This is a genomic window from Mesorhizobium sp. WSM4313 (genome assembly GCF_002294725.1).
In the GTDB taxonomy this organism is placed as follows: Bacteria; Pseudomonadota; Alphaproteobacteria; order Rhizobiales; family Rhizobiaceae; genus Mesorhizobium.
Map to the genome: position 1 here is coordinate 55,480 of NZ_NSFT01000008.1, position 54,434 is coordinate 109,913.

At 63.9% G+C, this 54,434-nt stretch carries 60 protein-coding genes, 1 pseudogene and 1 riboswitch (2 of these 62 only partly in view); of the genes and pseudogenes, 33 read left to right on the top strand and 28 right to left on the bottom strand.

Features of this window, described 5'->3' with window-relative positions; translation table 11 throughout:
- The 3 genes in view from CK219_RS18925 to CK219_RS18935 are tightly spaced (at most 12 nt apart) and all read right to left on the bottom strand, a layout consistent with a single transcriptional unit that may run on beyond the window.
- Positions 1-450 carry the 5' end (the start) of an HlyD family type I secretion periplasmic adaptor subunit gene (locus CK219_RS18925; RefSeq protein ID WP_095768270.1) on the bottom strand. Its footprint begins 867 nt before the window's first position, so the window shows 450 of its 1,317 coding nt (coding positions 1-450); its start codon is at positions 448-450; the stop codon falls past the left edge of the window.
- Entirely contained in the window at positions 447-2,192 is a 1,746-nt protein-coding gene (locus CK219_RS18930) for a type I secretion system permease/ATPase (protein ID WP_095768271.1), read from the bottom strand. Before CK219_RS18930 ends, CK219_RS18925 begins: the two co-directional genes overlap by 4 nt.
- A gap of 12 nt (positions 2,193-2,204) precedes the next feature.
- Positions 2,205-3,629, bottom strand: coding sequence for a family 16 glycosylhydrolase (locus CK219_RS18935; protein WP_095768272.1), 1,425 nt, complete (start codon positions 3,627-3,629; stop codon positions 2,205-2,207).
- 574 nt (positions 3,630-4,203) lie between these two features.
- Between CK219_RS18935 and CK219_RS18940 the strand changes: the two genes are divergently transcribed.
- Positions 4,204-4,647: an SRPBCC family protein gene (locus CK219_RS18940; RefSeq protein ID WP_095768273.1), complete on the top strand. Its 444-nt coding sequence runs from the start codon at positions 4,204-4,206 to the stop codon at positions 4,645-4,647.
- Between the two features lie 154 nt (positions 4,648-4,801).
- On the top strand, positions 4,802-5,032 hold the full coding sequence (locus CK219_RS18945) for a hypothetical protein (protein WP_095768274.1): 231 nt from the start codon (positions 4,802-4,804) through the stop codon (positions 5,030-5,032).
- Positions 5,033-5,070: 38 nt separating this feature from the next.
- Here the strand turns inward: CK219_RS18945 and CK219_RS18950 are convergent, their stop codons facing one another.
- The 4 genes from CK219_RS18950 to CK219_RS18965 all read right to left on the bottom strand — a co-directional run bounded on the left by CK219_RS18950 (position 5,071) and on the right by CK219_RS18965 (position 9,284).
- Positions 5,071-5,775, bottom strand: a complete 705-nt coding sequence (locus CK219_RS18950; protein ID WP_095768471.1) for an SDR family oxidoreductase — start codon at positions 5,773-5,775, stop codon at positions 5,071-5,073.
- 160 nt (positions 5,776-5,935) lie between these two features.
- The gene (locus CK219_RS18955; RefSeq protein WP_095768275.1) at positions 5,936-7,174 is read right to left on the bottom strand and encodes a patatin-like phospholipase family protein; all 1,239 of its coding nucleotides are present in this window, start codon (positions 7,172-7,174) and stop codon (positions 5,936-5,938) included.
- Positions 7,175-7,398: 224 nt separating this feature from the next.
- A complete protein-coding gene (gene dinB, locus CK219_RS18960) occupies positions 7,399-8,661 on the bottom strand; it encodes a DNA polymerase IV (protein WP_095768472.1) in 1,263 nt (420 codons plus the stop codon).
- Between the two features lie 269 nt (positions 8,662-8,930).
- The gene (locus CK219_RS18965; protein ID WP_095768473.1) at positions 8,931-9,284 is read right to left on the bottom strand and encodes a cupin domain-containing protein; all 354 of its coding nucleotides are present in this window, start codon (positions 9,282-9,284) and stop codon (positions 8,931-8,933) included.
- A gap of 380 nt (positions 9,285-9,664) precedes the next feature.
- Here CK219_RS18965 and CK219_RS18970 point away from each other — a divergent pair, with 380 nt between their 5' ends.
- The gene (locus tag CK219_RS18970) at positions 9,665-9,898 is read left to right on the top strand and encodes a polymerase (RefSeq protein ID WP_095768474.1); all 234 of its coding nucleotides are present in this window, start codon (positions 9,665-9,667) and stop codon (positions 9,896-9,898) included.
- Positions 9,899-9,949: 51 nt separating this feature from the next.
- Positions 9,950-10,201: a hypothetical protein gene (locus CK219_RS18975; protein WP_348628340.1), complete on the top strand. Its 252-nt coding sequence runs from the start codon at positions 9,950-9,952 to the stop codon at positions 10,199-10,201.
- A gap of 28 nt (positions 10,202-10,229) precedes the next feature.
- Here the strand turns inward: CK219_RS18975 and CK219_RS18980 are convergent, their stop codons facing one another.
- The gene (locus CK219_RS18980; protein WP_095768276.1) at positions 10,230-11,447 is read right to left on the bottom strand and encodes a pilus assembly protein TadG-related protein; all 1,218 of its coding nucleotides are present in this window, start codon (positions 11,445-11,447) and stop codon (positions 10,230-10,232) included.
- 280 nt (positions 11,448-11,727) lie between these two features.
- On the opposite strand from CK219_RS18980, the gene CK219_RS18985 reads away from it, so the two are divergent.
- The 6 genes from CK219_RS18985 to CK219_RS31730 all read left to right on the top strand — a co-directional run bounded on the left by CK219_RS18985 (position 11,728) and on the right by CK219_RS31730 (position 16,036).
- Complete coding sequence (locus CK219_RS18985) at positions 11,728-12,978, top strand: pilus assembly protein TadG-related protein (protein WP_095768277.1); 1,251 nt, start codon at positions 11,728-11,730, stop codon at positions 12,976-12,978.
- Positions 12,975-13,424 carry a TadE/TadG family type IV pilus assembly protein gene (locus CK219_RS18990; RefSeq protein ID WP_245340527.1) on the top strand — a complete coding sequence of 150 codons (450 nt, stop codon included), beginning with the start codon at positions 12,975-12,977 and terminating at the stop codon, positions 13,422-13,424. The genes CK219_RS18985 and CK219_RS18990 overlap by 4 nt, the downstream gene beginning before the upstream one ends.
- Positions 13,414-13,842 (top strand): TadE/TadG family type IV pilus assembly protein, encoded by a 429-nt coding sequence (locus CK219_RS18995; RefSeq protein ID WP_245340528.1) that lies wholly within the window; start codon positions 13,414-13,416, stop codon positions 13,840-13,842. Before CK219_RS18990 ends, CK219_RS18995 begins: the two co-directional genes overlap by 11 nt.
- Positions 13,843-14,233: 391 nt before the next feature.
- Complete coding sequence (locus CK219_RS19010) at positions 14,234-14,533, top strand: hypothetical protein (RefSeq protein WP_176477071.1); 300 nt, start codon at positions 14,234-14,236, stop codon at positions 14,531-14,533.
- A gap of 118 nt (positions 14,534-14,651) precedes the next feature.
- Entirely contained in the window at positions 14,652-14,867 is a 216-nt protein-coding gene (locus CK219_RS31725) for a hypothetical protein (RefSeq protein WP_176477072.1), read from the top strand.
- A 344-nt stretch (positions 14,868-15,211) separates the two neighbouring features.
- On the top strand, positions 15,212-16,036 hold the full coding sequence (locus CK219_RS31730; RefSeq protein WP_176477073.1) for a hypothetical protein: 825 nt from the start codon (positions 15,212-15,214) through the stop codon (positions 16,034-16,036).
- 450 nt (positions 16,037-16,486) lie between these two features.
- Here CK219_RS31730 and CK219_RS19030 read toward each other — a convergent pair whose 3' ends face one another.
- On the bottom strand, positions 16,487-17,029 hold the full coding sequence (locus CK219_RS19030; RefSeq protein ID WP_095768284.1) for a J domain-containing protein: 543 nt from the start codon (positions 17,027-17,029) through the stop codon (positions 16,487-16,489).
- 336 nt (positions 17,030-17,365) lie between these two features.
- Here CK219_RS19030 and CK219_RS19035 point away from each other — a divergent pair, with 336 nt between their 5' ends.
- Positions 17,366-17,767, top strand: coding sequence for a cytochrome b/b6 domain-containing protein (locus CK219_RS19035; RefSeq protein ID WP_245340530.1), 402 nt, complete (start codon positions 17,366-17,368; stop codon positions 17,765-17,767).
- Between the two features lie 342 nt (positions 17,768-18,109).
- Positions 18,110-18,517, top strand: coding sequence for a hypothetical protein (locus tag CK219_RS19040; RefSeq protein WP_095768285.1), 408 nt, complete (start codon positions 18,110-18,112; stop codon positions 18,515-18,517).
- A gap of 297 nt (positions 18,518-18,814) precedes the next feature.
- Here the strand turns inward: CK219_RS19040 and CK219_RS19045 are convergent, their stop codons facing one another.
- Together CK219_RS19045 and CK219_RS19050 are read right to left on the bottom strand one after the other, a co-directional pair.
- A complete protein-coding gene (locus CK219_RS19045; RefSeq protein ID WP_224639865.1) occupies positions 18,815-19,162 on the bottom strand; it encodes an exopolysaccharide production repressor protein in 348 nt (115 codons plus the stop codon).
- A 285-nt stretch (positions 19,163-19,447) separates the two neighbouring features.
- On the bottom strand, positions 19,448-20,320 hold the full coding sequence (locus CK219_RS19050) for a DUF1236 domain-containing protein (protein WP_348628341.1): 873 nt from the start codon (positions 20,318-20,320) through the stop codon (positions 19,448-19,450).
- Positions 20,321-20,591: 271 nt separating this feature from the next.
- Here CK219_RS19050 and CK219_RS19055 point away from each other — a divergent pair, with 271 nt between their 5' ends.
- Both CK219_RS19055 and CK219_RS19060 read left to right on the top strand, forming a co-directional pair.
- Positions 20,592-20,891: a DUF1236 domain-containing protein gene (locus tag CK219_RS19055; RefSeq protein WP_095768287.1), complete on the top strand. Its 300-nt coding sequence runs from the start codon at positions 20,592-20,594 to the stop codon at positions 20,889-20,891.
- 218 nt (positions 20,892-21,109) lie between these two features.
- Positions 21,110-21,331: a hypothetical protein gene (locus CK219_RS19060; RefSeq protein ID WP_095768288.1), complete on the top strand. Its 222-nt coding sequence runs from the start codon at positions 21,110-21,112 to the stop codon at positions 21,329-21,331.
- Positions 21,332-21,515: 184 nt separating this feature from the next.
- Here the strand turns inward: CK219_RS19060 and CK219_RS19065 are convergent, their stop codons facing one another.
- Complete coding sequence (locus tag CK219_RS19065) at positions 21,516-21,866, bottom strand: DUF982 domain-containing protein (RefSeq protein WP_095768289.1); 351 nt, start codon at positions 21,864-21,866, stop codon at positions 21,516-21,518.
- A gap of 215 nt (positions 21,867-22,081) precedes the next feature.
- Here CK219_RS19065 and CK219_RS19070 point away from each other — a divergent pair, with 215 nt between their 5' ends.
- The 4 genes from CK219_RS19070 (at position 22,082) to CK219_RS19085 (ending at position 23,714) form a co-directional block, all read left to right on the top strand.
- Positions 22,082-22,381: a DUF1236 domain-containing protein gene (locus CK219_RS19070; protein WP_095768290.1), complete on the top strand. Its 300-nt coding sequence runs from the start codon at positions 22,082-22,084 to the stop codon at positions 22,379-22,381.
- A gap of 128 nt (positions 22,382-22,509) precedes the next feature.
- Positions 22,510-22,719, top strand: a complete 210-nt coding sequence (locus CK219_RS19075; RefSeq protein WP_095768291.1) for a hypothetical protein — start codon at positions 22,510-22,512, stop codon at positions 22,717-22,719.
- Positions 22,720-22,827: 108 nt separating this feature from the next.
- The gene (locus CK219_RS19080; RefSeq protein ID WP_095768477.1) at positions 22,828-23,082 is read left to right on the top strand and encodes a DUF2934 domain-containing protein; all 255 of its coding nucleotides are present in this window, start codon (positions 22,828-22,830) and stop codon (positions 23,080-23,082) included.
- 89 nt (positions 23,083-23,171) lie between these two features.
- Complete coding sequence (locus tag CK219_RS19085) at positions 23,172-23,714, top strand: dihydrofolate reductase family protein (RefSeq protein WP_095768292.1); 543 nt, start codon at positions 23,172-23,174, stop codon at positions 23,712-23,714.
- A gap of 121 nt (positions 23,715-23,835) precedes the next feature.
- On the opposite strand, the gene CK219_RS19090 is transcribed toward CK219_RS19085, so the two are convergent.
- Both CK219_RS19090 and CK219_RS19095 read right to left on the bottom strand, forming a co-directional pair.
- Positions 23,836-24,045, bottom strand: coding sequence for a hypothetical protein (locus CK219_RS19090; protein WP_095768293.1), 210 nt, complete (start codon positions 24,043-24,045; stop codon positions 23,836-23,838).
- 210 nt (positions 24,046-24,255) lie between these two features.
- Entirely contained in the window at positions 24,256-24,600 is a 345-nt protein-coding gene (locus tag CK219_RS19095; protein ID WP_095768294.1) for a hypothetical protein, read from the bottom strand.
- Positions 24,601-24,799: 199 nt separating this feature from the next.
- Positions 24,800-24,912, top strand: a riboswitch (TPP riboswitch).
- Between CK219_RS19095 and CK219_RS19100 the strand changes: the two genes are divergently transcribed.
- From CK219_RS19100 to CK219_RS19115, 4 genes are all read left to right on the top strand, one after another.
- Positions 24,903-25,511, top strand: coding sequence for a YkoF family thiamine/hydroxymethylpyrimidine-binding protein (locus CK219_RS19100; protein WP_095768295.1), 609 nt, complete (start codon positions 24,903-24,905; stop codon positions 25,509-25,511). Its footprint overlaps the riboswitch before it by 10 nt.
- A 327-nt stretch (positions 25,512-25,838) precedes the next feature.
- On the top strand, positions 25,839-26,633 hold the full coding sequence (locus CK219_RS19105) for an ABC transporter permease (RefSeq protein ID WP_176477085.1): 795 nt from the start codon (positions 25,839-25,841) through the stop codon (positions 26,631-26,633).
- Positions 26,630-27,403, top strand: coding sequence for an ABC transporter ATP-binding protein (locus CK219_RS19110; protein ID WP_095768296.1), 774 nt, complete (start codon positions 26,630-26,632; stop codon positions 27,401-27,403). The genes CK219_RS19105 and CK219_RS19110 overlap by 4 nt, the downstream gene beginning before the upstream one ends.
- Positions 27,400-28,410, top strand: coding sequence for an ABC transporter substrate-binding protein (locus tag CK219_RS19115; protein ID WP_095768297.1), 1,011 nt, complete (start codon positions 27,400-27,402; stop codon positions 28,408-28,410). Before CK219_RS19110 ends, CK219_RS19115 begins: the two co-directional genes overlap by 4 nt.
- Positions 28,411-28,469: 59 nt before the next feature.
- On the opposite strand, the gene CK219_RS19120 is transcribed toward CK219_RS19115, so the two are convergent.
- Together CK219_RS19120 and CK219_RS19125 are read right to left on the bottom strand one after the other, a co-directional pair.
- Positions 28,470-29,342, bottom strand: a complete 873-nt coding sequence (locus tag CK219_RS19120; protein ID WP_176477074.1) for a DUF2167 domain-containing protein — start codon at positions 29,340-29,342, stop codon at positions 28,470-28,472.
- 149 nt (positions 29,343-29,491) lie between these two features.
- The gene (locus CK219_RS19125) at positions 29,492-30,124 is read right to left on the bottom strand and encodes a S24 family peptidase (protein ID WP_095768299.1); all 633 of its coding nucleotides are present in this window, start codon (positions 30,122-30,124) and stop codon (positions 29,492-29,494) included.
- A 205-nt stretch (positions 30,125-30,329) separates the two neighbouring features.
- On the opposite strand from CK219_RS19125, the gene CK219_RS31290 reads away from it, so the two are divergent.
- From CK219_RS31290 to CK219_RS19140, 3 genes are all read left to right on the top strand, one after another.
- Positions 30,330-30,728 carry a hypothetical protein gene (locus tag CK219_RS31290; protein WP_141245380.1) on the top strand — a complete coding sequence of 133 codons (399 nt, stop codon included), beginning with the start codon at positions 30,330-30,332 and terminating at the stop codon, positions 30,726-30,728.
- A 113-nt stretch (positions 30,729-30,841) separates the two neighbouring features.
- Positions 30,842-31,663, top strand: coding sequence for a GcrA cell cycle regulator (locus CK219_RS19135; RefSeq protein WP_095768300.1), 822 nt, complete (start codon positions 30,842-30,844; stop codon positions 31,661-31,663).
- Positions 31,664-31,784: 121 nt separating this feature from the next.
- Positions 31,785-32,384, top strand: coding sequence for a DUF6456 domain-containing protein (locus CK219_RS19140; protein WP_095768301.1), 600 nt, complete (start codon positions 31,785-31,787; stop codon positions 32,382-32,384).
- Between the two features lie 226 nt (positions 32,385-32,610).
- Here the strand turns inward: CK219_RS19140 and CK219_RS19145 are convergent, their stop codons facing one another.
- The 4 genes from CK219_RS19145 to CK219_RS19160 all read right to left on the bottom strand — a co-directional run bounded on the left by CK219_RS19145 (position 32,611) and on the right by CK219_RS19160 (position 35,270).
- Positions 32,611-33,891, bottom strand: coding sequence for a DUF763 domain-containing protein (locus CK219_RS19145; RefSeq protein ID WP_095768302.1), 1,281 nt, complete (start codon positions 33,889-33,891; stop codon positions 32,611-32,613).
- A 105-nt stretch (positions 33,892-33,996) separates the two neighbouring features.
- Complete coding sequence (locus CK219_RS19150) at positions 33,997-34,329, bottom strand: hypothetical protein (RefSeq protein WP_224610306.1); 333 nt, start codon at positions 34,327-34,329, stop codon at positions 33,997-33,999.
- Positions 34,330-34,477: 148 nt separating this feature from the next.
- The gene (locus CK219_RS19155; protein WP_095768479.1) at positions 34,478-34,807 is read right to left on the bottom strand and encodes a hypothetical protein; all 330 of its coding nucleotides are present in this window, start codon (positions 34,805-34,807) and stop codon (positions 34,478-34,480) included.
- A gap of 151 nt (positions 34,808-34,958) precedes the next feature.
- Positions 34,959-35,270 carry a hypothetical protein gene (locus tag CK219_RS19160; protein WP_095768303.1) on the bottom strand — a complete coding sequence of 104 codons (312 nt, stop codon included), beginning with the start codon at positions 35,268-35,270 and terminating at the stop codon, positions 34,959-34,961.
- A 252-nt stretch (positions 35,271-35,522) separates the two neighbouring features.
- Between CK219_RS19160 and CK219_RS19165 the strand changes: the two genes are divergently transcribed.
- Complete coding sequence (locus tag CK219_RS19165; protein ID WP_095768304.1) at positions 35,523-35,876, top strand: cupin domain-containing protein; 354 nt, start codon at positions 35,523-35,525, stop codon at positions 35,874-35,876.
- Positions 35,877-36,257: 381 nt separating this feature from the next.
- Here CK219_RS19165 and CK219_RS19170 read toward each other — a convergent pair whose 3' ends face one another.
- A complete protein-coding gene (locus tag CK219_RS19170; RefSeq protein WP_095768480.1) occupies positions 36,258-38,252 on the bottom strand; it encodes an acyltransferase family protein in 1,995 nt (664 codons plus the stop codon).
- Between the two features lie 229 nt (positions 38,253-38,481).
- A pseudogene (locus CK219_RS19175) lies at positions 38,482-38,701 on the bottom strand (alkylphosphonate utilization protein).
- 595 nt (positions 38,702-39,296) lie between these two features.
- On the opposite strand from CK219_RS19175, the gene CK219_RS19180 reads away from it, so the two are divergent.
- Entirely contained in the window at positions 39,297-39,674 is a 378-nt protein-coding gene (locus CK219_RS19180) for a hypothetical protein (protein WP_095768305.1), read from the top strand.
- 81 nt (positions 39,675-39,755) lie between these two features.
- Here the strand turns inward: CK219_RS19180 and CK219_RS19185 are convergent, their stop codons facing one another.
- Positions 39,756-39,983: a hypothetical protein gene (locus CK219_RS19185; RefSeq protein ID WP_095768306.1), complete on the bottom strand. Its 228-nt coding sequence runs from the start codon at positions 39,981-39,983 to the stop codon at positions 39,756-39,758.
- A 464-nt stretch (positions 39,984-40,447) separates the two neighbouring features.
- Entirely contained in the window at positions 40,448-41,377 is a 930-nt protein-coding gene (locus tag CK219_RS19190; protein ID WP_095768307.1) for a LysR family transcriptional regulator, read from the bottom strand.
- A gap of 132 nt (positions 41,378-41,509) precedes the next feature.
- Between CK219_RS19190 and CK219_RS19195 the strand changes: the two genes are divergently transcribed.
- The 4 genes from CK219_RS19195 (at position 41,510) to CK219_RS19210 (ending at position 45,866) form a co-directional block, all read left to right on the top strand.
- Positions 41,510-42,940 carry an MFS transporter gene (locus CK219_RS19195; protein WP_245340532.1) on the top strand — a complete coding sequence of 477 codons (1,431 nt, stop codon included), beginning with the start codon at positions 41,510-41,512 and terminating at the stop codon, positions 42,938-42,940.
- Between the two features lie 285 nt (positions 42,941-43,225).
- Positions 43,226-43,531, top strand: coding sequence for a hypothetical protein (locus CK219_RS19200; RefSeq protein WP_095768308.1), 306 nt, complete (start codon positions 43,226-43,228; stop codon positions 43,529-43,531).
- A 215-nt stretch (positions 43,532-43,746) separates the two neighbouring features.
- Positions 43,747-45,111: a nodulation protein NfeD gene (locus tag CK219_RS19205; protein WP_095768309.1), complete on the top strand. Its 1,365-nt coding sequence runs from the start codon at positions 43,747-43,749 to the stop codon at positions 45,109-45,111.
- Entirely contained in the window at positions 45,108-45,866 is a 759-nt protein-coding gene (locus CK219_RS19210; protein WP_095768310.1) for a slipin family protein, read from the top strand. Before CK219_RS19205 ends, CK219_RS19210 begins: the two co-directional genes overlap by 4 nt.
- A gap of 36 nt (positions 45,867-45,902) precedes the next feature.
- On the opposite strand, the gene CK219_RS19215 is transcribed toward CK219_RS19210, so the two are convergent.
- Positions 45,903-46,388 carry a hypothetical protein gene (locus tag CK219_RS19215; RefSeq protein ID WP_224639883.1) on the bottom strand — a complete coding sequence of 162 codons (486 nt, stop codon included), beginning with the start codon at positions 46,386-46,388 and terminating at the stop codon, positions 45,903-45,905.
- Between the two features lie 334 nt (positions 46,389-46,722).
- Between CK219_RS19215 and CK219_RS19225 the strand changes: the two genes are divergently transcribed.
- Positions 46,723-47,106: an SgcJ/EcaC family oxidoreductase gene (locus CK219_RS19225; RefSeq protein ID WP_095768312.1), complete on the top strand. Its 384-nt coding sequence runs from the start codon at positions 46,723-46,725 to the stop codon at positions 47,104-47,106.
- A 114-nt stretch (positions 47,107-47,220) separates the two neighbouring features.
- On the opposite strand, the gene CK219_RS19230 is transcribed toward CK219_RS19225, so the two are convergent.
- Positions 47,221-48,150, bottom strand: coding sequence for a LysR family transcriptional regulator (locus tag CK219_RS19230; RefSeq protein ID WP_095768482.1), 930 nt, complete (start codon positions 48,148-48,150; stop codon positions 47,221-47,223).
- 97 nt (positions 48,151-48,247) lie between these two features.
- Here CK219_RS19230 and CK219_RS19235 point away from each other — a divergent pair, with 97 nt between their 5' ends.
- Entirely contained in the window at positions 48,248-49,258 is a 1,011-nt protein-coding gene (locus tag CK219_RS19235) for an NAD(P)-dependent alcohol dehydrogenase (protein ID WP_095768313.1), read from the top strand.
- A 187-nt stretch (positions 49,259-49,445) separates the two neighbouring features.
- Here CK219_RS19235 and CK219_RS19240 read toward each other — a convergent pair whose 3' ends face one another.
- Positions 49,446-53,258, bottom strand: coding sequence for an autotransporter domain-containing protein (locus tag CK219_RS19240; protein WP_095768314.1), 3,813 nt, complete (start codon positions 53,256-53,258; stop codon positions 49,446-49,448).
- A gap of 250 nt (positions 53,259-53,508) precedes the next feature.
- Positions 53,509-54,434: the 3' portion of an AraC family transcriptional regulator gene (locus CK219_RS19245; protein ID WP_095768315.1), read on the bottom strand. It continues 37 nt past the right edge of the window; only the last 926 of its 963 coding nucleotides appear in the window; its start codon lies off the right edge, out of view — the gene reads right to left on this strand; the stop codon is at positions 53,509-53,511.

The window sequence follows — 54,434 nt, forward strand, 5'->3', positions numbered from 1 at the left end:
TTCCTTCTGCTGCTCGCGGATGAGGTTTTCGAATTCCTGCTGGAACGGCGCCGGCGCGGGGTCGGCGATCGGCGCCAGCGTGGCTAGGCCGTCGCGCTCGGCCTCCAGCCGCGCCGCGCTTGCCTTGAGCGCGATCCATTGTCTTGTCAGCCGGTTGAGATCGGCTTCCGCGGCGGTCCGGTCGAGCAGGATGAGGTCCTGGCCCCCCCGCACGCGGTCGCCTTCATGCACCAGCAACTGCCTGATGATACCGCCCTCGCGATGCTGGATGAGGATGTTGCCGCTGGTCGCCGCGATCGTGCCTTGCGTGATCACCGCGCCTGCCAGCGGCGCACTCGCCGCCCAATAACCGAAGCCGCCGACCATCAGCGCGATCGCCGCATAGCCGGCGAAGGCCGTGCGCCGGAAGTCGGTGCGCGGGCGGCTTTCGAGGATGAGGCTCTGCGTCATCGTCCAGGGCCCGTGGCGATGCCGTGCGAGGCGCGGATGGTCGGCGCGAACGATCCTGTGACCACCGTGTTCCGCTGCTTGCCCGGTTGGCGCAGCACCTCGGCGCTCGGTCCGAACGCCTCGATCGCGCCGCCGCGCAAGACCATCACACGGTCGCAAGCCGTGGCGATCGAGGGGCGATGCGTGATCACGATCGTGGTGACGCCCGCAGCGCGGGACGTCGCGAGCACCGCTTCCAGTGCCGTCTCTCCGGCGCCGTCGAGATGCGTGCTCGGCTCATCCAGCACCAGGATGCGCGGATTGCCGTAGAAAGCGCGCGCCAGTCCGATCCGCTGCCGTTCGCCGCCCGACAGCGTCCCGGCGATCGTCGTCTGATAGCCGTCACGCAGCGACAGGATCAGCTCATGCGCCTCAGCGCGCTTTGCCGCCTCCACGATCGCGGCGTCATCGGCCTGCGCGTCGAAGCGGGCGATGTTGTCGGCGATCGAGCCGGGGAAAAGCTCGACCTCTTGCGCCAGATAGCCGATATGCCGGCCGAGCTGGTTTTCGTCCCATGTCCTGAGCTCCGCGCCGTCGATCCTGATCGTACCGCCGCTCGGCTGGGCGGCCCCGACGAGCAGCCGCGCCAGCGTCGACTTTCCGGCACCGCTCGGGCCGACGATCGCCACCGCTTCGCCGGCCTGGATCGCGAAACTCAATCGCTTGAGAATCGGTTCGACGCCAAAGGCGGCATTTGGCGCAATGAAGAAAAGATCCTGCGCCGAAATCGCACCGGTCGGGTCGGGCAAGACGAGCTTGCGCGTCTCTGCCGGGTGCGCCGCCAGCGCGGTCCCCAGCCGCGCCCAGGCACGCCTCGCCTCACCGAGCTGCCGCCAGGAGCCGATCAATTGGTCGAGCGGCTGCAGCGCGCGCGACGACACGAGCGAGGAAGCGAAGATCATGCCGGCCGTCATCTCGCCCTTGAGCACCAGCCAGGCGCCGGAGCCGAGGATCGCCAGCTGCAGCATCATGCGCAGCGCTCTCGAAGCGCCGCTGAAGACGGCGTTGGCGCCGGCCGAACGGTCATGCAGGACAAGCGCTTCCGCCACATGCCGGCCCCAGGCGCGCGCGGCGTTTTCCACCATGCCCATGGCGCGCAGCGTGTCGGCGTTGCGGGCAAAGACCTGCTCGGCCCGGCTGGCCAAGGCCGAACGCTCCGCCGAGAGCGCATCGTTCCTGCCGATGGCAAGCTGGTTGGCGAAGACCAGCACGACGAGCAGCGCCTCGCCGCCGAGCGTCACCCAGAACAACAGCGGATGGATCATGTAGAGCAGGGCGAGGAAGACCGGCGCAAAGGGCAGGTCGAACAGCACTGAGACACCGCGCGAGCGGATGAAGGCGCAGACCGAGGCAAGGTCGGTGAGCGGCGACGGCGCATTGTCGGAACCGAGCGAAGCGGCGAACGCTCTGGCGCCAAGCCTGTCATTGACCGTCGCCGCGACGCGCTGCGTGTAGACGGCTCGGACGGCGTCGAGAAAGCCGAGGAAACCGAGCGCCGCGACCGCGATGACCGACAGATAAACGAGCGTCTCGACGCTGGAGGAGGGCAGCACCCGGTCATAGACCTGGAGCAGGTAGAGCGGGATGACCAGGAGCAGAAGGTTGATGAGCAGCGAGAACAGCCCGACATCGGTTACGGCGCGCAGGAACATCGGCCGCACGCCGGCCTGCCTGATCGCACCCGGAGCGCTCTCCTGTGACATTGGCTCGACCGCCTAGGCTGTGTGTTCGCCCGTGACGTTCAAATGGCTCTGCTGCAGCTCATCCAGCGTATAGGCGTGGATATAGTCGATCTTCATCTGGGCCGGCGTGGCGAGATGGTCGGGCGGCGCGCCGGCTTGTCCGCCGATCGCGAGATCGACCAGCATGTACATCGGCTTGTTCATGTCCGACGGAGTCGCCGCTTGCGCGACCTGCACGCCGTCATAGGTCCAGACCAGCTTGTCCGGGGTCCACAGCAGACCATAGGTATGGAAGCCGGCGGTGTCCATGACGTTCACGGTGGATCCGACCGTGGTGTGCTGGCCCGTCTGATTGGTGTGCGCGGTCATCAGCAGCGAATTCGGTTTCTGCCCGTACATCTCCATCACGTCCAGCTCCGGCGGCCAGGAGCCGTCTTCCGGCAGCAGCCAGAAGGCCGGCCAGGCGCCGGCGTGTTCCGGCAAGTCGGCCCTCATTTCGAAATAGCCATAGGTCTGCGAGAAGGAGTCATGCGTGGTCAGGATGCCGGAGGTGTATTCGTAATTGTTGATCAGCGGCTTGATGTCGGCCGGCGCCTGCGCCGCGGTAATGGTGAGGACCCCGTCCTGCACGCTGAACGGATGCACCGAGCTGGTCGGGGCGTAATTGGCGTCGATATACCACTGCAGCTCGCCATTGCGCGTTAACGTGCTGCCGTTCGGCGCCCCCCACCAGAAGTTGGTATCCCAGGTGCCGCCCTGGCTGTTGTGCAGGTTCAGCGTGTTGAACTCGTCGCTGAAGGACAGCGTCATGCCGGATTTGTCGATCGGCAGCTGGAACTGGTTGGGTTGGAATTTGTCGATCGTGGTGTTCTTGAATTCGAGAATTTCGCCCGATCCGAGGTTCAGCACCACATTAGGCCCCGCCTGGATCATGGCGTTGTGGACGGCGGCGAACGAAGTGAATCCGTAACCATCGAGCCGCACAGCATCGTTCGAGGCGAAATTGACGATCGAGTCGCTGCCGTTGCCCTTCGCGATAATGAAAACATCCGCGCCGCCGCCGCCATCGATCAGCACATCGTTGCCCGCCCCGCCGTCGATCGTCTGGCCGCCCGCCTTGGCGGTGATGATGTTGTCCAGCGCATTGCCGAAGGCATAGTTGTGGGCGTTGGTGACGACGAGGTTCTCGACATTGTCCGGCAGCGTGTAGCTCATCCATGTGTTGATCGTGTCGATGCCCTGTCCGGCGTACTCGACCACCTTGTTGCCCGCTGAATAGAGGTAATAGATGTCGTCGCCTTGGCCGCCATACATGGTGACGTTGACGCCGCTGGAGGCCCAGATTGAGTCGTTGCCGCTGCTGCCGTTGAATGTCGGTCCGGACGTTGCCGAAAACCAATGGTTGGAAGCGCCGCTATAATAAAGAGGAACGCCTACCGCGTTGACGACGAAACTCATCGGACACTCCTTTCTTGGTGGCGGCTGATTTTCAGGCCAACCTGCAAGCCGGCCTATGGTTCCAAGGATTCGCGTCACAGTACAGATAAAAAATTACCGCTGATCGATAATGATTAGAAATAGACATAACAAGGGGTTTCTAATACAATTTATGCGGGATAATTACACCTCGAATTACTCAATTTTACTCAATATTGCGAGGCTCATGCTGAAATATGGGCAAGATGCCGCGCGTGACCGCCATCGACCAGCGCGGCTGCGCGCGGTGAGCAAGGGCTGAGTCGCCATATGTTCGACGTTGGATATTCGAGCCGGAATCCGATTTCGGTTTGCTCGACAAAAGCGATCGACCGAACGAACAGCGGTGGCCAACGACGTCGCACATCGCGTCACATTGCGCCCAGCCAGCCCGCGCCACCGACGATGCCCAGCCTGATCGAAGCGCTCACGTCCGCAGCCTCCGCTGCAAGGGTGGCAGGGTAGCCGCGCGCCACAAAATTTGACAGCCTCTGTCGGATCGGCTGAGGGCTGCCCGTCCTTGGGGCATCGATCAACGAAGAGAGGATATCGAGACATGCCGAGCACCATTCAACTGCATCGCGTCCTGGCGACTAAGCCGGAGAAGGTTTACCGCGCGTTCGTCGAGGCCGATGCGCTGGCGAAATGGCTGCCGCCAAACGGTTTTACTTGCACGGTCCACGAGTTCGAGGGCAAGGTCGGCGGCGCCTACAAGATGTCCTTCCGCAACTTCACCACCGGCGACAGCCATTCCTTCGGCGGCGAATTTGTCGAGCTGGTTCCGAGCGAGCGCCTGCGCTACACGGACCGCTTCGACGATCCCAACCTGCCGGGCCAGATAGAGGTGACCGTGATCCTTAAGAAGGTTTCGGTAGGCACCGAGGTCAACATCACCCAGGCCGGCATCCCGGACGCCATCCCCGCCGAGGCCTGCTATCTCGGCTGGCAGGAATCGCTGCGCAACCTGGCCAAGCTCGTCGAGCCCGAGATCAACCAGTAAGGTCGGAGCAATTCCAGGAAAAGTGCGCAGGTTAGGGCGCCTTCGCCGTAACCTTCTGGTGCGTCAAGATGAGAGCGGGCGGCGGTCGGTCTTCCGGCCGCCGCCTTACCCAAGGTAAGTAAAATTTCACCAAGTGCTGTTAAAAGCCGCTTCCATGGATCGCAACAAGAACAATGACCTGTTTGTCCTGATGGCGGCGCTCGCCGCCATCGCGATCTACAACATTGCCTGCGGCATCAAGACAGGCGAAGTCCGCGGCAAGTTGCATTGGGTCGCTCTGGCGGACGATCCGACACGTTTTTGGAACATCGTGGTCGGCAATTCGATCGTCCTGGTCGCCTCGATAGTCTTTCTGTGGGTGCTCAATTCCCGCAGGCCCGGATGATCTAGGGGCGGCGTCCTCTTTGCCTCACACCGCTCCTTTCACACTGCTCTTGTGATGCCGCCATCGACGCGGATGTTCTGTCCGGTGATGTAGGCGGCTCCGTCCGAGGCCAGGAAGGAGATCGTCGCGGCGATCTCATCCGAAGTGCCGTAGCGCTTCATCGGCACGCTGTCGCGGCGCTCGTTCGTCGCCGGCAAGCTGTCGATCCAGCCCGGCAGCACATTGTTCATGCGGATGTTGTCGGGGGCATAAGTGTCGGCGAAGATCTTGGTGTAGGCGGCAAGCCCGGCGCGCGCCACGGCCGACGTCGGGAACATCGCGCTCGGCTCAAACGTCCACGCGGTCGAGATATTGATGATAACGCCACCCTTCTGCTTCTGCATCACCGGCGTCACCAGCCGGGTCGGGCGCACGGCGTTGAGGAAATACGTGTCGATGCCCTTGTGCCAGTCCTCGTCGCTGATCTCGATGATCTGCGCACGCGGCCCGTGGCCGGCGCTGTTGACCAGCACGTCGATGCGGCCCCAGCGTTCCACCGCGCCATCAGTAAGGCGCTTCAGATCCTCATTCGACTGGTTGGAGCCGGTGACGCCGAAGCCGCCGAGCTCCTTGCCCAGCGCTTCGCCTTTGCCGGAGGAGGACAGCACGCCGACCTTGAATCCGTCCGCCGCCAGGCGCCTGGCCGCCCCGGCCCCTATGCCGCTGCCGCCCGCCGTCACCAAAGCTACTTTGTCTATCGCCATGTCGCTGTCCATCCCGGGTGTTTGGGTTGAAAGCGATCCTGTTAGCATGCGCTGGGCAGGGGATGAACCGGATTGGATTGCGCCAAGGCGATTGATAATTGGCGAGGGCGGCGGAACTGCCAATCTCCCCACAAGGGGGAAATTGGCAGTTCGAGCACCCTCAAACCTTGAACATGCTCATCAGCGTCTTCGACACCACAGCGCAGCGGCCGGGCTTCACGTCGCCCGCTTTCAGCGGCACGCCCTTGCCCGCAGCCACTGCCGGCTCGTACCAGCCCCGCAGCGCCTGGTCGGCGGCGCAATAGCCCCAGTTCACCAAATCGACCGTCTCTTCGCTGCCCAGGAAATGCAGCGAGGTGCCGATATCGGCAGGTGCGGTGGCGGCGGTCTGCACGAAGATCGGCTCGGCCGTGTCGGGCCTGCTGGCGATCGACCAGAAGACGCCGCGCGTCGTCGCATAGCCGTGCCGGGTCGCGTCATTGGCCAGGCCATGATCGTCGGCGTCCTTGGCCGCCTGGAAGCGCGCCACCAGATCCCGGCGCCTGAGCGAGCGCACCTGGTTGTCGGTGGTGTCGAGCACGCGTTTCAACTGCGAGAACCAGTTCCGATAGCCGGCGCTCGAAGCCTGCCACGGCGCGCCGGCGTCGCTGACCAGCAGCCAGCGGCAGCGTTTCAGCGCCGGCTCGATGCCGTGATTGTCGTAGACGCCGCCATCGGTGAGCACGGCGCGCGAAGGCGGCACCGGCGGGCCGACGCTCGGGTCGAGCTTGTCGTTCTTCCACGCGAAGGGCGTGAGGTCGAGCCGCAGCGGCGACAGGAAAGGCGGGAAGGCCGAGGAGGCGGCAACCGCGAGAGCCACCGGCAGGTCGGCCTGGTAGGCGACGCCGACGCGATAGTCGGCGATGTAGCGCCGCGACAGCCGGAACAGCGAGCCGGTGCCGAGATTGCTGGAGCAGAACACGAACCAGGGTTTTTCCGGCAGGCTCTTCAGCATCGGCCTCGAGCCGGCAAACAGATGTTTCTCGTAGCAGGCGGCGACTTCGCGCGCCGCGCTCGAAAACGGGTTGAGCAGGCCTTTGAAGATCGCCGGCGCGTCGAGGAAGACCTGCGAGAACTCCAGTATCCTGTCCAGATAGATATCGAAATTGGCGGCGACACCGTTGACGAAGGCGAAACGCGGCCAAAGTACCGCCAGCAGCCCGGCGGCGATCGAGCCGCCCGAGACCGAGCTTACCATGTCGAGTTTCTGGAGCAGCCCGGCCTCGTTGAGGCGGCATAGCGCGCCGGCATGAAACAGCATGGCGCGGTAGCCGCCGCCCGACAGGCAGAGGCCGAGATCGTAGCGCTCGGGCGCGCCGCCATCCGCGTCCGGTGGTGATCCAGCCGCAATCGGCTCCATCGCGGCCCCCTTTGCCTGTCCGTCCGGCGTCCTTAAGCCTGGCTTTGCGCAATCGAGCCCAGCACCGACATTCTTGCAAGTGGGGGAACGCGTAACTTCACAGATTGGAAATCGGCCCGCGCCGACGGACGGGGAGATTACCCGAAGCGGTTGGTACGCAGCGCACGGACGGCGCGTAGGCTTTCGTCAATCTCCAATGGCGCCAGAGGAGATGCCTCAGCCACTCACAGCTCCTTCTCGGCCAATTCCCTAAACCCGTCCGGCACCGAGCGCGGACCTTCCAGCGCTACCGTGCCGTAGCCGACCGCCTCCTTGCCGAAGCGCTGGCGGATCTTGTCCACCGCCCGGTCGGCGCCGAAGCGCGCCAGGCCTTTGCGGCTGCCGGGCCTCAGCTTCTCGTCCGCCAGCCCGAGCGGCAGTTCGAGCTGCAGCTCGGCATGCTCCTCCAGATGCGAGACAGAGATGGCGAGCAGCGAGATGTCCCTCTCGCCCGGATGGGCGGCAAGCACGCCGCGCACCAGTTCCTCGGCGATCTCCGCCAGCATCGCGGTCGCCTGGATCGGCTGGTCGAGCGTGATCGAGCGGCTCACAGCGCGCAGATCGGCGAAGCGAACCCGCACCGTCACTGTGCGCCCGGGCCGGTCCTTGGCGCGCAACCGGCTGGCCACGCGGTCGGCCAGATGCAGGAGCGTCGGCACGAAGACGCGCGGCACTGCCGGCTTCCTGCCGAGCGCCGATTGCGCGCCGGCAGAATGCGCGCGGCGGTGTGCCTCGAGTTTTCGCGGGTCGCGGTTCCAGGCGAGCGCGGCAAGCTTCTGGCCGGCGGCATGGCCGATCAGCCGCTCCAGCGCGCCGCTATGGGTGCGCGCCAATTGCCCGATCGTCTCGACGCCGATCTCGGCCAGCCTGGCCTTGGTCGCCGGGCCGACACCCCACATCAGCGTGACAGGCAGGTCGTGCAGGAAGGCGAGCTCGATGCCGGGCTCGACCACTACCAGCCCGTCGGGCTTGGCTACCTGCGAGGCGATCTTGGCCAGATGCTTGGTCCGCGCCACACCGATCGAGATCGGCAGGCCGAGCTCGGCCTTCACCCGCTCGCGGATTTTTCGCGCGATCTCTTGCGGCGATCCGAACAGATGCGTGCAGCCTGCGACGTCGGCAAAAGCCTCGTCGATCGAGATGCGCTCGACCGCCGGCGTGAAGTCGTCGAGCACCTTGATCGCGGCGTCGCCGAGGCGCTGGTATTCGGAAAAATGACCGCCGACGAAGATGAGCTGAGGGCAGAGCTCGCGCGCTTTGCGGCCCGGCATGCCGCCGCGCACGCCAAAGATTTTCGCCTCATAGGAGGCCGCCAGCACCACGCCTCCGCCGACGGCGATCGGCTTGCCACGCAGGGACGGATCGAGCAGCTGCTCGACCGAGGCGTAGAAGGCGTCGAGGTCGGCGTGCAGGATGGTGGCGGCCGCGGCGGTGTTCGTGGCGGCCATCGCGCGCTCCATGGCCATTTGTGTGGCATTGCAGCATTAGCTGCGTCTTTTGTAAGGGGAATTAACGGAACATAAAGAGAACAAAAGAAGCTCTCTGTCAAGCCACCACGCTTGGCCGTGCAGGTTTCCACAACTGGGGGCGCAGCCACAGATAGAGCGCCGGTTGTGCGCATGACCTTTGCGCGGGACACGCCGCCGCAGCATGAGGAGGGATCGCCTCGCGAGGCGATCCCTCCTTCGCTTCTGAACGTAAATTGCGACTGTCTGCGCTATGCCGGCTTGGCGTATTCTTCGGCGCTCAGCACCTCGATGCATTGGAACGGCTGGTTGCCTTCCACCCAGGCGTCGTGGCCGGGCGGGATGGTGTAGGAAGTGCCCGCCTCGATGGTCTTTTGCGTGCCGTCGGTCATCCGTACGGTGATCGAGCCGGACACGGCATAGCCGACATGCGAGACCTGGCAGCTGTCGGACCATTTCCAGCCCGGCTGCATGTTCATCCGCCCGAGCGTATAGCCCGGCAGCCGCACGATCTCTACACGCGTCTTGGCGGGCGCGCGGACCTCATCGGGATTGTTGTGCGATTTGGATTCGAGTTTCGTCACCTTCATTGCAACTTCGGCCATGGTATCCCTCCCATGTGTGAAGCGGCGCCTGACGTTGCGATCGTCGGCGACCGCGAGTGTATTCATAAGCCTTATTATGAGCGATTGCTAATTAATTGAGGTGACCGCTAGCTCAGCCGAACGCTTGGCGCATTGTCGTGGAAGGCGGATATTCCAGACCCTCGGGCGACGGGTCCCCGGCCATCTTCGGACCGAAGTCCCATCGCACGAACGCAGAGGCCCGACACGCCTATTTTCAGGAAACAACGACGGCACCAAAATCATTGGCTAGCAAGCCGCCGGACAAAGTCCCTTCATCGGCGGTTGACCACGGCGTGCCCGCTATTCCTGCGATATGGCGGGCACGCCTTTCCCTGAAACCGCTCCTGGAGTTGCGGGCCGTGCAACCCGGTAAGATGATCGCCAATCTGTTTGCCGCACTGCTTCTGGCCGGCCTGGTCGGCGGCGTCTTCTTCGTCTTCGGCAGGCCGCTCTGGCCCGAGCGCCAGGCCCATATGGTGATCCTTCTCCCGGTCGATACGATTGCGACCGGATCGCTGCGCCGAGCCTGCCTCGAGCCATGCCTGCCGGCCCGCTTCGATCTCAAGCTCGCGCCCGCCAGGCCGCGCGGATGAAGCCGGGCGCGGGAACCAGTCCGCGCCCCGGGCCGTTGACGGAGCGAAGGGATGGCGCTGGCGGAGGCCGCCATGGACAATTTCGAACTCATCGATCTTCTGTGCGTCATCGACGCCTGCGTGAGCGACCGTTCGGCCGGCCGTATCGTGCCGATGTCGAGGGCCGTCGAGGAGTTGCGCGTCCTGACCGGCGATTTCGTCTCGTCGGATGAGGACGCGGCCAACGCCTTGACGCAGGTCGCGCTCAAGCGCGGCTGCGCCGTGCTCTTCGACGAGCGAGCGGGCGCGGATATTGTCGACTAGGCGCGATCCTGGCGGAGGAGGTTGGCGCTCATTTCGTCAGGGTGATCATCCGGCCCGCATACGCCGTCCGGCCTCCGAGTTCGGCCGTGCAATCCGATTTCACGGCCGAGTTCCCCGTCATCGAGATGGTATCGCCGACCAGCCGCAGGCAACTGCCCTGGGCGTTCATATCCGAATTTCCGGCATAGGTGATGACGGCGTCCGGGGCGTAGATGAAGCCGCTGACCACGGAGCCCGATCCGCCGTTCAGCGTCAGCGCCTGTGTGTTGCCGTGACCCTGGTAGATGGTGATTCCGGCGTAGGCGCCGCTGGTGGGCGGCGACAGGTTCACCTGCTCGTTGGCGTTGATATAGAGTTGTGAGTTCTCCATCAGGAAGATCGTCACGCCCTGGCCGCTCAGGCTGCCGTTGCCGCCCGGCTTTATGGTGACGTTGCGCATGATGTAGGTGCCGGGATTGAGGGTGATCTTTCCCGACAAGGTCTTGTCGCAATAGGTGCCCGGCGAGAGCGTCACCGTTTTGCCATTGGGCACCGGCAGGCAGAGCGTGTAGGCGGGAGGAACGACGTCGGCCAGCGGATCGAACGAAGCATACTGGTTCTCATGCGGCGCGCCGCAGGAAAGCGTGGCGTTTGGCGGCGTCAGCCCTTGCGTGCCGCCGACCGTCGAGACGCAGCCGGCGCTGACGATCGCCGAGCCGCCGCGATTGACGGCGTCGGGCGCGTCTGAATTGGCCGCGATCACGCAGCCGTTCATCGCCACATTGGTCGAGCCCTGCAGGTTGACCGCGCCGTCGGCGTGCTGATTGAGCGCGAGCACGCAGGCTTGCGCGCCGGGTTTGAGCTTGACCGAGGCGGTGCGCGTCGCCTGCCAGGCCGGCATGCCGGCGACGAAGGCCGGCCGGCTGATACTCGACGACAGCGAAATGAAATAGGCGCCCGGATCGCCGCTCGCGCTGGCCTGGAAGGCGGCGAGGCTGCCCGATAGTTCCTGCGCGTCGGCTGCGCTCATATTGGCGGCGAAGAAGGTCTGGCCGAGTTGCTGCACGTCGCTTGCCGACATGCCTGGCAGGTATTTCGTGCCGATCGCCAAGCCGGCAGCGTCCAGCGAGTTCTGCAACTGCGCGGCGTCGTCGCTCGTGCCTATCAGGTCGATGGATGCCGCCACGCCAAGCATAAGCGGCACCATGGCGACCGCGGCTGCGATCGCAAAGTTGCCGCGCCTCGATGCCAAAAAACGTCCCAACATGGAGCTCGCCCTCGTCGTATGTCCGAGAGTGATATGCGCGCCGTCTCTACGGTCGATTTCCAAAATAGATAAAATGCAGAGAGAGCTAAAATGCATGGTTTTACCGACGCTTAAGCCTTAAGTCCGAGCCTTTATAGGCCTTAAGTCTTAGTGTGCGCGGCGCAAGGCGGGGGCAGCGGAGCGCTAGGGTCCCACCGGCAAAAATCGAGCGAAATAATTAGGCATTCGTTCATACGGCAATGATGACGTAACGGCTGGGATAGCTTGGGTGCGCTCGGCCATGGCCTTTTCAGGTCGGTTCATCAGAAATCTTTTTTCTCGACGCGGCTCTCGACGCTTTTGCGAAGGCAAGAGCGGCAATGTCGCCACCATTTTCGCGCTCACCCTGCCGGTCGTCGTCGGCGGCGCCGGGCTCGGCGTCGAGACCTCCTACTGGTACTATTCGAGCCTGAAGCTGCAGGCGATCGCCGACGCGGCCGCCTATGCCGGCGCGTTGGAAAAGATCGCCGGATCCAACACGGATGCCATCACCGCCGCCGCCGCGTCGTCGGCCGCCTCGAATGGCCTTGGCGCGGGCACCATCGTCGTCAACACCCCGCCGGCGTCGGGACCGAACACGGCCAAGAAGGCGGTCGAGGTCATCCTCAACCAGGATCTCGACCGGATCTTCACGTCCATCTTCACCCAGACAAAGGTGCCGGAGCGGGCGAGGGCGGTGGCGCTGATCACCGACGCCTCCAAAGCTTGCATCGAAGCGCTCAATCCGTCGGCCTCCCAGGCAGCACTTTTCTCAGGCAGCACCAGCGTCAAGCTGACCGGCTGCGTCATCATGGCGAATTCGATCGCCAACGACGCCATCAAGGTGCAGGGATCGGCGGGTCTTCAGGCTGATTGCTTGATCTCGGGGGGAGGCGTCGTGCTGAGCAATCCGGTGCCGATGGTCTGCAAGGCCCCGATCACCCAGGCGCTGCCGGCGGCCGACCCGTTCGCCAGCTTGCCGGCTCCCGCGGCTAGTGGCTCCTGCCAGAAGATCAACGGCAACAAGACGACGCAAACGATTCAGCCCGGGACCTACTGCAGCGGCATGAGCCTCAACGGCAATATCACGCTTTCCCCCGGTGTCTACGTCGTCCAGGGCGACATGAAGATCAACGCGGGCGCCGTCGTCCAGGGCAGCGACGTTACGATCTTCATGGCCGGCAGCAACACTGTCAGTATGAACGGCAACGCCACCGTGACGCTGGCCGCGCCGACCACGGGCACCTATTCGGGCGTGCTGTTCTACGGCGACAGGACGGGGACGGCGGCGCAAAGCACTTTCAACGGCACCGCGAACTCGCTTTTGACCGGGGCGATCTACTTCCCCAGGCAGCAGGTCAACTATCTCGGCAATTTCTCGGGCGTGAACGGCTGCACCCAGGTCGTCGCCGACACCATCCAGTGGTCGGGCAACTCGACCATCAACCAGGACTGCTCGAGCCTCGGGATGAAGGACATCCCGGCCGCTCAGGCGGTTGCGGTGGTCGAGTGAAATCCGCCGCTCGTCGATTGATGCCGGCCATTCGCGATGAAGCGGGCATCGCCGCGGTGGAACTCGCGTTTGTCTTGCCTGTCTTGTGCGCGGCCTTGCTCGGTATCATGGACGGCTGGTCCTATGTCACCGGTTCGCTGTCGATGCGCGCCGGTGTGAAAACGGCGGCCAACCTCGTGATGGCTGGCTCCGCTGACGACAGCGCGACCCAGACTGTCGCGCTGGCGAGCTGGGAGAACAAGCCTTCCGACGCGCAGGTTACGATTAGTCGCATCTACAAGTGTGGGACCACCGTGGTCGATGCGTCGACCTTATGCAGTGGACCGAAAGCGCCGTCCGTCTACGTCCAGATTCAGGCATCCGGCACCTGGATCCCGCCCTTCACCTTCGGCCCATACCCAGACAATACTTCGATGGGCCATGTGCAGGTGGTCCGTGTGCGCTAAACGAAGATTCCGGCTTTCGCCATTTGCGGCTAATGAGGCGGGCGGCGCCGGTCTCGAATTCGCGCTGGTCGCGCCTTTTCTCATCATGCTCCTGTTCGGCATCTTCGCCTTCGGCTGGTCGATGAACACCGTATCCAGCGTGCGCTACGCGCTCGAAGCCTCGGCGCGCTCGCTGCAGCTAAACAACGCGCTGACGCAGGCCGACATCCAGGCCGTCGCCACCCAGAAGCTGCAGGCGCTTGGCCTGCAGAATGTGAACGTCACCATCACCACCGATCCGGCGAGCGGCGGGTTCCGCATGGCACATGTCAATGCCAGCTATGCCTTTGTCATCAGCTTTCCCTATTTCAGCAATTACCCGATCAGCTACACCACCTCGGTGGCCGTGCCGCTGGTCGTCAACTCAACAACGCTCTGACGCAGTCCGTCGCCACGCAGAAGTTAAAGGCGTATGGCCTGCAGGAATGTGAACGTCACCATCACCACCGATCCGCCGAGCGGCGGCTTTCGCATGGCGCATGTCAGCGTCAGCTACGCCTTCGTCATCAGTTTCCCCTTGTTTCAGCGATTTCCCGATCAGCTATACCACCTCGGTGACCGTGCCGCTGGCCGGCGGTTAGAACCAATTCCAGGAAGACCGTAGGTGGTTGGGCCCGGCGGCGTCGCCGTAGCCCTCCGTCCGGAATTGCAAGGCACGCTGCTGCCGACACGCAGCGTCGATGCGTGTCTTAGCAATCTCTAAACTCGCAAGGCTGGCGCCAGCCCGGAATGCTAGAGGTTTGCTGTCATCCAATATCAGGAGCGCAGCCATGACCTCTCTTGTTGGAAGCCAGCACGGCGCAGGCGCCGTGCATCAAGCAAGCAGGCCCCGGGCGTCGGAAACTTTCCCGGGCAAGCGCGCCGAAAGCGTCGGCCACCTCGCGAAAGCCTCGGTTTTTGAGACGGACCCCGGCGAGCCGAATGCGCAAGGAAAATCCGCGTCCCGGATCGCCCGGATGGACCTGACCGTGCTTTCTCCGACCGGTTCAGGCGAAGGTCAGGAGCCGGAGACGGCAACCGACATGCCGACCGAGACTGATGGCACGGAAGATCCAAATCCTTCCGCTTGATGGCCGGCAAAAGCCAGGCCCGCTTGCACTTGGTGGCTAACAGCCTTCCGTTGTAGTTTTCATCTGGCCGGGAGCGTTGGATTTGGCGCTCGTGTCCTGTTGGCCAGGCGCCGCCTGCTTGGCACTGCCGGTCTGCTGCCCAGGCGCGCAGTCCTTCGCTGAATTCGAGTTGGTCGAGTTAGTCGTGGTCGTGTCTGTGCTCTGGCTGCTGGGCATCGTCGTTGTGGTGGACGACGAAGTCGACGACGTGCCCGACTGCGCCGTGGCCAGCCCACATGACAAAGCAACGAAGGCAGCTGTGAGAAGAATTCGGTTCATGATAACTATCCTTTAGGCAATGTCCCTTCGCTTGTTTAACCATCACCTTGCGGCTGGGTTCCGAGTTGCACATTTATTCCCGATTGCGGGGATGCGCTCCTGCATTACCTATTGGGACCATAGTCTGGCGGGACAAGGGCACTCATTGTTCCAAACGGCCCAGGGGCGCTCAGCCCTTTGTCTTTCCGTTAAATTTCAACAGGTTATTTGCGTTTTTCGCGAGAATTGCCGGGCGGCGGTTGCCACGCTCTCATTTCGCGACCGCGATTGCTTAAAGTTTATCCGACGCCGTTAGGAAATTCTCATAAGACGCTGCCTAGCGGTTGGGCGATAGTAACGATTCATCTGCGGAGAAGCACAATGACATTGCGAAAGACACTCCTGGCATCCCTGGCCATTCTTGCGCTCGCGGCCGCCCCCGCGCTTGCCGGCGCCGGCGGTAACGGCGGCGGCCACGGCAATGGCGGCAGCCATGGCGGCGGCAACGGAAACGGCGGCGGTAGCGGAAACGGTGGCGGCAATGCCGGTGGCAACGGCAAAGGCAACAGCGGCGCCTCGCATGGCAAGTCAGCTTCGGCTAGCGGCCACAACAAGGGCACTGACGCCACGTCGGACGACAGCTCGACCGACGACACGACCACGGCCGCCACGCCCAAGGACAAGAACATTCACGCCAAGCTCGGCCGGTTGAACTCGCTGCAGCGCAACATCAACGCCTATATGAATTCCAAGAGCAAGAAGTTCGCCGGCGTCCAGGCTTACGTGACGCAGGCCGCGGCAGCCAAGAACGCCCAGGCCAACCTCGACGCGGCAAACGCCCAACTGGCCGCCGACCAGAGCAAGCTCGCCGACCTCACTCAGCAACTCGCCGACCTCAACGCGACCGACACAAACGGCTTCACGCCCGAACAGCAGGCGGCTCTCGATGCGCAGATCGCCGACGTTCAGGGACAGATTGATGCCCAGAACGCCACGATCAGCACCACTGATGCCCAGGCGATCGCCGATGCGCAGGCCGTGGTTGACAACGCGCCGCCTCCCACCGATGCGTCCCTGGACGCTGCCCTTGCCGACATGGCCAACAAGCCGGTCGACGCCGACGTCACCGCCTGGGCCAAGGATACTTTGGCGGGCAAGATCGACGCGCAAGCCGCGGCCACGGCGACAACCACAACAACCCCATAAGGCCGGACGAACCGACCGGAGGGCGAGCGAAAGCCGCCGGGCCTCGCCCGGCGGTTTTTTGTTGACAGGGCGACGGGCGTGCCGTCTCCGGCAGAAAAATGGCTCGCCTCAGTCGAGACGAGCCAAAGCGGGAGCCCCATTGCCGGGTGCTGATCCCGCACCAGGTTGCCACCTGTTTTCCGGGGTGGCCGGCGGTCGAAACCGAGACGCCGGCTTGCGGACGTTCTACTGCGCGCCGCAGGATAATATATCGTGTTGCGACATGTTTATCGTCGGCATGACGGGCAGGCAATCCCTTTTGATCTTGCACCGGCCAGGAACGGAGTGCGCCACACAAGCGGTGAGGAGAGGACGGTCGATTCCTGCGGGATGTAGCTGTTCCTTCGTCGTGCCCGCCGCTGGTTCAGGCCAGCAGGCGGACCTTTGACGGTCAGGGCGACGCAAACCGGCTCATTCGGCGTGATCGAGCAGGCGGGTGACGTCAGGGCGATCCCGGCCCTGCTTGACCCCAGCGTGATCTATGCCTTCCACGGTGATCGCGAACGTGCCGTTCTCGGTCCTGCCGATGAAGCCCTTCGCCTTGAGGTACCACAGGTGGAACTCCAGGTGCTCGCGGGGGCAACCGGACAGGCGCTCGAGTTCGTCGTCGCCGATGCCCGGATTGTTGACGTCCCGCCGGCGCCTCACATAGAGAAGCGACAGCAGATTGGCCTGGATGACGGAATCCCGCTCCATGCCGCCGCCGTCGCGCGCTTCCTCCGTGAGTTCATGCCGAAGACCCAGATGCTCGCGGTAAAGGATATCGTATTGAGCCCGTTTGACGGGGTCGCGGAGTGTATTGTTGGCTTCAACGATCTCGCTGAAGCGCGATTCATTGCCGGTTTCCCGATTGTCGGGGTGATAGCGCATGGCAAAGTAGCGGAAGATCCGCTCGATGGTCTCGGAATTGGCGTTCGGGCTTATTTCCAGAACTTCGTAGTAGTCGATGAACATGTAATCGCGCTTCCGAAATGACGGAAACCACTCCCCCAAGCCCAAGCATTGCCCAAATGCTGCGCGCTTGCAAGGTGCCGGTCCTGGTCTCGAACCGCCAAGGCCGGCGCGAATGCCCGCCATACGAAAATGTAAGATTGTGGCCACAATTGCGGGAGCTTTCGAGCCAAATTCGGCCATCGTCCTCGCGACTATTCAACAACGTTAAGGCGTGGGACGCCTTGTATTCAGGGGAACGGACGCGATGGAAACCAGACATGGATATTCAATTTTTCAGATCGCGCTGCATGGCTGATTGCAGCGCTGGTTTTATTTCAGCTCTTCTTTGGTGAGAGCATGACGGTCGTCGTGGACGCCGCCGAAGACGGCCAGCCGGTATCGGCCACCGACCAGGCGCTAGGCTCAGCTCATTACTGGGTCGGCCTGTCCGTTCTTGCGCTTGTGCTTGTTCGGCTGGTCCTCAGGTTGGCATCCGGCGCGCCGGCCCCCGCCGGTCGTGGGTCGGGATGGATGCGGGTCGCCGCGCATGTATCGCACGGACTGTTCTATGTGCTGTTGCTGGCGACGCCGGCAATCGGGCTTCTTGCGTTCTATCTGGGCGATCCCTGGGGTGACATTCATTCGCTTGCCAAGCCGGCATTCATCGTGCTGATCGCCGTCCACGCCATGGCGGCGCTCTATCATCAGTTCTGGCTGAGGGACGGGACGCTGAAGCGCATGCTTTCGCCGGCCGGCTGATCGGGGAAATATGCCGGCCGGCGGCGTCTTGTGTCCGATAGCCGATCGGCAAAGGCTAGCGGCCTCGGGTCGGAAAAACCTTTGCCCCGTTGCGGTGGAATAAATTCCGGGCTTTGTTACGTTAGCTCTGCTTGAAATTCAGGTGGCAACCTGGATGGAGCCGACCTCAAGCCCGGCTCCCTTTTCGGCTCGCTTCGAAAGAGGCGAGCCATTTTTTTGCAAAACTAAACCTCGCGGCTTTCGCCCGAAGGCGGCACCGACTTAGGTGCGTCATGGCTAATATCGCTCGCACGATGTAGACTGCGCAGAGTCGGGTTTACAAAGGCATTGGGAGGACAACAAATGCCACGGGTATCGGAACTCTTCTTCAAGACGGCCATCGTCTTTCTCATCCTGGGCGTCGCCGCCGGACTACAGATGGCGATTTCGGGCGATCACGGTGCCTTTCCGGCGCATGCTCACATCAACCTTCTTGGCTGGGTCACCAGCGCCATTTTCGGCGGCTACTATGCGCTCAACCCGGCCAAGGCTGAGCGCCGCATCGCCATGATCCATTATGGCCTCTATACGGTCGGCATCGTGATCATGCTGCCGGCGCTCTACTGGATGCTGGCGGGAGGCCACCCGGAGATCGAGCCGGTCGTGGCAATCGGCTCGCTGATCGTCGCCGCCGCGGTGCTGGTCTTTGGCTTCGTCGTCTTCTCGTCGACGGAAACGGTGCGCTCGGCCTCACCGGCCACCGCGCGCTAGCTGGGCGAACCGAGCAGGGATTTCAGGCGGGCGCCGGCTACAGCCTCCGATCAAGGAGAGCTGCAGCCGGCGTTTGGTTGCGCCGCATCGATTTTGTTGATGGCGGCCCATCGCCGATGCAAAGCTAGTGGCGGTCTATCGGCTCCGATGCAACGGATGGCGCCTCAGGCCCTGGCGCCGAGGTGTAGCATGGCCTCTGCGGTCGAATTGAAGAGCAACGTGCCGGGCTATTGCGGCGTGGATGCCTGTCGAGAAGGAATAGATGATCGGTCCGCGGCCGGAACCGACGCAAAGCGATCAGGGAAGCAGTTTCGGGAACAGCCGTAAGATGAGGGCGTGGATGATGCCATCGCGCTCGAACGGTCCGGGCATCTTGGCGGGTGCCGCGCTTACGTCCGCTTTGCCTTCGTCGGTTACCCGGGTCTCACTGTGCACCAGCCAGAGCACGGCCACGAAATAGCCGGCCTGCAGAGCCACGGCCGCCAGGAATGTCCAACCGATCGCCATCCAGACAGATCCCGTGGACATGAAGGTCCAGCCGAGGATCGCTAGAAGCGTGCCAACCATTCCCACAAGAAACTGCGGAAAATACATTTGCCCAACCGAGCGCCGCGACCATATTCGGCCATCAGCGATCTCGCCCATATCTCTACCCATTTTGACCCATGCACCTTTTCCGGGTGGACCGCAAGCTTGAACGGTTTGCCGGCGGCCCCATTGCCCTTTCGTCCGGCCCCGACAGGGACCACGGACGCAGGACTTCCGCTGTGACAACTGGCAATTGCGCCGGATCGTTCCCTAGCCGGCGACATTCAAGTCATGCCTAATGGACCGCAGCGCATGCGGGCGACTGCCTGCCGGGTTCAAGATGCCTCTCCACGCAGAAAGGCCCGCCACCTGGGCGGGCCCTTGTCCGCTATGCTGACCGGATCAGCTCAGGATCACTACGATCTTGTAGGTGTCCGGGTCGACGATGACGATGCGTCCATCGGCCAAGACGAAATACTCATAGTTTTCATAAGCCGGAACGATCTTGACGATCCGGGCCGGCAGACGGTGCAGACGCACCTTGTGGCGCGGCACCTCGACGCCGACGGAGATGTCGAAGCTGACGTCGCGAACCGGTTCGACATGGCTCTCATGAATGACCTGCGTGATCTGCGTCCTCTGTTCCACCGTCACGTTATTGATCGACGCCGTCTTGTTCTGGTCGGTCTCGACGTTGGTGTTGCCCTGGGCGTTCTGCTGGGTGGTCGTGCCGGTCTTGCCCTGGGCGTTCTGCTCAGTCTGCATCTTGGTGGTGCCCTGAGCGTTCTGCTCGGTGGTCGTGCCAGTCTTACCCTGAGCCTGCTGATCGGTCTGGGTCTTCGTCTTGTCCTGGGCATTCTGCTGGGTGGTCGTACCGGTCTTGCCCTGGGCGTTCTGCTCAGTCTGCATCTTGGTGGTGCCTTGGGCGTTCTGCTCGGTGCTGGTGCCAGTCTTGCCCTGCGCCTGCTGCTTCTTCTTCTTCAGCTGTGTGTTGTCCTGGGCGTTCTGGTCAGTGTTGGCGCCTGACTGACCCTGAGCCTGCTCTTCGGTCTTCATCTTGGTCTTGCCTTGAGCCTGCTCTTCGGTGTTTGCGCCGGCCTTGCCCTGGGCGTTCTGCTGGGTTTGAGGCTTCATCTCACCCTGGGCCTGGCCGCCCGCCTTGCCGCCCTTTTGGCAATCGGCCGCGCCGGCCGTGCAATTATTGTCGCCGCCGCTCGGCTGCGCGGACTCGGTCTGCGCCATCGCGGCGCCGCAACCGACGCCGAGCGCGATCATGCTTGTGATCAGCAGATGTTTCATTGGATTTTCTCCTCGGAAAGTCGGTCCCTTCGCTTGGCTAACCCCGCCCGAAACGCATTGTTCCGAAATTGTTGCGGCTGTCGGAGGCCATGGTTTCGCGGAACACGGCGGCAGTTGTTTTTGACGGCGCCGGTTCAATTTTTGCAGGAACAAGGGTAGGCGAATGGCGTTACGACAATGCCGACCCGCTGTGGAAAATCGCAGGCGCAGCATTAAGGCGTTCAAGTCCACATAGGAGAGACGACCAATGAAAATGCACCTCACCTCCGCCGCCGCTGGCTTCCTGCTGCTTGCTGGCATTGGCGCGGCTGCCGCGCAGGATGTCGTGATCGCGCCGGAGCAGGAAACCGTCATCAAGGAATACGTGCATAAACAGCCGCTGGCCTCGGTTAAGATTCCGGGCGTCGAGCTGAATATCGGCAGCACGCTTCCCGACACGGTCGAATTACACGAAGTGCCCAACGTGAAATACCGTTACGTCGTCGTCGATAACCGGACGGTGATCGTCGACCCCGGTACCCGCAAGATCGTCAAAGTCCTCGATTGATCGGTAGCGCGCCAAATCGGTTGGCCCGCCGCCCGATTACGGCGGCGGGCCGTTAACCGATTATTATTTTGTTACCATATGCTAACGGAACCTTCCCGCTGCGCTTGAGTTAGCGGCTCTGGTTCACGTTGTCTCATAGACAACACAAACCAATGGTAACGTGAAGATTCGGGCGGTGGCGAACAAGTACGGGCGGGGCGAGGAGGAGTTTGACCAACATGTCGAAACGAGAAATCGGAACATCCCGTTCGCTCGGGATGCGTGTTGCCCATCTCAAAGCCAGGATGCAAGATGCCCGGATCACCGAGCATGAGATGAAGGCTTTCCAGAAGGTCGCGGCGATCATGGGCGGCGGCGAGGGCTCCCTACGCATCGAGGCCGACGATCTGATCGCCGCGTCCTTCGTTGCCGAGACGCTGGGCGAATCGGTGCCGAACTGACAGCGGCTACCAGTCGAGATCCCGGATCGTTTCAGCCCGACCGTCAGCCGGGAAGGCGGCGGTCGGCAGGCAAGATGGACGCCAGGAGGCGCCCGGCTTGCTCCCAGGATCGGCCGGCCAAATCCCAAAACTTGCAGGACAACGCCGATCGCATGGCGTGAGTCCGAACGCGTCGAGGCTGGGCCTAGCCAGGCACGTGCCGGTTTGGTGCCCGGCTTTCGCGTGCCCGGATTCGCCTGATCTTTGCTTCGCGCAGCACCGCGACGGGATCGGCGCCCGTCCATTCGATCCCGGCCTTCCGCGCGAAGACCAGGAACGCCTGCCGCGCCTTGTCGAGATCGATCTCTCCGCTCCGCGCCGCCTCACAGGCGCGGAATGCGTTGGCGTAGCTGCCGCCCCGCATGGCCTGGGGCCATTCCTTGAGAAAGTTCTGCATCGCGGTAAGAGAGGCGATCTCGCGCTTGAAGCCGGCACCCACCGCAATGGCCACGGGGGGGCGAAGTTCGATGTCGCTTCTGATGGAGCCTTCTTGCATGACTGCGGCATCCTTTGGATTTCAAAGACTTGGGCAGTTTCAATGCCTTCCAATGCGGAGCCGATGCGAAGGTTCCGCCAAATCAATTAGTCGCCGCTGACGGAACAACACCCTGCCGGCGGCGTTTGCCCCGGGAGCTCCCATGTTCGACCTGCTCGTGTTTCCGCCCCTGCGGAGGCAGGGGCGGAGCTCACCAACGCAACAGGAGAGAAACGATGAAAACCACCTTCATTCCAGCTGTCGCCGGCCTGGCTCTGATGGCCGGCATCGGCATCGCGGCCGCGGACGAGGTGATCGTCACCCCCGAGCAGCAGACCGTGGTCAAGGAATATGTTCACAAGCATCCGATCGCCTCGGTCAATGTGCTCGGCCTCGAGCTTGGCGTCGGCTCGACTGTGCCTGACACCGTCGAGTTGCAGCAGGTTCCGGACGTCCAATACCGCTATGCGGTCGTCAACGATCATACGGTGCTGATCGATCCCGGCACGCGCCGCGTTGTTCAGGTGATCGAGTAGATCCAGCCCTGGAAGAAGCCCGATCTCCGAAGCACTGGGCAAGGATCGGGCTCTTTTCGCATCCGGGCATAAGGCCTAAGATAGGGCAGTGGTTTGGGAGGCAACGAAGCGCGGAAGGAGTCGTTGCCATGCATCATCCACACGTCGAATCACCTGACATCGCACGCCAAGTCGACAAGCTTTTGGCCGAGCATAGGACTGGCCTGCTGTCGATGCACGAGGCGATTACCCTGCTGCGCCAGCGCACGGGGACCGATCGCTCTGACGCGGATTTAGCCGGATTGATTACAAAAAAGGCAGCGCATCTGGGTATCGCGGTCGTTACCGACGGACACTGAGCGAAATTGCCGTCCAGGTCGGGTCGCTTGTTCGTGATACCGAAGACGACACGCGAAAATTCGGCTAATGTTCGCGCCGGGGAACCGTCCCAACATCAGGAGGCGACAGTGACGGACGACAGGCACGAACGCATTCGCCAGCGCGCGCACGAGATCTGGGAGCAGGCCGGCCGGCCCGAAGGCGCTCATAAGGAGCATTGGGACCAGGCGACGGCCGAAGTCGATGCGGCCGGCAAGCCGAAAGCCAAGAGCCCGAAAAAGGCCGCCGCCGCCAAGGCCGACAAGCCGAAAGCGGCCAAGGCGGAGAAGCCCGCCAAGGGCCCTGCCAAGGCAAAGTCCCCCGCCAGGAAGACCAAGGCCTGACCGCCAGCCAAGGCCTGCACCCCTTTCCACCGGATCATGTGACGGTGCGACGCTCCGTGTGAGAACTGTGCCCGGAGGCTATACCGACCATGCGCAAAGTCGTCTTGATCATGACCATGTCGGTCGACGGATATGTCGTGGGGCCGGTAGGAATGTCGACGGGCGGTTTTCCTGAACCGGCAGAGCTCAAGCGGTGGAAACTCGATCGCATCAGTCGCGCTGGCACACACATCATGGGCCGCGTGAGTTACGAGGAAATGGGGCCGTACTGGCAAAAATCCGAGGATGCCTATGCCGCGCCGATGAACGACATCCCCAAGGTCGTGTTTTCGAAAACCCTGAAAGAAGCGACTTGGCCAGAGTCCTCCATAGCGAAAGGTGACCTGCACGAGGAAATCGCTAAATTGAAAAAGCAACCCGGCGGCGAAATCATTGCATGGGGCGGCGCAGAGTTCGCTCAGGCGCTGTCGAAGGCCGGGCTGATTGATGAGTATGTCATCCTGACTCGGCCGATCGCCTATGGCGGTGGCAAACCGCTATTCAGCGGTTTGACGGACGCGCTCAAGCTAGATGTCCTCGTGACGGCCGCTTACGATAATGGCACCATGCTTCGCATCTACGCTCCCCGCTGAACCGTCACGACTTCTGAGCGAAGTCTTCGACCATGGCGGCCGGCTGACCGGCACGCTCGGCATCGCTGCCGCCAGCAGCCACGCCGGCGGCATGCGGTTGCTATTAAGCTATAAGAGGAGGCTACCGCGTCCCTTGCTTTCCGGCGTATCGCGCGACCGCGCAGAGGAAGGCAAGCGCTGCCATGTCGCAAGCTGCCCGTGACGGCGACGGACCCTTGGCGAAAAGGACCGCGTCGGCAACCGGGACCGTCAGGCCATGCTTGCGGGCGAATGAAGTGACTTCGTAGGGCTGATCGTCAGGCTGTATGCTGATGTCGATTTGTTGGTCCATCAAAACGAATTCCTCCCTGGTATACGGCTTTACCCTCCTTCGCCTGCGCAGAATTAACGCCCGGCCGCTCGCCCGCGTCCACCAATTGGCGATTGTGTGAAACGATGCATTTTTCGAGGCCCAGAGCCGAGGGTTGCAGCGACATGATTGTTCGCGTCGCTGGCGGCCTTGGAGTTCCTTCCCTTCTCAACGGAAGAGGTCAGAACGCTCTCACCACGCATCGCTCGATCGGGCACACCTGACCCCCGCGGCGATCATCGCGCTTTCGCATTCGCTGATCAGCCTGAGGTTGCGCAAATACCGCGCCGCCGTCTCCGGCAGCCAGGCCGCGCACGCCTCGACATAGGCGCGGCCATGCACCAGCGTGCCGGTCGAAAGCCGCTCCTCCTTTTCGGCGATCACCTTCAGATATTGCCGGATGAAGCGGATGTCGTCGGCGATGTCCTGGCTGGCCATGCGCCAGGCGCCGGCAAGGCGTTCGCGCTCGGCGAGCGGCAAGGGCGACAACAACGGATGGGAGAGGTCGGCAAAAGCGGCATGGTTCGCGGTGTTCAAGCAAATCCCCTCAAAAGGAAGGGAAGTATCGTACTTTACGTACGAAAAGCAATCAAGCGAGATTCGTACAATTTGAACGACAAAATAGGTTAGATAAAACGGTTACAACCATCGGCATCTCCCATAGGGAGATGGGCGCCTGGCCCAACTGACACCGCAAAAAACCGCTTTCCCAGCACCGTAAACAGTGCTTTAACCCCGCCATCCACAGGGGTGCTCCGTACGGTCGGGGCTGAGATGGTGGCGGCAAGCCTCCGGACCCTAAAGCTGATCTGGATAATACCAGCGGAGCGAGGCGGGCCATGTTTTCCGGCGCACAGATTTCCCTTTATCCCATGGCCGACGATTTCGTCGGCGTGATCCTTGGCGCGCTTGGCGCGCTCGATCCTTACCGCGACAGGCTGAGGATCGAAACCGACGATATCTCGACGCTGCTGGTCGGACCGCCCGAGGTGCTGTTCCCAGCCATGCGCGACCTGTTCGTGGCGGCCGCCAGAAGCGGCAGGCACTGTGTCCTGTCGGCCGCCGTCTCGCGCGGCTGCCCCGGCGAGCCGGATGACCCGATCTGCCGCTCCGAGGAGATCGGCGACTCGGCGATCCCGCTCGACGACCGCAAGCGCGCCGCGCTGCGCGCCGTCGGGGCCACGCTTTCGACCAACCAGCCGGTGGCGGCGCAATTCTCGCTCTATGTGATGGGCACCGGCGACCACATGGACGAGATCTATGGCTGCATCGATTTCCTGAAACAGTCGGGCGTCTTCGAACGCTCCAAGCATTTTTGCACCAAGCTGCGCGGCGACGCCGGCGCGGTGTTCGCCACGCTGAACGAAGCCTTCTGCCGCTTCGGGCCGGGCGCCGGTCACGTGACGCTCGACGTCACCATTTCGGCGAACAGCCCGACCGCGGCTTGAGCGCAAGCTCGATCTATCGAGGTAGATGTCGTGGCTGTTTGGCTTGATCCATCGCGTGGGGGAGATGCCCCCAGTCCCATCTCGCAGGAGAGAGGGGAACCTTCGGCGATTGGCGAAGGCAGAGGTGACGGCGAATCTCCCCCCTTGCGGGGGAGATGCCCGGCAGGGCAGACGGGGGTGCTGTCCCGCCGGCCTCTCAACTGGTTGCGCGCGCGGCGTTCGCCAATTGCTTTCGCACAACTTTCGAAAGCTGGCGTTCCTTCGCGCCCCCCTCTGGCCTGCCGGCCATCTCCCCCTCAAGGGGGTAGATCAGCTGTAGCGTCCGCCATCGCCAAGATCTTCCCCGCTGCCCTCGCATTCGCTCTCCTTCTCGTCGCTTGGGAGCTCTACGCCCGCCTTGGCGGCATCGCCCCTACCGTGCTCCCTGCACCCTCGCGCGTGCTGGCGAAAGCCTGGGAGAACCGGGCGGCGCTGGCCGACAACACGCTTCCCACCATCCGCGCCACGCTGGCGGGCTTTGCATGCTCGCTCGTTGCCGCCTTCATCCTCTCGGCGCTGGTTGACTTCTTTGCCCCCTTGCGCCGCGCGCTGTTCCCGCTCCTGATCGCCAGCCAGACCTTGCCGCTGGTGGCGATCGCGCCGCTGGTGGTGCTTTGGTTCGGCTTCGGGCTGTTGCCGAAGATCCTGCTCGTGGCGCTGGTCACCTTCTTTCCGATGATGGTGGCATTGGTCCAGGGCTATGCCGCCACGGCCAAAGAAATCAGCCAGATGCTCGCCGCCATGGGAGCAGGGCGCCGGCGCATCTTCTGGCTCGCTCGGTTGCCGTCGGCGCTGCCCTATTTCTTCGCCGGACTGCGCATCTCCATCACCTATGCCGTGGTCGGCGCCATCTTCGCCGAATATGCGGGCGCCGCCAAAGGGCTCGGCATCTATATGCTCAGCGCCAAGAACAATTTCCGCCCCGACCTGGTGCTCGCCGCCGTCGCGGTCAGCTCGGCGCTCACGCTCACGCTGTTCGTCCTCGCCGTGCTCGCCCAGCGTCTCGCCGTGCCCTGGGAAAATGCAAAGAGCGAAAGGGCGGGGCGCTATGGCGACAAGCCTTCCCGAGAGGGCCGGCCATGACCCGGCTCGAGCTCCGCAACATGCGTAAAAACTTCGGCGCGCTCGAGGTTCTGGCAGGCATTTCGCTGCATGTCGAAGAGGGCGAGTTCGTCTCGATCCTCGGCCCCTCCGGCGCGGGCAAGTCGACACTGTTCCAGTTACTCACCGGCGCGATCCGGGGCGAGGGCGAGATGCGCTTCGACGGCGCGCCGCTCGATGGCGCCCGCTTCGCCTTCATGCCGCAGCGCGATGCGCTGATGCCGTGGCGGCGCGTCATCGACAATGCGACGCTGGGGCTCGAGGTGCAGGGCATGAAGCGCCGCGCGGCGCGCGAGCGCGTGGCCCCGTTGTTCGCCGAGTTCGGCCTTGCCGGGTTCGAGCGCGCCTGGCCGGCCGAGCTGTCCGGCGGCATGCGCCAGCGCGCGGCATTGCTGCGCACCGTCGTGCAGCAGCGCGACATGCTGCTCCTCGACGAGCCGTTCGGCGCGCTCGACGCGCTCACCCGCGCGGCCATGCAGCGCTGGCTGGAGACGATGTGGCGAAACCATCGCTGGACGGCGCTGCTCATCACCCATGACGTGCGCGAGGCGGTGCTTCTGTCCGACCGTATCTATGTGCTGTCGGCGCGGCCCGCGCGCGTGGTGCGTGAGGTGGCTGTGCCGCTGCCGCGCCCGCGCACCGAGAGCACGGCGTTTGCCCGCAAGGCGGCCGCGATCGAGGCCGGCATCCTCGACATTTTGCTCGGCGCCGCCGAACCGATTTCCCGACCATCCGATGGAGAAAACCGATGACCGATTTCACGCGCCGCCAAGTGATGCTTCTGGCCGCCAGCCTGCCATTTGCCGGGACTGCTGCACGTGCCCGGGCCGCCGCGCAAAAAATCACCGTCGCGCTTGACTGGACCGTCAACACCAATCACATCGGCCTGTTCGTCGCCCGCGACAAGGGCTTTTACCGCGATGCGGGCATCGAGGTCGAAATCCTGCCCTATGCCGACACCGGCTCGGGCACTCTGGTGGCCAGCCAGGTCGCCGATTTCGGCATTTCCGGCTCGCTCGGCCTGTTCACGCAAAAGAGCGCGGGCGCGGATTTGAAGGCCGTCTACGCCGTCGTCCAGTCGGAGACCGGCCGCGTCGTCTTCAACGCCGACCGCGCCGCCATCAAGACTCCGAAAAATCTCGACGGCCTGGCCTATGGCGGCTTCGGCAGCGCCTGGGAGAACGCGCTGATCTCGACCATCATCCGCCATGACGGCGGCAAGGGTGAGTTTTCCACTGTGACGCTGGGTACCTCGGCTTATGAGGCATTGGCCAATGGCGCGGTCGATTTCACGCTGGAAGTCTCGACCTGGGAAGGCGTCGAGGCCGGACTGAAAGGCCTCAAGCAGCGCAGCTTCCGCTATGCCGATTATGGCGTGCCGGACGAGCACACCACGTTGATCGTCTCCAGCAACGCCTTCCTCGCCGCCAACCGACGGGCGGCCGCGGCCTTCGTCCAGGCGACGCGGCGCGGCTACGCATTCGCCGTCGATCATGCGCAGCAGGCGGGCGAGCTGCTGATCGCCGCGAACAAGGATACGCTGACCAACCCGGCGCTGGTGCAAGCCTCGCTGAAGGCGCTGAACGACGGGCACTTCCTGAAAAGCGCGGACGGCGCCATCGGCACGATGGACAAGGCCAAGATGGAGGCGATGGGCGGGTATCTGTTCGCCTCGGGAATATTGCTTGATGGCGACGGCAAGGTGCTAAAGGAGCGGCCGAATCTCGGGGCCTATTTCACGAATGAGTTTGCGGGGTAGGGCCACGCCCTGAGGGCGCACGAAGGAACTCAATGTCTCAGGAGGCCCGCAAGTTCACTTCAACTATCGGCCTTCTTGCGGCTGAACAGCCTTCTCAGCCACACCAGCGGCAACAGCACGAGGAAGGCGCCCTTCTTCAGCACCAGCAGCGCCAGCGCGATCAGCCCGACGCCGGCGGCCTTGCCGTATTTGACCCCGAGCATCGTCGCCAAGACGCCCAGCGCGCCGTAACCGGCCACCTTGTCGCCGCTGGAGAATTCGAAATAGGAACTGCCGGCCTTCGGCTTGTAGGCGTCGGCCGACGCCTCGACGATCTTTTGCACGGCATCGCTCGTGATGTTGCCGTTCACCGGCACGATCTTGATTGGGACATAGCCCTGGCGGTCGAAGACCGAGACCGAGATGTTGATCGTCCTGTCGCCGGCCCAGTTCAGGATGTTGGCGTAGTAAAGGATATTCTTACCCTTATCGATTTGCGGATAAAGGAGCCAGCCGTCGAAGCGGATGTCCTGTCCAAGCCGTTGCGACTGCGCTTTGACCGACTCTTTGAAGCTCTCCTCCAGGGAACTAATTTCTTCGTTGCGGTCGGCGCTGTCCCAGTCCGCTAGGCTGACATAGCCGTCCGACACGGGCTTTTCGACGGTGAGATTATCGATCTCCGGCGTGAAGCCGAAGATCAACTGGTCGATCGTACCGCACTGGTCGCGGTCCCAGCCGAACTCCTTCACCACCAGGTTGCAGCGGTCCTCCGGCTTCAGGTAGAAGGCGGCGCCGCCAGCCGGAGTGATTGTGCCTCTGGCGGCGCTCAGAGGCTGGATAAAATTTTGCGGATGATAGTCCGTATCCTCGGCATGCACGATGGCCGGCTGCGCCAGGAAGCAGGCATGCGCCACCATAATGAATATCAGGTTTTCCCTGACCGACTTGTTCATTACCCCCTCCCCTATGGACCCAACCTCACGCATCCGTGATATAAGAGTATTTCGAGGACAAGCACAAGACGAAAAGTTCTCTTTTTGTTCTTTGCCTCAACCATAGCCCTGCCGCACTGCTCTTGAGGCGACATGCCGCCGCCCAGCCCTCACATATCGATCATCGACCGCTTCACCCGTCCGATGATCGTGATCGCCCCCTCCAGCTCCGGCGGCGGAATGTCGAGGTAGGATGCCGGCTGGAAGGGCGGATTGTCGTTCGGGCGCCAGCGCTTGTAGGTGGCGCGTCCCGTCTCGTCTGAAATCACGTAGCAGCCATTGGTCACCAGCCGCTTGTCGCGCAGGTTGACGAAGATGATCGAATCCGGCGGCGAGATCTTGTTCATCGACGGCCCATCGACGCGCAGCGCGATCCACTCGCCTTCCTCGAGGTCGGCGGTGGGGATGGTCGGATAGTCGGAGAGATTGACGACGCTGTCCTGGCTGCCGAGCTCGCCGGCGCTGATCCACGACACGATCGGCACATCTATGGTGACGGGCGAGGGGGCGAAATTGACCGGCGCCGCCTCTGCGCCATCCCCGTTGAACAAGAGCCAGCCGGGGTCGACGCCGAACAGCCGGCCGTACTTCTCCGCCGCCTTGCGCGACAGCGGCCGGTTGCCGTTCTCGTGGCTGATCAGCGTGTTCTTGTTGATGTCGCGCAAGGCCCGCGCCGCATCACTGGGCGAGGCATAGCCGGCCTGGGCGCGCGCCTGCTGCAATCTGTGCCGAGAATCCATCATCGTACAAAATGCCTGAAAATTATCGTCCAAAGTGTACGATTTCGCTTGCGCGTGTTTCGTACATAACGTACGCTTAGCGCATGAATGAACATCCCGCAAGCATTTCCGCACAGCCGGTGATTCCGGTGCCGCCGACGAGCATCTCAGGGCTTATCGATTCCTGGCGGAGCATCGACGCGTTCGCCGCCACGCAAAAGGAGGCGGCATGAACGCGTTGCCTTTCCAATTCGAACCGTCTTTCCCGTTCGAATCGCCTGTCGAATTCCAATCGTCCGGACCGTCCTCCTCCCCGGTCCGGGCGCATTCCGGGGCGCTTGCCCCGGATCCGGCTGAACCGCCCGCACCCCGGTTCACCGGAACGGCCGGAGCCGTTCCTCCCCCGGCTCCGGCCCCCAATTCGGGCATAAGCTGCATCCGCACAGAGGACGGCACCGTCATCCTGTTCGACCGGAAGACGGGCCGCGCGGTGTCGGGCCTGACGCGGGCTGCGGCCGAGGCCGCTCTTCTCCGACTGACCGGCGCGGCGCCAGAGCAATTCCAGGAAAAGTGCGAAGCGGTTTTCCGTCCGGAATTGCGCCAAGACAACGCTGCCGGCGCCGCCTGACCTTCAACGCCTTCGCTGACCTGACCACCAAACGGCCTCGCGGCCGAACCCTGGCGCCTGGCCTGAAGCCTGGCGCTTCGCCCCAAGCGCTTCGCAATCAACGGAATGAGCAGATGGCAGCCGCCTACACCGAGAAGGAAATCGACGAGATCGCCGCTTTGCTGAAGGAGGGGCTGTCGGCCTCGCGCATCGCCGGCCGCTTCAGCGCGCTGCGCGGCAGCCCGGTCTCGCGCAACGCCATCATCGGCATCGTCCACCGCAACGCCGGTTTGAGCGCCATCGGCTTCGCCAATCCCAAAGGCGGCCGCGCCGGCGGCAGGCCGAGGAAGCACGCCCGGCCGGATCGTCCGGGCAGGCGGGGCAGGACGGCGGCCGGAGGCGTGACGCTCTCCGAGCCGGCTGCGCTTGCGCGGCAAGTGGAAGACACCGACGCTGCCACAGCCAATCTCCCCCCTTGCGGGGGAGATGTCCGGTCCACCCTCCGCAGCTGCTGCGGAGGACGGGCAGAACAGAGGGGGTGCTGTCCCGCAGACCTGTCCGTCGATGGAACCGTCACGCAAGCGAATGTCGTCACTGCCCGCATTCCGCCCAAGCTCAAAAATCCCAAGCCGCGCAAACCCGCGCGCACCCTGCCGCCCGCCTGGCTCGCCCCCGGCACCCGCGAAAAATCCGAAGCGCATCTTTACAAGCTCCCGGCGCCGCCGCCTCCGGTGAACCCCGGCCGCCAGCCGCATGTCGCGGCCATGCGCTTTCTCGATTGCCTGTTCGGCCGCTGCCGCGCACCGCTCGATCTCGCGCTGCGCGAGGATGCCGAAGCCGACCCGCAAGGCGTGCGCCCGGGACCGGACATGCTCTGCTGCGGTCTGCCGACGTCGGCCACGCGCTCCTACTGCGCCCATCACCATGCAAGGTTTCACGGCCATCGCGGCAGGTGATGTGAGGGCGCCAGGCTCTCCCTTCTCCCCTTGTGGGAGCATCCGGCTCGGCGCTCTGCGCCGAGCCGGATGAGGGTGTCTCGCGCCAACATCTCTAGAATTCCAACCCAAGGACCGCACCATGCCCCGCAAAGCCGCCAAGAAACCCCAGCCGCCAAAGCTACCCAAGGGCGAGGCCGAGCAGGTGCGCATCCGCCGCGACGTCGGTCACGACTTCGCGCTGAAGCCCGACGGCTTCGGCCGTCAGCGCCTGACCACCGGTACGGCCGAGGCGCGCCGCATCTACGAGGTGTCGAACGGCGGCTACACCTCCACTGGCGGCGTCGTGCGCCTGCGCAATGTCGATCCGCTCACCGGCATCACCTCGTTCACCCGCCAGCAGCGCGAAGCCGGCCAGCGCTTCCGCGACGATTTCGAGCGTAGCCAGCGCGAAGGCCTGCAGCCGCAATCCTGGAGCGAGCGCGTCGATACCGGCCGGATCGGCGGCGGCGTCCCGGACCGGGTGCTCTCAGCCGGCCGGGCGTATGCCCACGCTGCCGCCGCGCTCGCCCATTGGGAAGTGGCGGAAGTGGCCCGAAAAATCTGCCTCGAAGGCCAGTCGGTGAAGGCCATCGCCGAGCGCAGCGGCGACGGCCGCGACGTGGTGGTGAAGCTGCTGAAGGTGGGGTTGGATCTGCTGGCGGTGCACTACGGGATGATGATGGGGAAGAAGGTTGGGTAGGGGGGCGGCATGGACGCGGCCACTTAGCAAAGCAAAGTGAATCACGATGTGAGGTGGCTGACGCGAACTTGCAGAGGCTCGGCGCTGCCCCTCATCCGCCCTTCGGGCACCTTCTCCCCGTAAACGGGGCGAAGGAGAAGCGCGGCATCGGCGACGGTCGCTTTCTCCCAGTTCACGGGGAGAAATTGCCCGGCAGGGCAATGAGGGGCAGCGCTGACCTTCAACGTTATTTGCGGAGTCCGGTGTGCGTTTTGGAGGTTGGCTCCTCGCCACCCTCAGGCTTCCCCTCCCACCCGAACACGCTCCGTCCGCCCAGCAAATGCGACTGGTCCATCTCGCCGGCGACGATCTCCTTCAGGCTCGGCCCCGTCACGTAGCGCTCCATCCGACGGGACTCTCCATCCAGCCGCCTCAGCGCCTCCAACTCTTCGGTTCTTCCGAGCTTGGCTTTGCCCACCGCCGATTTCAGCACGGTGATGGTCTCGTCATAGACTTTCAGCGGCACGGGGAAGGGGTGGCGGTCCTTGCCGCCATGGGCGAGGGAGAAGCGCGCCGGGTCGGAGAAGCGATAGGGCGCGCCGTGCACCACTTCCGACACCATGGCCAGAGCCCGCACCGTGCGCGGGCCGACGCCGGGGACCAGCAGCAATTCAGGAAAATCCTTCGGGCCGCTTTCGATGGCCGAGGCGATGTTGCCATGCAGGCGGCGCATGACGATGTCGCTTTCGCGCACGTCGTGATGAGCCGGCATGACGAGGTTGGGCAGCAGCGGCTGCGCGGCCGGTTCAGGCTCCGACCGCGGTTCCAGCGCGGCCAGCTCGGTCAGGATCTTTTCCGGGCTCATCGTCTTGAGCAGCGCGATCTGGCCGCCGCGGGCTTTCTCGGCGCGACGGTCGGTCAGGTTGACGATCTCGCCCTGGCGCTCGCCTTCGATCGCCGCATGCGGTTGGTCGACGAAGCTTTTGAGCCCCTCCGACAGCCAGTGGTAGCGGCGTGCCTGGCGAGCATCGCCATTCATGCCTTGCTGCACCACCACCCAGCGCCCATCATCGGTGACGATGAAGCCGTGCAGATAGAGGTCGTAACCGTCCTGCACGGCGGCGCTGTCCACCTTGGCGACGAGCCGGCTGGCGGTGGCCAGGGCATCGCCGTCCAGCCCGACGCGCTCGCCGATCGCCAGCAACTCGCCGGGCGTCTTGCGCGAATGCGCGCCGCGCCCGCCGCAGACATGGATGCCGAGCTCATTGCTGAGCGGATTGAGCCCCCGCTTCAGCGCGCCGATGACGGAGGTGGTGATGCCGGAGGAATGCCAGTCCATGCCCATCACGGCGCCGAAGGACTGGAACCAGAAGGGATGCGCCAGACGCCGCAAAAGCTCATCGCGGCCGTAGTGGTGGATGATCGCCTCGCACAGCACTGCGCCGAGCTTCGTCATCCGATCGCCCAGCCACTTCGGGACCCGCCCGCCATGCAGCGGCAGGTCGGCGCTGCCGCTTCGCTGCGTCAAGGATGTTCTCCGTGGATGCCGGAGAATTGATGGCATTTTGCCGGGAATTTGCAAGGCGCCGACACGATCTCCCCCCACGAGGAGGGAGATCAGTCCGCCGGCCCGCTAATACCGGTAATAATACCCGTGGTGATGCCTGTGATGGTGCCGATGATGATGCCTATGGTGGTACCGATGGGGATAGATGTAGTAGTGCCTGTAATACCGATGGTACCGGTAGTGCGGATAGCGGACCACGTAGCCGGGATAGTAGTCATCGTAGTAGCGCGGGCCGTAATAGCGGCCGCCGTAATCGTAGAACGGGCCGCCGCCGTAGAACGGGACACCGAAGAACGGGCTGAAGCCGCCGAACGGCCCGAAGAACTGTGCATCCGCAGGCGCGACCGTGGCTGCGGCGGAGGCGACGGCAATCGCCGAAGCAAGTAAGAGTTTTCTCATGGCAACCTCCTCCTGAAGGCCGATTACCAAATAAACGGTCGCTGCAAGCGTATGTTCCCGATCGCTAATATTCGCAGCGCGTGGTCACCCTCGAGGGATGGGTCGCAAAAGCGGTTAACTAAAAGGCCAGCCGCCGTTGCAGCGAGGCTCAATACCTGCAGACGCGGATCGCCTCGTAGACTCGGTGGTGATGACGCCAGTGTCTCACATATTCGACTTGGCAGCGCCTGTGATGCCGGAGATAGTAATTCCGGTAGTAATGCGGCCTGTAGCTATAATACTGGTGGTAATACGGCCGATACATGTAGGGGTCACTGTAATAGTCGTCACCGTAATATGGCCCGTAATCGTTGTAATAGTCGTCGTAATAACCGTCCCCGATGCCGATCCCGAATTCTAGGCGTCCGGCATTGGCCGGGCCGATCACGGCGAATGCCGACGCAATGGCTATAACGGAGGCGAGCAGGAGCGTTTTCATGACTACCTCCTCCCTGGAGTTGATCACCCCATAAACGCGCCGGAGGCAGGTTATGTTCCAAATCGCTAATATTCGCCCGCCCATCCCAGGGATGGGCGGGCGGCCATCTCCCTCGCGAGTAGGAGATCAGCCAATCATGGGCACCGCTCGGTCAGCGCTCGCAGATGCGGATTTTTTCGATGACGCGGTGGTGATGGCGCCAGTGCTTCACGATTCTGACCCGGCAATTATCGCCATAATACCGGCTATGATAGCGGACCACATAACGTTCACGATCCGGGACATAGTAGTCGTCATCATCGTAGACATGCCGGTAATAGCGGTGAGGGTAGTATCCGCCATAATAGTCGTCGTCATAGCCTGGACCGACGCCGATACCGAGTTGCACGCTGCCGGCGCTGGCCGGCGCGATCGCGAACGCCGAGGCGATGGCGATCATCGAAGCAAGCAGAAGCTTTTTCATCGCTGCCTCCTTGAGTTGCAGGACGCCCCTTCGAGAGATAAACGGTTTCGACGGGGCCGGTGTTCCGAGGAAAATGCGCGGCCCCTGTCTCGGGGACGAGCCCGTTCGCAAATGCGGGAAAACGCTCGCTCCCCCGCAAGGGCGCACGGACCAGCAGGAATAGCGCGTCGCGCGATGTCGCAGCATCACTCGCGCACCTTGGCGCCATCGGCTATGCCACACCTGACGTAAATCTCAACCGCAGGAGCTCCCATGACCAAGCAGACCATTCTCAAATTCGGCGCCGTCGAGCATGCCGAGGCCGGCGACCTGCCGGGCTGGATCGTCGTGGAGGGTAGGCCGACCATGCAGACGGCCGTGCAGCACACCACCGGGGACGGCAAGGTGATGTCCGGCACCTGGCGCGCTTCGCCCGGCACCTATCACGCCACCTACACCGATTATGAATTCGTCCACATGATCGCCGGCCGCATCATCATCACGCCCGACGGCGGCGAGCCGGTCGAGGTCGGCCCTGGCGATGCTTTCGTGGTCGAAGCCGATTTCAAAGGGACGTGGAAGATCCTCGAGCCGGTGACGAAGCATTTTGTCGTTGTGGTGGGGTGAGGGGGGCATGAGCTGCTGATCTCTCCCCACAACGACTACGCTACGCACACAACCTCTGTGACTGGCGTGACTGATCAGGCCGAAGCTTGATTGCCAGGTGGTTCCCCCAATCCGTCGCTGCTTCGCAGCGCCACCTTTCCCCCCTCCGGAGGGAAAGGAAGGGAGCGTTGCTGGACGGACGTTGACGGCAAAAGCTTGGCGCCTTTCCTCTACCCCCCGTCGATCGGGGGAAAGGTGGCTCGGCGAAGCCGAGACGGAGTGGGGGTCGACCAGCGCTACATAGGACAATGCATGCGCCAAGCTGCCATGCACGCTATCGCCAAAGGCCAGCCGCTTGGAAATGTGTGCATGCCGTAGCCCACAAGGGGGAGATTGGCAGCATCACCTTCCCACCTTGGAAATCACCCTCTTCTCCACGTCCGGCTCCAGCGATTTCGCGAAGGGTGTCGCCATATGGTGCCGGTCGCGGAAGGCGAGCTTGCCGTCGATGAAGACGTGGCAAATGGTGGCGCTGCAGAAGCGGTCGGTGAGGTCGACGTAAGCAGCGTTGGGGATGCTGTCGACAATATCGCGCTCCACCGCCGCCATCTTGTCGTTGGCGGCATAGGCCCGCGTCTGGTCGCAGCGCGAGGGCGTTTCGTTCCGCCAAAGCGCCCGCGCCACGCAGGTGTCGACATTCGCGTTGTTGAATGGCACGTCGCGGATGAAGGCGACCTTGAGGCCGGCTTGGCTCAGACTGGTGAGCGTGGAGCGCAGGCCGGCCCGCCAGTCGGCGTCCTGACTGTCCATGTCGCCGTCGCGCCCCGCCATCTTGCGCCCGCTGCTCAGCGCCAGTTCCGATATGACCACCAGCGCTGGCTTTGCGCGGATGATCTCCTTGATCGCCTGCTCGCGCCAGCGGTCGCATTCTGCGTAGGCGCGCTTCAGCTCGGACGACCAGACGCTGATGCGCGAGGCGCGGCAGGAGTTTTTCAGCCAGGTCATCACCCGGTAGCCGTTTTTCCGGCCCGCCTCGATCAGCGGCGTCGACCAGTGGTCGGCGTGGGAGTCGCCGAACAGGGCTATGGTGCGCCCGCCGTCGCCGAACACACAAGGGATCGGCGTGACCGTCTCGTAGTCCAGCACGCAGCCTGCTTTGGCGCGGGCCGTGGAGGGTTCGGCGGCGCTCGCGGCGATGATGCGCTGCCGCGGGTCGAGATCATGCGCGGCGAGCCTGGCATTGCCGTAGGCGGCTGCGACGCCGGTGCCGGTCAGGAGGAGGGCCGGCACCAGCGCCCGCGCCGCATTGGCCATCAGCCAGCCGCTGCGACGGATCGGGTTCTCGATGAGGTGGTAGCTGAGGATGGACAACGCGAGTGTCAGCGCAAGGCAATAGAGCCGCTCGGCAGGCGTCAGCTCCGGCGCCAGCATGCCCGCATAGACGATGACCGGCCAATGCCAGAGATAGAGCGAATAGGAGAGCCTGCCGATCCATTGCAAAGGCGGCAGCGCCAGGGCGGCGTTCACGCAGTTCCGTTCGGAATTGCGCAAACGAGGAGTGCCGTCCCTGACGCCGGCCGCTCCCGCCTTGAGCAGAAGGACTGTGCCGGCCACCGGCAGAAGCGCCAGAAAGCCGGGGAAGGGAGCGTCCTCGCTGAAGGTGAGATAAGCGGCCCCGATCATCGCCAGTCCGGCCAGGCTCAACGCCCGCCCCAGCCGCGGACGCTCCTGCAACAGCCGCGCCGGCACCATCGATGCGAGGCCGCCGGCGGCAAATTCCCATGCGCGCAGCGGCGAAAAGTAGAACGCCCAGGGTGGCGATACGATCGTCAGCCAGGCGCAGAGGACAAAGGAGACGAGGCCGGCCGCGGCGATTGCAATGATGATCGAGCGTTTGCCCGGCTTCAGCCAGGCGGCCAGCATCAGCAGCGCCGGCCAGGCGAGGTAGAATTGTTCCTCGACCGACAGCGACCAGTAATGGATGAACGGATTGCTCGCGGCGTCTTTGGCGAAATAGTCGAACGACCAGCGGATCAGCCACAGATTGATCATATAGGCCGAGGCGAACATGGCGCCCTTGGAATAGAGCGCCTGTTCTTCCGGCGACAGGATGACCGCGCCGGCGGCAAGTGTGGCGACGATGACGAAAAGCGCCGCCGGCAGCAGGCGCCGCGCGCGCCGGGCGTAGAAACGCAGAAGGTCGAGCCGGCCGGTGCCGGAAATCTCGGTGACCAGATGGCGGGTGATCAGATAGCCCGAGATGACGAAGAAGATGTCGACCCCGGCAAAGCCGCCGGGCAGCGCGGTCAGGCCGAAATGGTAGGCGATGACGCCCGCCACGGCCACCGCCCGCAACCCTTCTATGTCGGGCCGGAAATCCTGCGCTGATGCTGACACGAACACGAACCTCGCAAGCTCGTTCGTATCCCGCCTTGGGGAAGACTTGCGCCTGTGGGCTCATATCGCAATGCAACAAATCTAACGCGGTGCAACATAAAGGGAGGGCGACGACGTGCGGCAGCACCGGAATTGCCGAGATCCTCCCTTCCGGAGGTGACTAGCCGGCGGCGCTCCCGCCGCAATAAAGCAGCCGGTCGCATGATCTCCCACAAGGGCCGCGCCGCATTCACGCCTTCTTCACGAACTTCGTCTTCAGAACAAGGCCCTTCACCTGCTTGGTGTTGCATTCGATCTCGCCGGGATTGCCGTTGAGGCGGATATTCTTCACCAGCGTGCCGCGCTTGACCGTCTCGGACGTGCCCTTGACCTTGAGGTCCTTGATCTGTGACGGAGTCGCCGTCCTTCAGCGTAGTTCCGTTGCCGTCTTTTACGATAGCGTCTGTCATGGCGGATTGCATGGCCTGCGCCCCGCCTATCGCGCCGATCACGGCCGGGTCAAGCAGGCTGGAGCTGGTCATCTTGCCTGCAAGGGCGAGATATGGCGCTACCTCGTAATAATCGCTTGCCAGACGTGACAGGCTTTCGGCGGTGACGGCCGCAGTGCCATCCTCGGACTTCACGTTCTGAGATCCGATCCGATCACGCGCCGATGCCGTCGGTAGGCCTGGTTGGGCGATATTTGAGGCCGATTCCGGACAGGCGCCGGGAACTGGCAGCCGTGGTGCCGTTGTCGGTCAAGCGTTGAATCGAGGCGGTGACGCTCCGGCTTGGTCCCGCGACATCCGGCTTGAAAATTGAGGCTGGCCAGGAGCGGGCGGTACACCTCGAAGGTGCCCGCCCGTCCGGCGCCGCCGCCAAGCTGCTGAAACCCCGTCCGTCCCCAACAGCAACGGTCATGGCGTGACCAGTGGTTGCCGAGTGCCATTGGCGCGGTGCCCTGTCAACGCCGCCGGACAGCGGCCCGGAAGCGTCTTTTTAGCCGCCTTTTCGTCCTCGAAGCACGCTTTGCAGCCGTGCCGGGGACACGGCGAAAGCCACGAAATGGCGGAATTCCGGGCTTTTCAGACATCCACCAAGCAGCCCCGCACATATCCTATCCGCTTGAATAGGCTGATTTTTCGCCGGCCGGCATATCGCTTCGACCCCGACTTTTTTTGGGTGCAATTCGGCAGTACAGCATTGATGCCCGGCGACGACGGGATTCCGCTTGAAAGCGGCATCGAATCTATCTGTGAGCCGTTTCATGACCCGCTCATGAAAGACGTGATAGAGTGTCGCCGAATGGGGGAAGTTGCGATGGCCAAACGGTTGTTCGAGGTTCTTGCCAGACGGCGGTCATGGCTGGACCGGGTCGCTTTGGGGCTGCTCGTGTTCCTGGCGACCCTGGTCGCCGCGCTGATGGGCGGCGCCAACACTTAAAGCCAGGAAAAGTGCGTGGCGGTTTGCTCGGCGACTTCGCCGCCCTTCGTGCACACTGGCGCCAGTGCAAAATGGAGCGCGCTATTTCCTTTGGCCTATAGCCTTGAATTCGAATGTCGTGGGCCTGAGCCTGACCGGTTTCGGCCGCTCGGTGAGATCGACGACGCGGACCCATCTGTCGGCGCCGGCGCGCAAAGTGACTTTCTGGCCAAGCGCCTTCTCAGCCGCCTCGAAGGGCGTCTTTGCTGCGGCCGAATGGACCGCGACGACGGCTTCGCCGTCCATTTCCTCGACACGATAGATTGTCATGCGGGGCGCCCGCCGCTCCGCTCTCGTCCTTAGGCATTATATTAGAAGTTACGAATGAAAGGCAAGACTCCCAAGTGTAGCAAAAGCGAAGCCTGCCGGGTTTACTCCTCTATCGAAGAGGGCGCGCCGCCGCGCAGGCCGGTTCCGTTGCAGGCCTGGCAGGAACCCCGTTGTCCAGGGCAATTGTCGCGGAACGCGCCAGAGGGACAACATGCGCCGTTCGACGCCACCTGTTTCTCGCACTCGAACACCCCTGCCGGCGCCCAGACACCGGGGGCAGGCGAACTTCCTGAATTCGCTCAAGTGAGCCTCCGGCTATTTCACGCGCCCGGCAACGCGCTGACTATGCCGCGGGTTCCATGAGAGATACGGTAAGTCCTGCGTAGACAGTATATATTAGTATAAGCTAATATGATAAAGGCATTGCCTGCAACGCGCGGTTGGTTCCGCGGTGCCGCGGCGTATCAGGGCATGGGCTCCTCGCCCTCGCGAAACGGCGGAGAGGGAAGGCGGCACACCTCTTTCACCAGCCCGCGCAGCCAGCGATGTGCCGGATCGGCGTCGAGCCTCGGGTGCCACAAGAGCGAGACCGTCAGCGCGGCGAGCTTCACCGGCAGCGTGAAGGTGAACAGGCCCTCGCGCAGCGTTCCGGTATAGCGTTCCGGCACCGTGGCGATGAGGTCGGAGCCACGCGCCAGCGCCAGCGCCTCGGCGAAGCCGCCGACCACGGTCGCGACGGTCCGCGTCAGCCCGGCGAGCTCCAGGGCGTCATCCACCGGGCCGCGGTCGAGGCCGCGGCGCGAGATCAATATGTGCCGGCCGGCGGCGAAGCGCGCGGCGGTGATCCGGCCTTCGCACAAAGGATGGCCGGCCCGCGCGACGCCGACAAAGCGGTCGCGGAACAGCGCCTGCGCGCGCACCTCCGGCCCGGTCGAACCGCCCACCACGCCGGTCTCCAGATCGACCGCGCCCTCGCGCATCGGGCCGCTGTCCTTGTCGGGCTTGGGCACGAAACGCAGTTGCACGCCCGGCGCTTCCCCAGCCACGCGGGCGAGCAGCGCCGGGCCGAAATTCTCGACGAAACCATCGCTGTTTCGCAGCGTGAAGCTGCGGCCAAGCCGCGCGAGGTCGAGCCGCTCGGCAGGCCGCAGCACCGCTTCCGCCTCCTTCACCAGCCGCCCGACCTGCCCGCCGAGCTCGACAGCGCGCGGCGTCGGCACCAGGCCGCGCCCGGCACGCACCAGAAGCGGGTCACCGGTCGCCTCGCGCAGCCTCGCCAGGGTCCGGCTCATTGCCGAAGGGCTGAGCTTCATGCGCCGTGCGGCTTTGGCGACGCTGCCTTCGGCAAGCAGCACGTCAAGCGTGACGAGCAGGTTGAGATCGGGTCGCGACATGGCGCGACCATAGCACGGATTCGTCAACGCGGCATGGCGTCTGATGCACTATTCAAGTGCATACGCTGCGTGTTCCGCCATGTCATGCGCACGCCTATCTTCCCCGCAAGTTCAACCGACGGAGAAGAAATCATGGCCGACATTGCCGAAACCCGCGGCGCGCCCCTGCGCCATTCGACGACGGGCGCGTTGGCCGGCCTGTCGCTTGCCATGCTCGTCTCCTCGCTCGGCACCAGCATCGCCAATGTCGCGCTGCCGACGTTGAGCGCGGCCTTCGCCGCGTCCTTTCCGGCAGTGCAGTGGGTGGTGCTTGCCTATCTGCTCGCCATCACGGCGCTGATCGTCAGCGTCGGGCGTCTCGGCGATGTCGTCGGCCGCCGGCTGCTGCTGATCGCCGGCCTGACGCTTTTCAGCGCCGCTTCGTTTGCCGCCGCGCTCGCGCCGTCGCTGGCGATGCTGATCGCAGCCCGCGCCGTGCAAGGCCTGGGCGCCGCGGTGATGATGGCGCTCACGATAGCCCTCGTCGGCGAGACGGTGCCGAAGCAACGCACCGGCAGCGCCATGGGCTTGCTCGGCACCATGTCGGCGATCGGCACCGCGCTTGGCCCCTCGCTCGGCGGTGTGCTGATCGCAGCTCTCGGCTGGCGCTCGATCTTCCTCGTCAACGCCGCGCTCGGCGCCGTCGCGCTGCTGGCCGTCTGGCGCTTTTTACCGGGCGACAAAGGGGCGGGCATCGACCGCGCAGAGGCGAAGGGAGCCGCGCGTTTCGATATGCTGGGGACGCTGCTGCTTGCCGCCACGCTTGCCGCCTACGCGCTGGCCATGACCATGGGGCGCGGTCATTTCGGTGGTCTGAACATAGCGCTGCTCGGCGGGGCAATTGTTGGCGCGGCGCTGTTCGTCGTCGCCGAGGCCAAGGTGGCGTCGCCGCTGGTCAAGCTCGCGCTGTTGCGCGACCCGGTGCTGGCGCCGAGCCTCGCCATGAACGCGCTGGTCTCGACGGTGATGATGGCCACGCTGGTCGTCGGCCCGTTTTTCCTGTCGCGTGCGCTGAGCCTCGGCGACGCTGCGACCGGAGCCGTGATGTCGATCGGGCCCGTGGTCTCGGCGTTCTGCGGCATCATTGCCGGACGTGTCGTCGACCGCCTCGGCGCTGCCGCAATGGTCATGGCCGGGCTGGTGCTGATGGTCGCCGGCTGCATCGCGCTCGCTGTGCTGCCGGGCGTCTTCGGTGTCGTCGGCTACGTGACGGCGATCATCCTGCTGACGCCCGGCTACCAACTCTTCCAGGCGGCCAACAACACCGCCGTCATGGCCGACGTCGACAGCTCCGAGCGCGGCGTGGTGTCGGGCATGCTGAGCCTGTCGCGCAATCTCGGCCTTGTTACCGGCACGGCGGTGATGGGCGCGGTGTTCGCCTTCGCCGTGGGCACCAAGGATGTCGCGACGGCAGCGCCGGCAGCGGTCGCCGGCGGCATGGGGTTCACCTTCGCGGCGGCCACGGGGTTGGTGGCGTTGGCGGTCGCGATAGCGGTGGCTGGGCGGAGAGGGCGGATCGCGTAATCTGGGGAGAGCGGCAGCTTCGGCGCCACGCCGTCCCTTCCGCGATCGCGCAATTTCGTCACCGCACGGGGAGCATATTCTGACACGCGGCGGTGCCCATTCCGCCTTCGGCCGGTGCCTCAGCTATCCCAACGAACCCCCCGCCCACTGCGGCGCCGGCCCATCCTCCCACCCGATCTCGACCGCGCGCCGGAGCGGATGGCGCATGTCGTCCTCCCCGGAACCAAAGCGACAGGCAGCGGTTTACCCAGCCGAAGGGATGATTCAGGAATCAGGAATAAAGCAATGAAAACAGTGCTTCTTGCTGCCCTGGCGCTCTGCGTCGCCGCACCCGCCGTCGCTTCGGCGGCCGAGGCCGATGTCGTCATCAGGACGCATCACAGGCATCATTATCATCACCGCCCCGCCATCATCATCAATGACGAGGGCCATCGCTTGCATCACCGCCATCACGGCACGGTCGCCTTCTATGACAATGGCAAGCGTAGCTGGCGTTATCGCCATCACCGTCGTCAGGACGTGGTCGTCACGAGTTCGATCCACCGGCACCATCATCGTCGGGTCGTCGTCGAGGGCGGCTCCGACTATTGACGCCCCGCGCCCCGGCTCGTGCGATCAGACACGGGCCGGGAGCGCTTTTTTCCGATTTGTCTCTTCAGGACCGATTCCGCTGCGCAGCGCTTTCAGCGCGCTGGCCTGAAGCATGGCGCCCAACCGCAGCCGCCGACGGTTGGCGCAGGCGCCCTTCGACGCCCATTGGACTTCGCCACGGCACAACCCATATTTGAGCTCATGGAGCTTCGAGCGTGACCTTCGCGCGGGTGGCCCTTTTCGCCGTTGCCCTCCTGGCCGCGGCCGCCGTTTCTTCCTTCTCCTCGACCGGGAGCGGGAAGGTCGCGTTGAGCGTTGCCATTGACGGCGCTATCGGGCCGGCCAGCACCAGGCAGCTCGAGGAGGCGCTCGATACTGCTGCTCAACGCAACGCCGAAGTGCTCGTCCTTCAGCTCGACACGCCGGGTGGCCTGGTCACCTCGATGCGCGAAATGATCGCCGACATCCTGGCCTCGCCCGTGCCCGTCATCGGCTACGTCGCGCCGGCCGGCGGCCATGCGGCGAGCGCCGGCACCTACATTCTTTACGCAACCCATGTCGCGGCGATGGCGCCGGGCACCAATCTGGGCGCGGCGACGCCGGTCGAGATGGGCGGGCTGCCGTCGCTGCCGGGCGGCGACAAGGACAAGAACCAGAAGGGTGTCGCCGAGCCGCCCGGCGACGAGATGATGGCCAAGGTGACCAATGACGCGGTCGCGCTCATCCGCTCGCTTGCCGAGATGCGCGGCCGCAACGGCGACTGGGGCGAGAAGGCGGTGCGCGAGGCAGCGAGCTTGTCGGCCAACGCCGCCCTGCAGGAGCATGTCATCGACTTCGTCGCCCGCGACACTACCGAGTTGCTGCAGCTTGCCGACGGGCGCACCGTCGATGTCGCCAGCGCCAAGAAAGTGCTGGCGACGGAAGGGCTGCCGGTCGAGACGCTGGAGCCTGGCTGGTTCATACGGCTGCTCTCCGTCATCACCGACCCGAACACCGCCGTCATCCTGATGCTGGTCGGCGTCTATGGCCTCGTCTTCGAGTTCACCAGCCCGGGCGCCGTGGCGCCCGGCGTCATCGGCACCATCTGCCTGGTGCTCGGGCTCTATGCGCTCAACCTCTTGCCGATCAACTATACCGGCCTGGCGCTGATGCTGCTAGGCATCGCCTTCCTGATCATCGAGGCCTTCAACCCCACCGTGGTGCTGGGGTTGGGCGGCGTCGCCGCTTTCCTGCTCGGCTCGGCCATGCTGCTCAGGATCGAAGGGCCGGGCTTTGCCATGTCGTGGGCGGTCATCGGCCCCGCCGCCGTGCTGACGCTCGGACTGGCGCTGCTCACCGGAACCTATGTCTGGACGGCGCGCAGGAACCCGCCGCGCGTCGGCGGCGAGGCGATGCGCGGCCTGCCCGTCGAGATCATCGACTGGCAGGGCGGCGAGGGCCATGTGCTGGCCTTGGGCGAACGTTGGCGGGCGAGGGCCGACGAACCCGTCGTACCCGGCGACAGGGTCGAGGTGATCGACGTCAGCGACCTCGTGCTGACCGTGCGGCGTCGTGATGCGAGCAACAACGGAGTGAAATGATGGTCGGTTACGTGGCCTATCTCATCATTGCGCTGCTGGTGATCATTTTTTTGGCGGCCGCCATCCGCATCCTGAGGGAATATGAACGCGGCGTGGTCTTCACGCTCGGCCGCTTCACCGGGGTCAAGGGCCCTGGGCTCATCATCCTCATCCCGTTCGTCCAGCAGATGGTGCGGGTCGATCTGCGCGTGGTGGTGCAGGACGTGCCGCCGCAGGATGTCATCTCGCGCGACAACGTCTCGGTCAAGGTCAATGCCGTGCTCTATTTCCGCATCGTCGACGCCGAGCGGGCAATCATCCAGGTCGAGGATTTCATGGCCGCGACCAACCAGCTGGCGCAGACCACGTTGCGCTCGGTGCTCGGCAAGCACGAGCTCGACGAGATGCTGGCCGAACGCGACAAGCTCAACAGCGATATCCAGGAGATCCTCGACCAGCGCACCGACGCCTGGGGCATCAAGGTCTCCAATGTCGAGATCAAGCATGTCGACCTGAATGAAAGCATGATCCGCGCCATCGCCAAGCAGGCCGAGGCCGAGCGGCTGCGCCGCGCCAAGGTGATCAACGCCGACGGCGAGCAGCAGGCGGCGGCGAAGCTGGTCGAGGCCGGCCGGATGCTTGCGGCCGAGCCGCAGGCCATGCAGCTGCGCTATTTCGAGGCCCTGCACGACATCGCCGGCGAGCGCTCGTCCACGGTGGTATTCCCGCTGCCGGTGGAATTGCTCGGGCAGTTCATGAAGGGCCAGGGCAAATGAGGCGTTGACGCTGCCGGTCTTCCCTCGTCGGCAGAGTCAATCAGCCCCGCCGCCCGAACCCTTGCCGCATTCTGCCAGCACCTTGCCGATCGCAGCACCTGAGCCTTTCAGCGGAAAGCTCGCCGTGCCGTATTTGTCGGCCGAGATCGTCACCTCGCCCTTTCCCCGCAGCAGCGCCAGCAACGGGTCGGAAGGGCCGGACAGGTCTGCCGTGAAGTAATTGTACATCGCCTCTAGCTCGAGCTTTTTGGTCACGCTCTTGCCGCCGGCCTTGAAGGTGAAGGATCCGCCGATGCCGGGCTCCAGCTGCCCGCCCGCGGCGCCGAGATCATAGCTCAGCACCGGCTTATCGAAGCAGGCCAGCATCAGATGCGCATCGCCCTTCGGCCCGCCGCACACCGAAGCCGTCATCACCCTGCCGCCTTCGTCCTCCTCCATCCGGGCGGACCAGGCGCAAGGCGCGGCATGGGCGGAAGGGGTGGCTAGAAGGGCAAGTGTGACGATTGCCAGTGCGCTTTTCATAGTCGATCCCCCACCGTGGCGGGCATCATATAGAGATTGGCGAAAGTCGGCGAGCGGCCAATCTCTCCTGAATGGATCTCGCTTAAGTGCTCTTGGCCGGCTCGAACAATTCCAGCAGATTGCCAAAGAGTCGACCAGCAAGATCTGCGAGCCGCCCGGCCTCGTCACGATTTCATTGCGGAAGTTTAGGCCTGCCATGCGCAACCGGGCGACCTCCTTCGTCGCAAAACGCGCGCGATAGCGCTCGGGTTCGTCCGCGGCGTTGCCGGCGACGGCGATTGCACCAGGTATTGACGACAAATCCGACCGCCGACGATTGCAAGGAGGTAAAGCGATGACCGATGACGCAACCGCGATCCGCCAGGTGGTCGAGACCTGGATGGCGGCGAGCCGGAAAGGCGATCTGGAGACCGTGCTTGGTCTGATGACGGACGATGTCGTCTTCATGGTTCCCGGCAAGGAGCCCTTCGGAAAGGAAGCCTTCGCCGCGGCCTCCAGGGGCATGGGCGAGACCAAGATCGACGGTGATAGCGAGATCGTCGAGCTCAAACTGCTCGGCGACTGGGCCTATATCCGCAACCGCATCGATATGACGGCGACACCGCCCGGCGGCGAGCCGGTGCGGCGGTCCGGCTATACGCTGACGCTGCTGCGCAAGGAGAATGACGGCCGCTGGCGGCTGGCGCGGGATGCGAATTTGCTGGAGGCAAAAGGGTAGGGCGCAGCAGCCGGAACTGCCTGTCCCCTTCTGGCTACCCCTTCTGGGGCGAGAAACCTTGTCCTGCGAACGCGGCGTTCGCGATCGCCGGCGCGAATGCCCGCTATCTCGCCCTTACTTTCGCCACGGCGGCTCAGGCGCGAAGCACTTGCCGATCCAGTCGGCGAAGGCGCGGGTCTTGGCGGCCTGACCCTTGGCCGAGGGCATGACGACATAGACCGCGCCCTCGTCGGCAAGTGTCCAGTCCTCCAGGATCGGCACCAGCCGGCCGTCGGCGAGCTCGCGCCCCACCAGCCAGTCGGTGCTCATCATCAGGCCGACGCCCTGCACGGCGGCCTCGACCAGCACCTCGGCGTCGTCGCTGACCAACCGCCCCGAAACCTCGATGCGCACGCGCCGGCCCTCGCGGTCGGTCATCTCCCAGGCCGGAAAGGTCTGGAAGCCGGAGAAGCCCAGGCAGCTGTGCTCCAGCAGTGCCTGCGGCGTTTCCGGCCTGCCCCTTCTGGCGAGATAGGAGGGCGCGGCGCAAAGCAGCCGGCGCCGCGTCGCCACCTTGCGCGCCACCAGGCGCGAGTCCTCCAGGCTGCCCAGCCGTACGGCGACGTCGAAATTCTCGGCGACGAGATCGGCGAAGCGGTTGGAGAACTCTGCCTCGATGTGGACCTCGGGGAACTCCGCCAGGAATTGCGGCAAGAGCGGCCCGATCCACATGCGCCCGAAGGTCCCGGGCAGCGCCAGCTTGAGCAGGCCGCGCGGCCCGCCGGCGGCATGCGCCGATGCAGCCGCCTCGGCCTCGTCGACCGAGGCAAGGATGGCGCGCACGCGCAACAGGAATTCCGCGCCCGCTTCGGTAAGCGACACGCTCCGCGTGGTGCGGTGGAGCAGCCGCACCCCCAGCCGCTCTTCCAGCGATTGGAGACGGCGCGACAGGATGGTCGCGTCGCGCCCGACTCTCGCTGCCGCCCTGGTGAAGGAGCACGCCTCGGCGACGGCCGCGAAGGCCGCCATTTCGGCAAGGGCGGAGGGCTCAACTGATTGCTGCATGATCTGCAATACTCAAATGCAAAGTCCGACGATTATCGAGTAATAGCGCAGCAGATAGGTTCGCTCAATCGTCCATCGAGCACGCACGGAGTGAACCATGAAAGCCATCGAACTCAGCCAACCCAGGCTCGACGCCTTCCGCGCCGCCAGCATCGCCACGCCCGAACCGCAACGCGGCGAGGTGCTGATCCGCCAGCGTGCGGCGAGCCTGAACTTCGTCGATGTCGCCGTTGCGAGCGGCAATTATCCCGGCCCGGTGTTTCCGCTCGTTCCCGTTGCCGACGGTGCCGGCGAGATTGTCGCGCTGGGCGAGGGCGTGACGACATTCAAAACTGGCGACCGCGTTGTTGCCCACGCCAAGCCGCGCTGGATCGGCGGCCGGCCGCGTCCCCACGAGATGACGCAGATGCGCGGCATCTCGTTGCCCGGGTCGCTGGCCGAATATGTCGCGCTGCCAGCCAACTCGGTCGTGCCGGTTCCGGCGCATCTTTCCTTCGAGTCGGCCTCGACCTTGCCGATCGCCGGCACCACCGCGTGGAACGCCATCCGCGCCGCCGATGTCGGGCCGGGCTCGGTCGTCGTGCTGCTCGGCACGGGCGGCGTCTCGATCTTCACCCTGCAGCTTGCCAAGGCGGCCGGGGCCACCGTCATCATCACGTCGTCCTCGGACGAGAAGCTCGAGCGAGCCAAGGCGCTCGGCGCCGATCACCTGATCAACTACCGCGCGACACCGGATTGGGATGGCAAGGTGCTGGAACTGACCGATGGCCTCGGCGCCGACCTCGTCGTCGAGACCGGCGGCACCGCCACCTTCGCGCGCGCCGTCAACGCCACTGCGCCCGGTGGCACGCTGTTCACCATCGGCTTCGTCACCGGCGCCGAGGCCACGGTCAATCTGCTGCCGATCATCATCAAGGCGCTGAAGGTGGTGGGCAACAACACCGGATCGGTCTCGGACCTGCGCGACGCCGCCTGTGCCATCGGCGCCGCCCGGATCGAGCCGGTCGTCGACAAGGTGTTTTCACAAAACGAGGCGACCGAAGCCTACACCTACATGGCCGCCGGCGGCCTGCATTTCGGCAAGCTGGTGTTCGGCTTGGATTGGTAGGAAGAGCCGACGCTGGAGTGGGCGAAGCGATGAATCTCTCGGTCTCCCTGAAGCCGACTTCCCTGACAGGAAGATGTGGGAGCTTCAATCCGCCTCGCCGCCCGAGCCCTTGCCGTATTCGGCCGGCGGGGGCGCTCCGTCGACCGAGCGTTCTCATGCTACTCCCTATCCTTCTCACCTCTCGCCATCAGAACTGGACGTCGAGGTAGGCCTTGGCGCCGTTGTCGGCGTTATGGGAGCCGAACTGACCGGTGTAGGACAGGCCGAGCGTGGCATTGGCCGAGATCGGCAGGTCGAAACCGGCCTCGATCACCACGCTGTCCCTGGCGACAGGCACGCCGGCGATGGTAAAGGCATCGCCGCCGGCGAAAGCGAAAGTCGAAGTCGGCGTGACATCGCCGAAGGCATGGCGCCAGCCGAGCGTGCCGCGCGCGGTCGCCTCGATGTTGCCAAGCGTCAGGCCGGTCGAGGTGCGTAGCCCGAGCGTGGTGAAGGTCGCGTTGGTGGTTGAACTTGCGCTGGTCAGGGCTGCACCGCCACCTTTCTCGGTGAAGCCGTCGGTGTGCACGCTGACATAGGCGAGATTGGCGAAGGGCTCGAACTTGAAGCGCCCGGCATCGGCCTTGTAAGCGAGTTCGCCGAACACCTGTGCCATGCCGGCGTCGTAGTCGGCCGACAGTTGATCGGCGAAGCCATTGAAGGCAACCGCGCGCTTTGTCGAGATGCTGTTCCAACTGTAGGCGACGCCGGTGCGGAACGCGATGGCGCCCCAGTTGGTGCCCCCGTAGAGCCCGAGATGGTAATTGTCGCCGGCGCCGCTGGAACGGCGAGCGTCGGCGTCGAAAGTTGAATGGCTGTAGCCGCCTATGGCGCCGATGCGCCAGTCCCCGACCAGGCTATCGGTACCGACCAGGAGGCCGCCGGTCGAACGATCGAAGGCGGCGGCATTGCCGTCGCTGTCGGCATGTCCCCATGAGCCGAAAGCTTGGCCCCAGACGGCGAAGCGATCGGTGTCGGCCGCGACCATTTCCGGTCCGCCCTCGCCATAGGCCATGACCGGCAATGCGGCTGCGTCGGCATCGCCGAACGCGGCGCTGATCCGCCTGGTGGCGGCGTCGCGGATGAAGTGGTTGTCTTCCAGCAACATCCCCTTGGCCGAGGCATGGATCTCTCCCGAGAGCTGGTCGAAGGCCGCTTGGGCAGTTGCCTCTGTCGGCAGCACGGCGATTGCGTCGTAGAGCGGATTGCCAGCCCCCAGGCTTTCGGCGCCACCGCCGGTGGCGATCTGGTTCGGCGTCAGGCCAACCTGAGCGAAGGTCTTTTGGACCACATCGAGATAGACGTGATTGGCGTCATAGCTGTCGACGAGGCCGAGGAAAGCCGTGCCGATATCGCCGGTGAGCGAGTAGTTTCCGGCGACGCCACCGTCGGCTTGCAACACCGTGTAATGCGTGCCCGCTACGTAAGGCGCGACATCCGTTTTGACCACGTCGAGCACCGATCCGGCGGCGATCGTCGCTGCGCCGGTCGCCTGGATCAAATCGGATTGACCGGCCGAGGTCAGTTCGGCCTGATAGATTGAGCCGGCCGCCTGGTCGACATCGCCCGCGACATTGAGCGTGCCGATCGAATTGCCCGGCGCGATGGTGCCGCCCGATTGCGCCGCGATGCCACCCACCGTGCCGTTGCCGCCCAGCACACCGCCCGAGATCGTCACCAGCGAGTTGGCCAGCGAACCGTTCACGGCCAGCCGTCCGCCGGTGACGAAGGTCGCCCCCGTGAAGCCGCTGGAATCGGCGATCAGGTTGGTGTTGCCGGCGATCTGGTTGATCGTGCCGACGCCGGCGATTGCCGAGCCGAAGGTGTAGCTGGGGTCGGTGTGGTTGAAGTTGATCGCGCCCGTGCCCGGGCCGAACTGGATAGTCGTCGCATTGAGCGTACCCGTGGCGGCCGCTGGCGATCCGCTCGCCGCACCGATGTTCAGCGAGCCGACGGAGCCCGCCAAGACGGCGATGTTGACTGCGCCGCTGGCCGACACCGCGCCGCCATTCGCGATCGTCAGCGTGGCAGTGCCGCCAACGCCGACTTCGAGATCGCCGCTGCTGGTCCAGGTTGAGCCCGCGCCGCTGACGTCAGCCGTGCCGGTGGACCCGGCAGAAAGGCCGAGATAGCCATCGGTGTTGCTGACGTTGCCGCCGTTCGAGACGTTCAATGAGCCGGTGCCCCGATGACCGACAAAAAGGAGGCTGCTGCTGGTCCAGCTTGAGCCAGCGCCGCTGACCATTGCCGTACCTATAGATCCGGTATCAAAGGCCAGATAGCCAGCGTTGCTGATGACCGTGCCGCCGTTCGAAATCGTCAACGTGCCCTTGCTGAGGCCTCCGACGTAGAGGTTCCCGCTGTTCGTCCATTTTGATCCCGCGCCGTCGACGAACACCGCGCCAGTCGAGCCCGCCGAGTTGCCGACATAGCCCGAGGCGCTGCTGACCGCGCCGCCATTGCTTATCGCCAAAGTGCCGGCGCCGAAATCGCCAATACCCAGGTTGGAGCTGTTGGTCCAGGTCGAGCCGGCGCCGTCGACGAACACCATGCCGATGGAGCCCGCCTTCGCGCCGACAGCGGCCCAAGTGTTGCTGACAACGGCACCGTGAGAGATCGCCAGGGTGCCGTTACCGAAATCGCCCACCATCAGGTTGGAGCTGTTTGTCCAGGTCGAGCCGGCGCCATCGACGAACGCGATGCCTGTCGAGCCTGCCTGCGCGGCGATATTGCCCCCACCATTGCTGACCGCGCCACCATTTCCAATCGTCAGCACACCGGTGCCGCTATCGCCGACATAGAAGTTCGAACTGCTGGTCCAGGTCGAGCCGGCACCGGTGATCACCGCTGTGCCGACAGAGCCCGTCTGCGCGCCGATCATACCGATGGTGTTGCTGACCGCGCCGCCATTCGAGACCGTCAGCGCACCCTGGCCCTGGAAGCCGATGAAGAGGTCCGAAGTGTTGGTCCAGGCCGAGCCGGCACCGTCGACCGTCACCAGGCCTTTGGAGCCTGCGGCATAGCCGGCATAGCCCACCGAACTGGTGACGGCGCCGCCATTGGTGATCTCCAGCGCGCCGAAGCCCGCGTTTCCAACCGCAAGGGCCGCATTCGCCCAGGTCGAACCAGCACCGTCGACAGTTGCTGTGCCAGTGGAGCCCGCCAGGTTGCCTAGAATGCCGCTCAGATTGCTGACCTTGCCGCCGCTCGAGATGTTCAGCGCGCCGGTGCCCTGATCGCCGACGTACAGGTGGGAAGAGTTTGTCCAGGTCGAACCCGCGCCGTCGACCGTCACCATGCCGTTGGAGCCTGCATGCGTAGCGATGCTGCCCGTCGCATCGTTGACCGCGCCGCCATTGGTGATGTCCAGTGTGCCGACGCCACGTTCGGCGATATAGAGATCGCCGCTGTTGGTCCAGGTCGAGCCGGTCCCGTCCACCGTGACCGTGCCAGTGCCCTGACCGAAACCGACATGGCCCACGGTGTCGCTCACGGCGCCACCGTTTGAGATCGTAAGGGTGCCGGTGCTGTCGGTGCCCAAGGCAAGGAAAAGGTCGGAACTGTTGCTCCAGAGCGAGCCCGCTCCAACGACGCTTACCTTGCCGTTGGCTTTCGAAGCGTAGCCGAGATAGCCGGCGGTATCGGCAAGCGTGCCGCCGTTCATAATCGTCAGCGAGCCTGTGTAACTCGCAATGGTGCCAACAAACTGATTTTGCGCGGCTGCGTTCGCCGCATTGACCACGGCCGGGTGCGGAAACGCCGCGTCGAGGGTGACGTCGTCGCTCGATGTCGGGACAGCGGTGGGATTCCAGTTTCCGGCGGTGAACCAATCCGTGGAGGCCGCGCCGGTCCAGATCTCGGCTGCCGTGGCGCTTGGCTGGCCAAGGCCGATCAGCGCCGTCGACGTCAACGCCAGATATTTCAACGCCTTCTTCCGGCCTTCAAATCCATTCTTCGGCATTTAATCCCCTGACAGACAAGTCATTTCACCCTGAAGGTGACATGTCATCGGAGCCCGGCATTGTCTTGGGCAGCGCCGCACTGGAATTGGACTGGAAAGAGATGCCGGTTCTTTTCTGCGCGCTGTGATGGTTTGGCACCACCGACAATTTCCCAGCCAAGCGGCGTCGCTTGGCGGCTAAAACAAACAGATAGAGCGGATGGGAAAATCGGAAATCGCATCGCCTGACCGAGTCCGGGAGACGCCGGTTCTATCTGGCGCTTTTTGGCGTGTAGCCGAAGCGACGGCGGAAGCAGCGATTGAAGTAGGACACGTCGCTGAAACCGCTCATCATCGCAATTTCGCTGACCCGCATACCGTCATTGTGTCTTTGGGCGAGCATCTTATGTGCGCTTTGCAAGCGCAGCTCGAGCACACGCTCGGAGAAGCTGATACCCGTCTCCTGGAGGATGTCGTGAATATAGCGCGTCGAAAGACGGAGTTCCTTTGCGACGCCCTGCGCGGAGATGCCAGGATGGGCGAAATTGTCTGCGATGTTGGCCAGGACCGCCCGCAGCCTGGCCGCTCGCAGGCCGCGCAGGCCGGCCAACTCGGCAGCCTCACCTTTCGCGCCCGTCACCAGACCGATCAGATCGACGATCACGTCCGTTGCGTGCATGATGAGATCGGCCGAGACGAGGGGCGGGCCGGTCTCGAGAAGTTGGCAATAACGCTTGAGAAGATCGAGAGCCTCGTTTTCGGCGCCGATCTTCAACGCCAGCCTGTCATCGATCTGTGGGAAGGCCTGTACGAGGACGGCGCGTGGGACCACCACGTTCGACCACACATTCCGGTCGGCACCGACCATTTTCAGTGCTTCCGATGCCGTGACCAGGACCGCTTCTCCCTTGCCGACGCCGTACTCGCGGCCGACCTGCGCCCCGGTCAAAACGGTGTCGGCCTTGTTGATCAGCAGGAGATATCCGTCATTGCCGTCGTCGGCAATGTTGCTTGCTTTCCTCGTTGCATGCCTGATCGTTCCGGACATCTGGCCGAGAACCAGTGATCCGACGGCCGTGGCTTCTATCGCCGCTTCGAAAGGCAGGTCTGCGGATATGCCGTATTCAACCGACCATATCTCCGCGACATGGATATCCTGCCAGAGGGAAAACCGATCGCGTTCATTGAGATGCGAGG

Bases quoted from the DNA above. Each gene is read 5' to 3' on its own strand.
- CK219_RS19155 (WP_095768479.1), bottom strand. From the start codon at position 34,807: ATGAAAACGCTCCTGCTCGCCTCCGTTATAGCCATTGCGTCGGCATTC.
- CK219_RS18930 (WP_095768271.1), bottom strand. From the start codon at position 2,192: ATGTCACAGGAGAGCGCTCCGGGTGCGATCAGGCAGGCCGGCGTGCGG.
- CK219_RS19050 (WP_348628341.1), bottom strand. From the start codon at position 20,320: ATGATCGCGCTCGGCGTCGGTTGCGGCGCCGCGATGGCGCAGACCGAG.
- CK219_RS19180 (WP_095768305.1), top strand. From the start codon at position 39,297: ATGGCGGAATTCCGGGCTTTTCAGACATCCACCAAGCAGCCCCGCACA.
- CK219_RS19230 (WP_095768482.1), bottom strand. From the start codon at position 48,150: ATGCAGCAATCAGTTGAGCCCTCCGCCCTTGCCGAAATGGCGGCCTTC.
- CK219_RS18985 (WP_095768277.1), top strand. From the start codon at position 11,728: ATGGCCTTTTCAGGTCGGTTCATCAGAAATCTTTTTTCTCGACGCGGC.
- CK219_RS19240 (WP_095768314.1), bottom strand. From the start codon at position 53,258: ATGCCGAAGAATGGATTTGAAGGCCGGAAGAAGGCGTTGAAATATCTG.
- CK219_RS18980 (WP_095768276.1), bottom strand. From the start codon at position 11,447: ATGTTGGGACGTTTTTTGGCATCGAGGCGCGGCAACTTTGCGATCGCA.
- CK219_RS19065 (WP_095768289.1), bottom strand. From the start codon at position 21,866: ATGCAAGAAGGCTCCATCAGAAGCGACATCGAACTTCGCCCCCCCGTG.
- CK219_RS19140 (WP_095768301.1), top strand. From the start codon at position 31,785: ATGCCCCGCAAAGCCGCCAAGAAACCCCAGCCGCCAAAGCTACCCAAG.
- CK219_RS19075 (WP_095768291.1), top strand. From the start codon at position 22,510: ATGCATCATCCACACGTCGAATCACCTGACATCGCACGCCAAGTCGAC.
- CK219_RS19045 (WP_224639865.1), bottom strand. From the start codon at position 19,162: ATGGGCGAGATCGCTGATGGCCGAATATGGTCGCGGCGCTCGGTTGGG.
- CK219_RS19125 (WP_095768299.1), bottom strand. From the start codon at position 30,124: ATGATGGATTCTCGGCACAGATTGCAGCAGGCGCGCGCCCAGGCCGGC.
- CK219_RS19085 (WP_095768292.1), top strand. From the start codon at position 23,172: ATGCGCAAAGTCGTCTTGATCATGACCATGTCGGTCGACGGATATGTC.
- CK219_RS18940 (WP_095768273.1), top strand. From the start codon at position 4,204: ATGCCGAGCACCATTCAACTGCATCGCGTCCTGGCGACTAAGCCGGAG.
- CK219_RS19185 (WP_095768306.1), bottom strand. From the start codon at position 39,983: ATGACAATCTATCGTGTCGAGGAAATGGACGGCGAAGCCGTCGTCGCG.
- CK219_RS19070 (WP_095768290.1), top strand. From the start codon at position 22,082: ATGAAAACCACCTTCATTCCAGCTGTCGCCGGCCTGGCTCTGATGGCC.
- CK219_RS19210 (WP_095768310.1), top strand. From the start codon at position 45,108: ATGATGGTCGGTTACGTGGCCTATCTCATCATTGCGCTGCTGGTGATC.
- CK219_RS19235 (WP_095768313.1), top strand. From the start codon at position 48,248: ATGAAAGCCATCGAACTCAGCCAACCCAGGCTCGACGCCTTCCGCGCC.
- CK219_RS31290 (WP_141245380.1), top strand. From the start codon at position 30,330: ATGAACGCGTTGCCTTTCCAATTCGAACCGTCTTTCCCGTTCGAATCG.
- CK219_RS19225 (WP_095768312.1), top strand. From the start codon at position 46,723: ATGACCGATGACGCAACCGCGATCCGCCAGGTGGTCGAGACCTGGATG.
- CK219_RS19090 (WP_095768293.1), bottom strand. From the start codon at position 24,045: ATGGACCAACAAATCGACATCAGCATACAGCCTGACGATCAGCCCTAC.
- CK219_RS19215 (WP_224639883.1), bottom strand. From the start codon at position 46,388: ATGAAAAGCGCACTGGCAATCGTCACACTTGCCCTTCTAGCCACCCCT.
- CK219_RS19200 (WP_095768308.1), top strand. From the start codon at position 43,226: ATGAAAACAGTGCTTCTTGCTGCCCTGGCGCTCTGCGTCGCCGCACCC.
- CK219_RS19110 (WP_095768296.1), top strand. From the start codon at position 26,630: ATGACCCGGCTCGAGCTCCGCAACATGCGTAAAAACTTCGGCGCGCTC.
- CK219_RS19030 (WP_095768284.1), bottom strand. From the start codon at position 17,029: ATGTTCATCGACTACTACGAAGTTCTGGAAATAAGCCCGAACGCCAAT.
- CK219_RS18965 (WP_095768473.1), bottom strand. From the start codon at position 9,284: ATGGCCGAAGTTGCAATGAAGGTGACGAAACTCGAATCCAAATCGCAC.
- CK219_RS19100 (WP_095768295.1), top strand. From the start codon at position 24,903: ATGTTTTCCGGCGCACAGATTTCCCTTTATCCCATGGCCGACGATTTC.
- CK219_RS19035 (WP_245340530.1), top strand. From the start codon at position 17,366: ATGACGGTCGTCGTGGACGCCGCCGAAGACGGCCAGCCGGTATCGGCC.
- CK219_RS19150 (WP_224610306.1), bottom strand. From the start codon at position 34,329: ATGAGAAAACTCTTACTTGCTTCGGCGATTGCCGTCGCCTCCGCCGCA.
- dinB (WP_095768472.1), bottom strand. From the start codon at position 8,661: ATGGCCGCCACGAACACCGCCGCGGCCGCCACCATCCTGCACGCCGAC.
- CK219_RS19135 (WP_095768300.1), top strand. From the start codon at position 30,842: ATGGCAGCCGCCTACACCGAGAAGGAAATCGACGAGATCGCCGCTTTG.
- CK219_RS19060 (WP_095768288.1), top strand. From the start codon at position 21,110: ATGTCGAAACGAGAAATCGGAACATCCCGTTCGCTCGGGATGCGTGTT.
- CK219_RS19055 (WP_095768287.1), top strand. From the start codon at position 20,592: ATGAAAATGCACCTCACCTCCGCCGCCGCTGGCTTCCTGCTGCTTGCT.
- CK219_RS19010 (WP_176477071.1), top strand. From the start codon at position 14,234: ATGACCTCTCTTGTTGGAAGCCAGCACGGCGCAGGCGCCGTGCATCAA.
- CK219_RS18945 (WP_095768274.1), top strand. From the start codon at position 4,802: ATGGATCGCAACAAGAACAATGACCTGTTTGTCCTGATGGCGGCGCTC.
- CK219_RS31730 (WP_176477073.1), top strand. From the start codon at position 15,212: ATGACATTGCGAAAGACACTCCTGGCATCCCTGGCCATTCTTGCGCTC.
- CK219_RS18935 (WP_095768272.1), bottom strand. From the start codon at position 3,629: ATGAGTTTCGTCGTCAACGCGGTAGGCGTTCCTCTTTATTATAGCGGC.
- CK219_RS19115 (WP_095768297.1), top strand. From the start codon at position 27,400: ATGACCGATTTCACGCGCCGCCAAGTGATGCTTCTGGCCGCCAGCCTG.
- CK219_RS18975 (WP_348628340.1), top strand. From the start codon at position 9,950: ATGGCGCTGGCGGAGGCCGCCATGGACAATTTCGAACTCATCGATCTT.
- CK219_RS18950 (WP_095768471.1), bottom strand. From the start codon at position 5,775: ATGGCGATAGACAAAGTAGCTTTGGTGACGGCGGGCGGCAGCGGCATA.
- CK219_RS19165 (WP_095768304.1), top strand. From the start codon at position 35,523: ATGACCAAGCAGACCATTCTCAAATTCGGCGCCGTCGAGCATGCCGAG.
- CK219_RS19195 (WP_245340532.1), top strand. From the start codon at position 41,510: ATGGCCGACATTGCCGAAACCCGCGGCGCGCCCCTGCGCCATTCGACG.
- CK219_RS19160 (WP_095768303.1), bottom strand. From the start codon at position 35,270: ATGAAAAAGCTTCTGCTTGCTTCGATGATCGCCATCGCCTCGGCGTTC.
- CK219_RS18955 (WP_095768275.1), bottom strand. From the start codon at position 7,174: ATGGAGCCGATTGCGGCTGGATCACCACCGGACGCGGATGGCGGCGCG.
- CK219_RS19190 (WP_095768307.1), bottom strand. From the start codon at position 41,377: ATGTCGCGACCCGATCTCAACCTGCTCGTCACGCTTGACGTGCTGCTT.
- CK219_RS19040 (WP_095768285.1), top strand. From the start codon at position 18,110: ATGCCACGGGTATCGGAACTCTTCTTCAAGACGGCCATCGTCTTTCTC.
- CK219_RS19120 (WP_176477074.1), bottom strand. From the start codon at position 29,342: ATGAACAAGTCGGTCAGGGAAAACCTGATATTCATTATGGTGGCGCAT.